Here is a 56,187-nt window from a genome sequence, read left to right as displayed (position 1 = left end):
GCGTTTTGATACGGATGGACTCAGTCACCAAGCGGTACCCGGACGGCACCGTGGCGGTCGACCGGCTGTCGTTGGAGATCCCCGACCGCTCGATCACGGTCCTCGTCGGACCTTCGGGCTGCGGCAAGACGACGACCCTGCGGATGATCAACAGGATGGTCGAGCCCACCGAGGGCACCATCTCCCTGGACGGCACGGACCTCCAGCGGCAGCCGGTCACCACACTGCGCCGGTCGATGGGGTACGTCATCCAGAACGCCGGTCTCTTCCAGCACCGGACGATCCTCGACAACATCGCCACCGTGCCCCGCATGATCGGGTGGGGCAGGCGCAGGTCCCGCGAGCGGGCGGCCGAGCTGATGGAACGCGTGGGTCTCGACGCCTCCCTCGCCAAGCGGTACCCGTACCAGCTCTCCGGCGGCCAGCAGCAGCGCGTCGGGGTGGCCCGGGCGCTCGCCGCCGACCCGCCGGTGCTCCTCATGGACGAGCCGTTCTCCGCCGTGGACCCCGTGGTCCGCAAGGGACTGCAGGACGAACTCCTGCGCATCCAGGAGGAGCTGGGCAAGACCATCGTCTTCGTCACCCACGACATCGACGAGGCCGTCAAACTGGGCAGCACGGTCGCGGTGATGCGCACCGGCGGCCGGCTCGCCCAGTTCGCGCCGCCCGCCGAGCTGCTGTCGAACCCGGCGGACGACTTCGTCGAGGACTTCCTCGGCGCCGACCGCGGCATCCGGCGGCTGTCCTTCTTCGCCTCCACGGGCCTGGAACCGACGACGGACCCGGTCGTCCGCGTGGACGCCACGGCCGAACAGCTCGCCGCGCCCGACGCCCCCTACCTGCTGGTGACCGACACGGAGGGCCGCCCGCTGGGCTGGGCCGAGCCGCGGGAGCTGACCGCCGGCGACATCACGGCCGAACGGCTGCTGCCGTACGGGCGGCCCTTCGTGCCCGGCGCCGACTCCCTGCGGGCCGCCCTCGACTGCGCCGTCCTCTCGCCCACCGGCTGGGCCGTCGCCGTGGACGCCGACGGGCGGGTGACGGGCGTGGTCTCCCAGCAGAGCATCGGCGAGGCGATCCGCACCGCCCACGGCGCGGACCGGGCCGCCGGCGCCCGGACGACGGGACCCGCCGACGTCGCCAAGGTCGCCCCGTGAACGGCTTCTTCGACATCCCGAGCGACCTCGGCAACACCTACTTCGGCCTGATCGGACTGCACCTGCGCGAGGCGCTGCTGCCCGTCCTCGCCGGGCTGCTGGCGGCGCTGCCCGTCGCCCAGCTCTGCGTACGGTTCCGCTGGCTGTACCCGCCCGTGCTCGGCGTGACCACCGTGTTCTACGCCATCCCGTCGCTCGCGGTCTTCGTCGTCCTCATCGACTACACCGGCCAGACCGAGCTCACGGTGATGATCCCGCTGGCCGTCTACAGCCTGGTGGTGCTCGTCCCGGCCATCGTCGACGGCGTGCGGTCGGTGCCCGAGGAGACCCTGGCCGCCTCCACGGCCATGGGCTTCGGACCCGTACGGCGCTATCTCCAGGTGCAGTTGCCGATCGCCGTGCCCGCCATCCTGGCCGGCCTCCGGGTGGCCGTCTCGGCCAGCATCTCCCTGGTCAGCGTCGGCGCCCTCATCGGCAACCAGGGCGCGCTCGGCAACCTGCTCGCGGACGCCCAGAAGTACGGCCGGCCCGAGCTGGCCGTCAACTCCGTCCTCACCACCGCCGTACTGGCGATCCTCTGCGACGCGGCGCTCGTCCTGGTGCGCAACCTGCTGACGCCGTGGATGCCGCGCGGCAAGAGCGGCCGCCGCCCGAAGCAGGCCGCCGTGCGGCCCGAGCCCGAGGAGGCGGCCGCCCGGTGAACGTGCTCCACTTCGTCAACGCCTTCTTCAGCGACAGCGCCCACTGGCACGGCTACGACGGCATCCCGCAGCGCCTGCTGGAGCACGTCCAGTACACGCTGATGGCGCTCGGCATCGCCGCCGCGATCGGACTGCCCGTCGGCCTGCTGACCGGGCACACCGGCCGCGGCGGCAACGCCGTCGCCTTCGTCGCCACCGCCGCCCGCGCCCTGCCCAGCTTCGGACTTCTCGTACTCATCGCCGTCGTCGTCGGCATCGGCCTGCTGCCGGTGATGATCCCGTTGGTCGTGCTGGCGATCCCGCCGATCCTGGTGACCACCTACGAGGCGGTCCGCTCCGTCGACCCGGCCCCGGTGGACGCGGCGCGGGGCATGGGCATGCACGAGTCGGGCATCCTCTTCCGGGTCGAACTCCCCGTCGCCCTCCCGCTGGTGCTCAGCGGACTGCGCTCGGCCGCCGTCCAGGTCGTGTCGACGGCCACCATCGCCGCGTACGTCAGCCTCGGCGGGATCGGCCGCTACATCATCGACGGGCTCTACCAGCGCGACTACGAGAAGGTGGTCGGCGGAGCCACGCTGGTGGCCCTGCTGGCACTGGTCACGCTCGCGGTGTTCTGGGCGGCGGGGCGGCTGGCGGTGTCGCCGGGGGTGCGCAGGCGCTGACGTACTCGAACACGTATATGAAAGAACCGTAACCAGGCCGTTCTTGACTGACCGACGAGCGGCTCGTTTGGATCGGTGGATGACTTCTACCGCGAAGAGCAGCTGGTCCAGGACGAGGCACACCGGCGCGGCGGCCGTCGCGCTCACCGCCGCTGCGGCGCTGCTCGCGGGCTGTTCCTCCGCCGACGACACCTCCGACAACCCCCTCGCCGGGGAGAAGGCGGAGGCCGGCACCGTCGTCGTCGGCTCGAACAACTTCGCCGAGAGCACCCTGCTCGCCGACATCTACGGCGAGGCGCTCAAGGCGAAGGGCCTCAAGGTCACCTACAAGCACAACATCGGCAGCCGTGAGACGACCTACGGCCTGATGAAGAACGGATCGGTCACGGTGCTGCCGGAGTACAACGGCTCGCTGCTGGCCTACCTCGACCCCGATGCCGAGCAGAAGTCCACCGAGGCGGTCAACACCGCGGCCAAGGCCAAGCTCGACGAGAAACTGACGCTGCTGAACCCGTCGCCGGCCGAGAACAAGGACTCGGTCAGCGTCAACGCCGAGACCGCGAAGAAGTACGGCCTCACCGCCGAGTCCACCCTCGCCGACCTCAAGGACATCGCGCCGGACCTGGTGATCGGCGGTTCGCCCGAGTTCCAGACCCGGCAGCAGGGGCTGAAGGGCCTGGAGTCCGTGTACGGCCTGAAGTTCGAGTCGTTCAAGGCGCTCGACGCGGGCGGCCCGCTGACCCAGTCGGCGCTGACCAAGAACACCGTGCAGGCGGCGGACATCTTCACCACCGACCCGACGATCATCAAGGAGAAGTTCGTCGTCCTGAAGGACCCGGAGAACCTCTTCGGCTACGCGAACGTGACACCGCTGGTCCACAAGGAGGGACTGCCCCAGGAGGGCGTCGACGCGCTGAACGCGGTCTCCGCGAAGCTGGACACCAAGACCCTCCTCGACCTGGACGCCCAGGTCCAGCTGGACAAGAAGGACCCGCTGGACGTGGCCAAGGAGTGGCTGGAATCGGCCGGTCTGAGCTGACCCGCCGTACGCTCCCTTACGACGCCGCGGCCTCGGCCGCGGCGTCGATCAACTGGTCGATCAGGGCGATGAGGACGTCCCGGGCGGAGCCCCGCTCCCGCGCGTCGCACAGCAGCACCTTGACGTGCTCCGGAAGCGCCAGGGCCTCCCGGATCTCCTCGGCCGGATACGGATGCCGCCCGTGGAAGCCGTTGACGCCGACGACGAACGGGATGCCCCGCCGCTCGAAGAAGTCGATGGCGGCGAAGCTCGACTCGGGCCTGCGGACGTCGACCAGCACCACGGCCCCGAGGGCCCCGATCGCCAGGTCGTTCCACATGAACCAGAACCGCTGCTGACCGGGCGTGCCGAAGAGGTACAGCACCAGTTCCCGGCCGATGGTGATCCGCCCGAAGTCCAGGGCCACGGTCGTGGCCCGCTTCTCCTCGATGCCGGCGAGGTCGTCGACGTCCAGTCCCGCGGCGGTCAGCGGCTCCTCGGTGCGCAGCGGGGCGATCTCGCTGACCGCCCCGACCATGGTGGTCTTGCCGACGCCGAAGCCACCGGCGATCAGTATCTTCACGGCCTCGGGGGCGGATGCCGTGGGCGCCTCGGAGGCGCGGTCAGAGCCGGCCAAGGCCGTCCCTCACTTTCTGCAGCAGGTCCAGGTCCGGGGTGGCGCGGGAGACGGGGTGCGGCGGCCGGGCGGTGATCCGGCCGGCCTCCAGCAGGTCCGAGAGCAGGATGACGGCCACGCTCACCGGCAGGTCGAGGCGGGCCGCGACCTCCGCCACGGCGAGGGGCTCGGCGCACAGCCGCAGGATCCGCAGGTGCTCCGGCTGCGGCCGCGGGGCCCGGGCGGGCTGCGGGTCGACCGCGGCCACCGTGGTGATCAGGGTGAAGTCGGCGCGGCTGGGCCGGGTCCGGCCGCCGGTCAGGGTGAACGGCCGCACGAGCCGGCCCTCCGCGTCGCCTCCGGTCACGTCACTCGCCGGGGCCGGCGGTGGCCCGCGGTGCCGCGCTGAGGTGCTCGCCGATCTTCTTCACCAGCATGTTCATCTGGTACGCCACCACACCGACGTCGGCGTTCGGGCCGGTGAGCACGACGAGGTGGGCGCCGGGGCCCGCGGAGCTGAGTATCAGGTAGCTGTTGGCCATCTCGATGAGCGCCTGGCGCACCGGGCCGCCGCGGAAGTCCATGCTGACGCCCTTGCTGAGGCTCATCAGGCCCGACGCGGTCGCCGCCAGCCGCTCGGCGTCGTCGCGCAGGAAGCCCGTGGACTTGCTGACGACCAGTCCGTCCTCGGAGAGCACCACGGCGTGGTTCACGTCGGCGACCCGCTCCACGAGTCCGGTGAGCAGCTGGTCCAGCTCGGTGTGCGTGGCGGGGGAAGGTCGGGTCATTGCGTGTCCTTCGTCGGCGGTCGGCGATCGGCGGTCGGGGTCGAGAGGGCGGCGGAGGGGGGAACCCGCTCGGCGGAACCCGTGTCCGTGCTGTCTGCGTCTGCGTCGTCTGCGTCGGCGGCCTGGGCCCGCAGTGTGCCGCGCTGGAAACCGGCGAGGGACGAGGCGGCACGCTCGGCGGTGAAGTCGGCGTAGGCGTCGGCCTGGGCGTCCGGACCGTCCGCACCGGTGACGGCGTCCTCGTCGCGCAGCTCGGCGGCCAGGCTGGTCTGCGGCACCCGGCGGGGCAGCGGGGCGAGGCCGTTCCGCTCGGTGGCGGACCCGGCGGGGGCGGGTGCCCCGGGCCGGGGCGCGGGTACGGGCCGCACCCGCCGGACGGGCCGCTTCCCGGGAGCGGGATCCGCGGCGGGGCCGGAGGACGCGGCGGATGTCCGGGAGCCGGAGGACGCGGCGGATGCCCGGGAGCCGGGGGACGCATCGGGGCGGGAAGGCGCGGCGGGTGCCGGAGAACCGGGGGGTGCTCCGGACCGGGAGGACGCGGCGGTTGCCGGGGAGCCGGGGGACGCTTCGGAGCGCGTGGGCACCGCGGGCACCGCGGGCACCGCGGGCGCAGGGGGCGTCCCGGGCGTCTCGGCGGCCGCAGTACCGCCGGTGCCGTGGGCTCCGTCGACCGGCTCGTGCACCACGATGTCGTGCGGGACCAGCACGATCGCGGTGGTCCCGCCGTACGGGGAGGCGCGCAGCGTGACGGTGATGCCGTGCCGGTGCGCCAGCCGGGCGACGACGAACATGCCGAGCCGCAGGTCGTCGGCGAGCGCCACCACGTCGAACTGCGGCTCCACCGCCAGCTGGGCGTTGAACGAGGCGTAGTCCTCCTCCGACAGCCCGAGCCCGCGGTCCTCGATCTCGACGGCCAGGCCCTTGGCCACCATCGCCGCCCGCACACTGACCGGATTGGGCGCGGGGGAGTAGGCGGTCGCGTTGTCGATGAGCTCGGCGAGCAGGTGGATCACGTCGGCCACCGCGGGCGGCGCGAGCGCCACCTCCTCGTCGGTGTGCAGCTCCACCCGCTGGTACTCGGCGACCTCGCCGACCGCGCTGCGCAGGATGTCGACCAGCGCGACGGGCTCCCGCCAGGTGCGCCGGGGCTGCTCGCCGCTGATGATGACGAGGTTCTCCTCGTACCGGCGCAGCTGACTGGCCGTGGAGTCCAGTTCGTACAGGCCCTTGAGGATCTCGGGGTCGGTGTGTTCGCGTTCCAGGGAGTCCAGCTTGCCGAGCTGCATGTTGACGAGGTTCTGGCTCTGCCGGGCGATGCCGAGGATCACCTTCTGGAAGCCGCGCCGGGTGTCGGCGAGTTCGACGGCGGTGTGCACGGCGGTGCGCTGCGCCGTGTTGAAGGCCTGGGCGACCTGGCCGAGTTCGTCCCGCCCGTAGTCCAGCGGCGGGGTCGCCGACTCCACGTCGACCTTCTCGCCCCGCTCCAGCCGGGCCACCACGTCGGGCAGCCGTTCCTCGGCCAGGCTCAGGGTGGCGAGCCGCAGCCCCCGCAGCCGCCGGGACAGCGAGCGGGTGATGCGCCAGGACATGACGACGCAGAGCAGCAGGGCGAGCAGGCCGCCCGCGCTGAGGGAGGCGGCCGTGATCAGCAGCCCGCGCGCCTCGTCGGCGCTGCGGTCGAGCAGTCCGTCGGTCTGCTCCCGGATCAGTGCCTCGTACTCGCTGGAGACCTTGTCCAGCGCGGTGGTCCAGCGCTGCCGCGCGTCCGGCAGGTCGGTCCAGCCGTCCCCGTCCGCCGCACGGGCCGCGAGCACCTGGTCCTCGACGGTCTCCAGGGTCTGCCACTCGGGGCTGGCCAGGACCCGCTCCGTCTGCGCCTTCGCGCTGCCGTGCAGGGAGGGGACGATCTGGTCCCGGACGAGCCAGCGCCGGGTGTGCGCCAGCTGGGCGAACTGCGCCCACTGCTCCTCGTTCATCCGGCCGGACGGCCAGGCCAGGGTGAGCCGGGCGTTCTCCTGGGAGATCAGCTCCGCCGCGTGCTCCAGGGCGACCAGCGGCCCGGCCTGCGAGGTGAGGTCGCCGTCGTCGACCTGGGAGAGCTCCTGGAAGGCGTGGATCTGCTCGTCGATGATCGACGTGTACTGGTCGAGCGCCTGCTCGGGAGTGATGTCGCTGGGGTCGTCCACCTGGTCGCGGTAGTACTCCAGGCTGCCCACCGAGCCGAGCACCGAGTACAGCCGGTCCGAGACCCGGGCGGGCGCGCGCTCGATCGCGTCGGACCGGCCGACCAGCTGGGCGACCGCCGCGTCGGTCCTCTCGCGCTGGGCGTCCAGTTCCGTCCGGTCGCCGCCGGGCCCGGCCAGCCAGGCGGCCGACAGACTGCGCTCCTTCTGCAGCGCGAGCGCCGCCTCGGTGCCCATGGCCCCGGTGTCGCGGCTCAGCTCCGTCTGGGAACGCAGCCGCAGGCCCTCCGAGAACATCTGGATCGTCGTCACTCCCCACACGGCGGCGAGGGTGACGCAGGGAACCAGGGCCAGGAGGATCAGGGAGAGACGTATGGAGCCGAGGCGGCGCCGGGCACCTGTCCGTGCAGACATCGTCGTCCTAGGCGATCAGTGGGGGAGGGGGACGGTTGTGCGCGGGCACCCGCGGTCGCGGTGCCCCGTCAACGGGTGCCGTCCGCGGCGAACCCGGCGACCGCGTCGGCGTTCGTCCGGGTCACGAACGCGGGGCCGGTCAGTACGGGCGCCACTCCGCCACCGCTGACATTGCCGTTGGTGCGGTACAGCCAGAGCGCGTCCACCGCGAGGTAGCCCTGCAGGTACGGCTGCTGGTCCACCGCGAACTGCACGTCCCCGCGCTCGACCGCGGCGACGAGGTCCTCGTCGAGGTCGAAGGTGGCGACGTGGGCGCTGCTGCCCGCCTCCTCGACCGCCTCGACCGCGGTGAGGGCGAACGCCGCGCCGTTCATGACGACCTCGTCGATGTCGGCGTTCTGCCGCAGCCGCGCGGTGACGGCCGCGCCGACCGCCTTCATGTCGGTGCCCTCGACGTAGAGCATCTCGGTCTCGCCCCCGAAGGTCTTCTTGACGCCGGCGCAGCGGGCCTCCAGGGCGACGTTGCCCCGCTCGTGGATGACGCACAGGGCGTGCCGGGCCTTGAGGGAGTTCAGCTTGTCGCCCACGGCCCGGCCCGCGACGCTCTCGTCCTGCCCGAAGTACCCCAGGAGCCCGGTGGACCGCCAGGCGTCGATGCCCGAGTTGAGGCCGACCACGGGGATGCCGGCCGCCCTGGCCTCGGCGATCGGTCCCTTCATCGCCTGCGGTTTGGCCAGGGTCACGGCGATGCCGTCGGCCTTGTCGCGGATCGCGTCCCGTACCAGGCCGGCCTGGTCGGCGGTGTCGGCGTCACCGGCGTACGTCAGGTCGATGCCGTCCTTGGCGGCCGCCGCCTCCGCGCCCCTGCGCACCCGGTCCCAGAAGGCGTCGCCCTCACCGCCGTGGGTCACCATGACGATCTTCATCCGGTCGGCGCCGGACCTGCCCGCGTCGTCCGCGGCCGAGTCGTCCTCGTCCCCGCCGAGGGCGGAGCAGCCGGCCGCCAGCAGACAGACGGCCGCGGCGAGGGCCGCGGCGCGCAGACGTGCGGAGGTGTGGGTGGGCGGGGGAGATGTACTCATGGGGGTTGGGGCACCTCGCTGTGCGGCCGAGCAGGAGGAACGGGGCGAGGTGGACCGGAGCACGTGGTCGGTGCGCCAACCGGGTGAACCTCGCCTGGCCGGAGCAAACCGTGTGTGACGTCCGGTAGTCAAGTGACCAGCGACCAGGTGTGAGTTGTCGGTGCCGCATCGTGATGAACGGGGCCGGCGATGCGGTGGGTGAAGTCGTGGGTGCATCGACCGCGACTACCGAGGCCCCGCCCTGTCCGGCAGGGCGGGCAGCAGCAAGCAGCGGCAGCACGCAGCGGCAGCAACCAACGACAGCAACCAACGACAGCAGCTCGATCGCTTCGCCGAACAGCAACTCACCAAGACCTCGGGCTCCAACTGACCGGGTCTGACCGGGGCTGACCGAGGTCGAACGAGGTCGAACGAGGTAGAGCGAGGTCGAACGACCGGACCCGGACCGCGCCTTCGACGGGCGGGCCGGATCGCGGTTCGCGAGGTCGTAAGAACGCTGATCTGACGGTGAGTTATCGTGTACAAGGGGTTAAGGCAGGCGCCACGGCCTGTTGCGTTCCAGCCCAGGAGAGTTCAACCGATGGCGAGGCAGATACGCGCCGAGCAGACCCGCGCGACGATCCTCGGTGCCGCCGCCGACCTGTTCGACCGTCACGGATACGAGTCGACCAGCCTGAGCGAGATCGTGGCCCACGCCGGAGTCACCAAGGGCGCCCTGTACTTCCACTTCGCGGCGAAGGAGGACCTCGCCCACGCCATCATGGAGATCCAGTCCAGAACCTCGCGCCGGCTGGCGACGGAGCTGGACGGCCGGGGCTACACCTCCCTGGAGGCGCTGATGCGCCTGACGTTCGGCATGGCCCGGCTCTGCGAGGAGGGACCGGTCCTGCGGGCCGGGCTGCGGCTCGCCACCGGCGGAGTGGCGGTACGGCCACCGCTGCCGCACCCCTTCACCGAGTGGCGGGAGATCGCCTCCTCCCGCCTCCTGGACGCCGTCAGGCAGTCCGACGTGCACCCGGACATCGACATCGACTCCGTCGCCCACACCCTCGTCTGCTCCATCGTCGGTACCCGCGTCGTGGGCGGCACCCTCGAACCGGCCGCACGGCAGCCACGCCGCCTGGCCGGCATGTGGTACCTCCTGATCCGGGGCATGGTGCCGGTGACGCGACGCGCCCGCTACCTCACCCTCGCCGCCCGCCTGGAGCGGGAGACGGGCCGGGTCTGAGTCCCGTGGGGGCCCGCTCGAAGTGCGGTGGTCCCTCGCCGGGTGCGATGGTCTCTCGCAGCGACGCGGGCGGCGCGACGCGGTGCGGGGGCTCCTGCCGGGGCGCGGCGGCTCCGTCTTCCGCCCCGGGCCCCGCGATACGGTGAGGCGTATGCCCGTCACCCCGTCCGAGCCCGCCCCCGTCGCCCCCGTCATCCTCGGCGACGAGCCCGGATCCTTCCCCCACGGCGTGCTGGCCGAGCGGCACCCCGCCATCGTCCGGCAGGTGCGTGAGGCGTTCCCCTACGGCCCCGAGCGGCGACGCGCCCTCGACGCGCTGCTCGCCGACTGTGCCGACGGCGTGATCGAGCCGCTGCCCGACGACGCCGACGCCCGCGACCGTGCCCGCTGGGCGGACTGGGGGATGGACACGTACGCGGGCCGGTCCTGGTTCGACGTGCCCTGGCTGTGGGCCGAGAGCTACTTCTACCGCCGGCTCCTCGACACCGTCGGCTACTTCGGCCCCGGCACCTGGCAGGGCGTCGATCCCTTCCGCCCCGCCAAGCTCGCCGAACTCGACGCGCGGGAGACGGACGAGGAACTCGCCGCGCTCGACGGCCTCGCCGACCTGCCCGCCGGCGAGCGGACCCGGGCCCTGCTGCACGGCTCGCTCTGGGGCAACCGCGCCGACCTCGGCTTCCGCCTCTCCGACAGCGCTGCCGGCACCGGTACCGGTACCGGTACCAAGGACAAGGTCCAGGCCCTGGTCGCCGACGACAGCGACGCACTCTGGTCGCTGCTCCCGCCCTCCGGAACGAGCACCTCCCGGTCGGGCACCTCCCGGCCGAGCACCACCCGAGCAGACAGCTCCGGCCCGAAGACCTTGTGCCTCGTCGCCGACAACGCCGGCCGCGAACTCGTCCCCGACCTGCTCCTCGTCTCCGACCTCCTCGACCGGGGCCGCATCGACCGGGCGGTCCTGCACGTCAAGCCGTACCCGTACTACGTCTCCGACGCCACGCCCGCCGACGTGCTCGACGCCCTGCGGCGGCTCGTCGCGGCGGGCGGTGCGGCCGCCGGGTACGGCGACCGGCTGTGGACCGCGCTGACCGACGGCCGCGTCACCGTCCGCGCCCACCCCTTCTCCTGCGCTCCGCTGCCGTACGCGGAGATGCCCGACGACCTGCGCGCGGAGTTCGCCGCGGCCACGGTCACCGTCCTCAAGGGCGACCTGAACTACCGCCGCCTGGTGGGCGACCGCCGGTGGCCCCCGACCACGTCCTTCACGGACGTCACCGCCTACTTCCCCGGCCCCGTCGCCGCACTGCGCACCCTGAAGTCCGACGTGATCACCGGCCTGACCGCGGACACGGAGGCCGCGCTGGTGGCGAGCGGGGAACAGCGCTGGCGGACGAGCGGGACGCACGCGCTGATCCAGGTCAGGCGCTGAGGTCGGGCGCGGGGGGCAAGTGATGGGACCGAGCACTGGGGTCGGGCGCTGGGGGTCGGGCGCGCGGTGGGGAGCGGGACCGGCGAGAGTTCCGGGTTCCGTCCCGATTCACGCGATGGTGTGATCATGTCCCGGCCCGTGGATGTGCCCGGAGGGCCATGGGTAGTGCCCGGCCATGACGCAACAGCCGTTCGAACTCCCACACTTCTACCTGCCGCATCCCGCGCGCCTGAACCCGCACCTCGACGAGGCCCGTGCCCACTCGACGACGTGGGCGCGCGAGATGGGCATGCTGGAGGGCTCCGGGGTCTGGGAGCGGTCCGACCTCGACGCGCACGACTACGGCCTGCTCTGCGCCTACACCCACCCCGACTGCGACGGGCCGGCGCTCTCCCTCGTCACCGACTGGTACGTGTGGGTCTTCTTCTTCGACGACCACTTCCTGGAGAAGTTCAAACGCACCCAGGACCGCACCGGAGGCAAGGCCCACCTCGACCGGCTCCCCCTGTTCATGCCGCTCGACCTCGGCACCGGGATGCCCGAACCGGAGAACCCGGTCGAGGCGGGCCTCGCCGACCTCTGGACGCGCACGGTGCCGGCGATGTCGGCCGACTGGCGCCGCCGCTTTGCCGTCGCCACCGAGCACCTGCTCAACGAGTCCCTCTGGGAGCTGTCCAACATCAACGAGGGCCGGATCGCCAACCCGGTCGAGTACATCGAGATGCGCCGCAAGGTCGGCGGCGCCCCCTGGTCGGCCGGGCTCGTGGAGTACGCGACCGCCGAGGTGCCCGCCGCCGTCGCCGGGTCCAGGCCGCTGAGGGTGCTGATGGAGACGTTCTCCGACGCCGTCCACCTGCGTAACGATCTGTTCTCCTACCAACGGGAGGTCGAGGACGAGGGAGAGCTGAGCAACGGCGTGCTGGTCCTGGAGACCTTCTTCGACTGCACCACCCAGGAGGCCGCCGAGCTGGTCAACGACGTGCTCACCTCCCGGCTGCACCAGTTCGAGCACACCGCGTTCACCGAGGTGCCCGCCGTGGCCCTGGAGAACGGACTGACACCGGCCGAGGTCGCCGCCGTCGGAGCGTACGCGAAGGGCCTGCAGGACTGGCAGTCCGGCGGCCACGAGTGGCACATGCGTTCCAGCCGCTACATGAACAAGGGCGCCCGGCCCACGGCCCCCTGGCAGGCGCTGACCGGACCCGGCACCTCCGCCGCGGACGTCGGCACGCTGCTCGCCTCGGCCGCCGCCGAGCGGGCGCGACCCTACACGTACACGCCCTTCCAGAAGGTCGGCCCCTCGGTCATCCCCGACATCCGCATGCCGTTCCCGCTGGAGCTGAGCCCCGCCCTGGACGGCGCCCGGCGCCACCTGTTCGAGTGGTCGCACCGGATCGGCTTCCTCAGCGAAGGGGTGTGGGACGAGGACAAGCTGGCGAGCTGCGACCTTCCCCTGTGCGCCGCGGGCCTCGACCCGGACGCCACCCAGGAACAGCTGAACCTCGCCTCCGGCTGGCTGGCCTTCGGCACCTACGGCGACGACTACTACCCGCTCGTCTACGGCCACCGGCGCGACCTGGCCGCCGCCCGGCTGACGACGGCCCGGCTGTCGGCCTGCATGCCGCTCGACGGCGAACCGGTCCCGCCGCCGGCCAACGCCATGGAACGCTCCCTGATCGATCTGTGGGCACGCACCACGGCCGGCATGACGCCGGACGAGCGGCGTCCCCTGAAGTCGGCGGTCGACAAGATGACCGAAGCCTGGGTGTGGGAGCTCGCCAACCAGATCCAGAACCGAGTCCCCGACCCGGTGGACTACCTGGAGATGCGGCGCGCCACCTTCGGCTCCGACCTCACCCTGGGCCTGTGCCGCGCCGGCCACGGCCCCGCCGTGCCGCCCGAGGTCTACCGCAGCGGTCCCGTCCGGTCCCTGGAGAACGCGGCGATCGACTACGCGTGCCTCCTCAACGACGTCTTCTCCTACCAGAAGGAGATCGAGTACGAAGGGGAGATCCACAACGCCGTCCTCGTCGTGCAGAACTTCTTCGGCGTCGACTACCCGACCGCGCTCCCCGTCGTCCAGGACCTGATGAACCAGCGCATGCGTCAGTTCGAGCACGTCGTCGCGCACGAACTGCCCATCGTCTACGACGACTTCCAGCTGTCGGACGAAGCGCGGTCCATCATGCGGGGCTATGTGACCGACCTGCAGAACTGGATGGCCGGCATCCTCAACTGGCACCGGAACGTCCCGCGGTACAAGGCCGAGTACCTGGCCGGGCGCACCCACGGTTTCCTCCCGGACCGGGCCCCGGCCGTGCCCGTCCCGAGGCGCACCGCTCTGCCCGCGCTCGGCTGACCGTCGGTCAGTCTCACTCTTTCGTGGCTCGTCACGCGCCGGTGCGCCGGGTAGAGCACTTGCCGGAGGCGAACCATGGAACAGACAGCGTTGCGACCCAAGCCGATGCCCGGCCGGGAACCGGGGGGCGGCACCGCGCCCGACACCGTCCGGCATCCGTGTACGGGCCGCCCGCGCCGCCGGCGGCTGACCACCCTGCTGCTGGGCGTGTTCACCGCGACGGTTCTGGTCCTGGCGGGCGCGGGACTCGGCACGATGGGCGCCACGGTGATCGGCACGAGCCGACTCGCCGAGCTGCAACGGCGGGCGGGGGTGCCGGGGGCGGGGCCGGCTGCGGAACCGGGGGCGTCGACGGGCGGCCGGGCCGCCCCCGCACATGCGTCGGCCGGCCCGTCCTCGTCACCTTCCCGCGCGCCGGCCGCCGCGACCCTCGGCGTGGAGGCCGTGGACGACGAGAAGCCGGGGGCCCTGCTCGTGGGCGTCCACGTGCCCGGCCCGGGGTACGCGGCGGGCCTGGTCCGGGGCGACGTGCTCCTGACGTTCGGCACGACCCGGGTCGACTCGGCCGCCGATCTCGCCCGCGCCGTGTCCCGCGCCCGGCCGGGCAAGGAGGTCAAGGTCACCGTGCGCCGCGCGAGCGGCGGCTACCAGCAGCTGACGGCCGTACCGGGCGTGGTCACCTGACCCGCGTCGCGCCCGGCCACCACCAGGGGCCGCCCGGCGGACACGGAGTCGCGGGCGGCTTCCTCGTACCCCGTCCCCGTGCCGTGGCGCGCGATGTCCCCGGCCGCCGGCCGGGGCGTCCCACCGCCCCGGCGTTCCCCCGGCCGGTCGCGCACCCGCTCGGCGCGGCGTTCCCCCGGCCGGTCACGCACCCGCTCGGCGCGGCGTTCCCCCGGCCGGTCGCGCACCCGCTCGGCGCGGCCGGCCGCCCGCGCACCCGCCGGCACGCGGATCACCGATGCGCGCCGGTACGAGCACGGTGCCGGCCTCCTTCGAACGCCCGAAGGGCACACGCCCCGCCAACCGGTGCCGGTGATGCGTACATCCATGAGTGGGTGGTGGCCGACCTGTGCCGATCGGCTCGCGCCGCCCCCTCGCTCCGGGCAGGATGCTGCCCGTAGTCCCTTCACGTCCGCTGCTCAGGGAGGCCCGGATGACCGGCAGCCCGCACGCTGCTTCCTTCACCGCCGACGACTACCGGGCCCGCATGGAGCGCGCCGCGCGGGCGGCCGCCGACGCCGGGCTGGCCGGGCTGCTGGTGGCGCCGGGCCCCGATCTCGTCTGGCTCACCGGTTACGCGCCCACCGCGGCCACCGAACGGCTCACCCTGCTCGTCCTCGTTCCCGGCCGTGACCCCGTCCTCGTCGTCCCGACGCTGGAGGCCCCCGACGCCCAGAAGGCCGCCGGTGCGCCCGCCCTGACCCTGCGCGACTGGACCGACGGCAAGGACCCCTACGCCGCCACCGCCGCCCTCCTCGACGGCTCCGGGCGGTTCGGCGTCAGCGACAACGCCTGGGCGATGCACCTGCTGGCCCTGCAACGCACGCTGCCCGGCACCTCGTACGCCTCCCTCACGGATGCGCTGCCCATGCTGCGCGCCGTCAAGGACGCGGCGGAACTGGAGCTGCTGACGGCGGCGGGCGCGGCCGCCGACGCCGCCTTCGAGGAGATCCGGAAGGTCACCTTCGGGGGACGCCGGGAGTCCGACGTCGCCGGCGATCTCGACGGACTGCTGCGGCGGTTCGGGCACTCCCAGGTCGACTTCACCATCGTCGCCTCCGGCCCGAACGGCGCCAACCCGCACCACGAGGTCGGCGACCGGGTCATCGAGGACGGCGACATGATCGTCCTCGACTTCGGCGGCCTGAAGGACGGCTACGGCTCCGACACCTCCCGCACCGTCCACGTGGGCGAACCCACCGACGAGGAGCGCCGGGTCCACGACCTGGTCCGCGAGGCGCAGGAGGCCGGCTTCCGGGCGGTCCGGCCCGGCGTCGCCTGCCAGGAGGTCGACCGGGCCGCCCGCGCGGTCATCACCGACGCGGGGTACGGCGAGTACTTCATCCACCGCACGGGGCACGGCATCGGCGTGACCACGCACGAGCCGCCGTACATGATCGAGGGCGAGGAGCAGCCCCTCCAGCCCGGCATGTGCTTCTCCGTCGAGCCCGGCGTCTATCTGCCCGGCCGGTTCGGGGTACGCATCGAGGACATCGTCACGGTCACCGAGGACGGCGGCCGGCGTCTCAACGACACCACCCGGGAGATGGTCATAGTGGAGTGACCGGCCACAGACCGACCCGAACGCCCCGGCGGACCCGAACACCCCGGCAGACCCGGAAGACGACGGCGCGACCATGACCCAGCCACCGACACCCAGCGCGGACACCGTCCGCCGACTGGTCCGTTCCCTGCTGGGCGAGAGCGCGGAACCCGACGTCCGGCCCGTCGCGGAGGGCGCCGGGCCCGTCACCTGGTGGGTCGGCACCCGGCACGTGCTGCGCCTGGCCCCCGACCGCGAGGCCGCGGTACGGCAGCGACGCGAACTGCGCCTGCGCGAGCTGGTCCGCCCGTACGTCTCCGTCGCGGTGCCGGCGAGTGTGGCGCACGGCGAGTGGGCGCCGGGTCTGACCTGCACGCTGGACGTCAAGGTGCCCGGCGGGTCGGGCGAGGACCACGACGTGTCGGCCCTCGGCGAGGCGGACCTCGCGGCGCTGCTCACCGGGCTGCGCGAGGTGCCGGTCCGCCAGGCCGAGACCCTGGGCGTGCCCCGGGCCGCCCCACGCTCCCTGGAGACGCTGCGGCAGGCCGCCGAGCCGGCCGCCCTGCGCCTTGCCGAGGCCGACGAGTTCGAGGCGGCGCGGCCGGAGCGGCTCACCGGGGCGGCGGCGGCCCAGCTTGGCGTCCAGCCCGGCGCGGCGGTCCTCGTCCACCACGGGCTGACCGGCGAACACCTCGTGGTCGGCGCCGACGGCCGGGTGCGCGGCGTCCTCGGCTGGACCGACGCGGTGCTCGGCGACCCGGCCGAGGACATCGCCGCGCTCGCGCTCTCCGTGGGCTCGCCCGCCGCCGTCCGTGCCGCCACGCTCGCCGGTTACGGCGCCCGCCCGTGTCTGCGCGGTCTGTGGCTGGCCCGCTGCGACGCGGTCGTCCACCTCGCCGAGGCCCTCTCCGGCCGGTCGTCCGCGCCGGCGGCAGGGTCCGTGCCCCTGCCGCTGCCGCTGCCGCTGCTCAGGGCGCGGCTGCGGCGCGCCTGGGAGCCGATCCTGCTGGAACGGGTGACGGAACTGCGCGGGGACGGCACGGCCGAGGACCCCGCCTGAGCACGCCCCCGCCCGTTCCCCCGCTGCCTCCCGTCCCCTCGCTGCCTCCCGTCCCCTCGCTACCTCCTGCGCCGCTGTCATTCCTGTACGAGGATCACGCTCGACTCGCCCGGCACGCGCAGCACCCCGTCCGCGCCCGGCGCCCGCACGGGCTCCCACGCGGCGAGCACGCGCGCGGGGCGGGTGCCCAGCGGGATCGCCGCCGGTTCGGTGCCCAGGTTGACGGCCACCCGGATGTCGCCGCGCCGGAAGGCCAGCCACCGGGCCTCGGCGTCGTACGCCACCTTGGTGTCGGCGAGGTCGGGGGCGGTCAGGTCCGGCTGCTGGCCGCGCAGGGCGATCAGCCGGCGGTACCAGGCCAGCACGCGGGCGTGCGGCTCGCTTTCCGGCTCGGACCAGTCGAGGCAGGACCGCTCGCGCGTCGCCGGGTCCTGCGGATCGGGGACGTCCTCCTCCTTCCAGCCGTGCGCGGCGAACTCGCGCCGCCTGCCGCTCCGTACCGCCTGAGCGAGTTCCGGGTCGGTGTGGTCGGTGAAGAACTGCCACGGTGTGCCCGCGGCCCACTCCTCGCCCATGAAGAGCATCGGGGTGAACGGCGCGGTCAGCGTCAGCGTGGCCGCGCAGGCCGCGAGACCGGGGGAGACCAGGGCGGCCAGGCGGTCGCCCTGGGCGCGGTTGCCGACCTGGTCGTGGGTCTGGCTGTAGCCGGTCAGCCGGTGCGCGGCGACGCGGCCGCGGTCCAGCGGCCGGCCGTGACCGCGCCCCCGGAAGCTGGAGTAGGTGCCGTCGTGGAAGTAGCCCCGCGTCAGGGTCTTGGCGAGCGCCGCCAGTGGAGCCCGCGCGAAGTCGGCGTAGTAGCCCTGCGACTCCCCGGTCAGCGCGGCGTGCAGGGCGTGGTGGAAGTCGTCGTTCCACTGCGCGTGCACGCCCAGGCCGCCCTCCGCGCGCGGGGTGATGATCCGCGGGTCGTTGAGGTCCGACTCGGCGATCAGGAACAGCGGTCGCCCCAGGTCGGCGGCGAGGCCGTCCACGGCCGTCGACAGTTCCTCCAGGAAGTGGCACGCGCGCGTGTCGACCAGGGCGTGCACCGCGTCCAGGCGCAGCCCGTCGATCCGGTAGTCCCGCAGCCACGCCAGCGCGCTGTCCACCAGATAGGCCCGCACCTCGTCCGAGCCGGGCGCGTCCAGGTTGACGGCGACGCCCCAGGGCGTGTGGTGGGTGTCGGTGAAGTACGGCCCGAAGGCGGGCAGATGGTTGCCGGAGGGGCCCAGGTGGTTGTGGACCACGTCCAGGACCACGCCCAGGCCCAGTTGGTGGGCCCGGTCGACGAACCGTTTCAGCGCCTCGGGCCCGCCGTACGGCTCGTGCACCGCCCACAGCGAGACCCCCTCGTACCCCCAGCCGTGCCGGCCCGGGAAAGGGCACAGCGGCATCAACTGGACGTGGGTCACGCCCAGTCGGGCCAGATGGCCGAGCCGCTCGGCGGCGGCGTCGAGCGTGCCCTCGCGCGTGTACGTGCCCACGTGCAGCTCGTACAGGACGCCGCCGGGCAGCGGGCGCCCGCCCCACTCGGCACGCCAGGCGTACCGTCCGTGGTCGACGACCGCGCTGAGCCCGTCCGGCCCGTCCGGCTGCCGGCGCGAGCGCGGGTCCGGCCGCACCGGCCCGTCGTCCACCGCGAAGCCGTACCGCGAGCCGTCGCGCGCCTCCGCCCGACCGCACCACCACCCCGGCCGCTCGGGATCGCGCTCCAACGCGCGCGTGTCGCCGTCGCACTGCAATGTCACGCGGCCGGCCTGCGGTGCCCACACCTCGAACTGCACGGACGGTTCCCCTTCGTCTGCTCACCGTGATGTAGCCCGTCCATGGTCCTGCAAAAGTGATCTCTCCGCTGCTGAAAGTCCCCGTTTGCGGCGGGTGTCGTGCCGTGCTCCGCGAACGGCGGCCGTGCGCGGGCCCGCGGCGGCCGTTCTCCCGTTTTCTGGACACTCCGGCCCGGCTGACCGACAATCACCTGCGTGACGTCGTCCTTCGAGTTCAACACATACCCCGCGCGGTTGTCCGACGCGGAGCGCGACAAGGCGCTGAAGGCGCTCCGGGACGGCGTCGCCATGGGGCGTCTGTCGCACGACACGTTCATCCGCAGGATGGAACTGGCGCTCGCCGCCCGCCGCCTGGAGGAACTCGCCGCGCTCACCTCCGACCTGCCCACCGAGAGCAGGGTGTCGCGGCTGGTGTTCGGCACCGTCGAGGCGGTGTCCGGGTTCGGCGTGCGGCTGCGCCGGGCCTGGCAGGCCGAGCGGCTGCCCAAGCTGCTGCTGCCCCACCCCGGCGCCGGTCATCCGCTGCGCATAGGACGCGACCCGGCGAGCGGGCTGCGGCTGAGCCACGAGTCGGTCTCCCGGGTGCACGCCGAACTCAGCCGTCAGGGCGGCATGTGGGTGCTGCGGGACCTCGGCTCCACCAACGGCACCACGGTCAACGGTCGGCGGGTCATCGGCGCGGCCGTCGTTCGCGAGGGTGACCAGATCGGCTTCGGGCAGATGGCCTTCCGCCTCGCCGTGAACTGAGCCGGCGTCCGGCGCAGCACAGCTCTGGCCTGGGCTTCACTCGTTGTCGAGCGTCCCGGTGGGGTACCGGGCGGGGTGGTCGACGGGGTGATCCTCGCGGCGAGCCCCCTTTGCTTTTCATGGTGTTGACGTACCCCCCAAGTCGTGACTGACTGTGCGTACACCGCGCACGCCAGGTGAACCGACGGCCGCATCGTGGAGGTGTGCCCTGACGCCCCTCCTGTGCTATCCGACCGTGGACGAGCTGGGCATCCGGGCCGCCGCACTCGTCGCCCGCCACCCCCGGCAGGCCCGGCTGCGCCGCGTCGGCACGTCCCGCGCGGGCACCCCGCTGCTGCTGCTCTCCGTCGGCCACGGCAGCCGCCAGGCCCTCGTCGTCGCCGGCCCGCACGCCAACGAGCCCGTGGGCGGTGCCACCGTCCTGCGGCTGGCCGAGCGCGCCCTCGCCGACCCCCGGCTCACCGAGGGCGCCGACGCCACGTGGAACCTGCTGCTCTGCGTCGACCCCGACGGGCTGCGCCGCAACGAGGGCTGGCTGTCCGGCCCGTACACCCTCGGCCGCTACGCCCGGAACTTCTTCCGGCCCGGCTTCCTGGAACAGCCCGAATGGCTGCCCGACGGCCCGGACCGGGCCGTCCTGCCGGAGACCCGCGCCCTGCTCGCACTCCAGGATGAACTGCGGCCCTTCCTGCAGTGCTCCCTGCACGGCGTCGACGTCGGCGGCGGCTTCGTCGAGCTGACCCACGAGCTGCCGGGCCTCGCCCAGCGCATCGCCCAGACCGCGGCCCGGCTCGGCATCCCCCGCGAACTCGGCGCCTACGACACCCTGTACTGGCCCGACCTCGGCCCCGCCGTCTACCGCATCCCGCCGCCCCGCCGGGGCGACCTCACCGCGGCCATCACCGAGGCCGCCGTCGACTCGACGTGGTGCCACCCGCAGCGGTACGGCACCGTCACCGCGGTCGTCGAGGCGCCCATGTGGGGCGTGGCCGCCGTGGCGGACGGCTCGTCCCCAGCGGACCGGGACGGCCTGCTGCGCTCGGTGAGCCGCACCCTGCGGGACGACACCCGGCGTCTGCACCGCGTCCTCGCCCGGCTCCGGCCCCACCTCGCCACCGTCCCCGAGGCGGGCCGTCTCCTCGCACCCGTCGACGACTACCTGCTGGTCTGCCCCAGGCTTGCCGACGCGTGGGACCCCGACACCGACGACGGATCGGGCCGCTCCCTCCCGCTGATGAACACCGCCCACCTGGTCGCCCTGCGGCTCGCCGGACGGCGCCTGTCCCTGCGGACCGCGGGGCTGCTGCACCAGTTGGTGACCCGTACCGGAGGCGATCCGGCGGGCGTACTGCCCGAGCTGGACCGGCTCGTCGACGAGGGCTGCGCCGACTACCGGGACGGCTGCGCGGCCCGCTGGATACCGGTCGCGCGCCAGGTGGAGTACCAGACCCGGGTCGTCCTCGCCGCGTTCGAACTGGCCGGGCGGCATCCCACCGCGGGCTCCCGCTCGGGTGAGCCGGGCTGGGGCTCCGAGGCCGCCGTGCCGATGCGCCGCGAATGACCGCGTCGTCCGGCGGCGCCGCGCCGACGCCCCCTCCGCGCGGCCGGCCGGAAGACACACGGACGCACAGACGCACGGTCGCACGGGCGCGGGCGCGGGCGTGTGCGGGCGCCCGCGGTCAGCCCCCGTCTCCGCCCGCCGCCACCCGCTCGAGCAGTGCCACCGGCGACCGGGCGAACAGCTCCGCCACGCGCGTGTGCCCCGTGAACTCCCGTCCGGGCGACAACGCGTCGGCCCACCGGCCCGGCGGCAGCGGCAGCGCCGTCCCGTGCCAGCCGCCCGCCCCGGCCAGCCGCAGCGACAGCCGGGTCACGGCCGTCAGGACCTCCCCGGAGCGCACGAACGCCACGCAGTGCGCCGCCGCGGGGCCCTCGGCGGGCAGCGGCTGGTACGTCGCCGCCTCACCGAAGGCGTCGGGCCGCCGCGCGCGCAGCGCCAGGGCCGCCCGGGTCACCGCGCCCTTCTCACCGCCCCCGCCGCCCTCCCCGAAGCGCACGGGCCGGCGGTTGTCCGGGTCCACCAGGGCCAGGTACTCGTCCTCCGTGCCCTGGTAGAGGTCCGGCACTCCCGGCATCGTCAGGTGCGCCAGGGCGGTGCCGAGGACGTTGGCCCGGATGTGCGGCTCCAGGGAGTCGCGGAACGCCGCCACCCGCTCGCCCGGCGCGCCGCACGGTCCCGCCGCCACGAACCGGGCCACCGCCTCCTCGTAGGGCGGCTCCTGCTCCGTCCAGCTGGTGAACATCCCCGCCTCGCGCACGTGCTTCAGCAGCGCCTCCCGCACGCGCTCACCGTCCGCCGGCCCCAGTCCGAACACCGTCTGCCAGGCCGCCCACGCCACCTGGGCGTCCGGCACGCCCTCACCCGTGCGGGTGACCTCCGCCAGGACGTCCGCCCAGCGCTCGGGGCATTCCGTGAGCACCGCCAGCGCGGCCCGCACGTCGGCGCTGCGCTTGGTGTCGTGGGTCGAGACGACCGTGCCGGTCGTGGGCCAGTCGCGCTGCACGCGCGCGCAGTACCCGTGGAACTCCTCCGGTGTCACCGCCGGACTCCCCGGGTCCCCGCCCACCTCGGTCGCCGACAGCAGCGGAACGTAGCGGTAGAAGGCCGTGTCCTCCACCGACTTCGCGCGCAGCGCCGACGCCGTCTGCGCGAACCGCGTCCGGAACTCCACGTGGTCCGGCCCGTCCCCGTACCGCCCCAGCGCCAGGCCCCGTACGACGTCCACCGCGCCGGCCTCCTCGGGCACCGAGAACGCGAGCCGCGCCTCGGCCGCCGCCTCCTCGGTGACGACCGACGCCGCGTCCACCGACGCGTACGGCCGGTACACCTCCAGCCGGACCAGCAGCTCCCGTAGCGCCGCGCGCAGCGCCCACGGGGCCCGGTCGCGCAGCACGGGGTCCGGCGAGGCGACGCACAGGCGGTGCGCCACCCGGGTCAGCCGGTCCACCTCGGTGGCCAGCTCGTGCGTGACCACCTTGTACGCCGCCCGCCGCACCGTCGCCGCCCAGTCCCCGCCCCGGTCCGTCTGCGGGGCGGCGAACCTGCGGTACTGACCGAGCAGTTCCCCGTACCCGGCCGGGTCCGTGAAGAGCCCGTCGACGTGCCGCAGGGCGTCGTAGCCGGTCGTGCCCGCGACGGGCCACGCGGCCGGCAGCCGTTCACCGTCCGCCAGGATCTTCTCGACCACCGTCCACCGGCCGCCGCTCGCCTCGTGCAGCCGCCGCAGGTAGGTGTCGGGGTCGGCGAGGCCGTCGGGGTGGTCGACGCGCAGCCCGTCGACCACCCCCTCGTGCAGCAGCCGCAGCACCGTGGCGTGCGTGGCCTCGAACACCTCCGGGTCCTCCACGCGTACGCCGATCAGCTCGGAGATGCTGAAGAAACGCCGGTAGTTCAGCTCGGTCCGGGCGAGCCGCCACCACACCGGGCGGTACCACTGCGCGTCCAGGAGCTGCGGCAACGGCAGGCCGGCGGTGCCGTCCCGCAGGGGGAAGGCGTGGTCGTGGTAGCGCAGTACGCCGCCGTCGACCCGGAGGTCGTCCAGTACCTCGCCCACCGGGGCGCCCAGCACCGGCAGCAGCACCTGGCCGCCCTGTGCCTCCCAGTCGATGTCGAACCACCGCGCGTACGGGGACTCCGGGCCCCGGCGCAGCACCTCCCACAGGACGCGGTTGTGGCGCGGGGACATCGCCATGTGGTTCGGCACGATGTCCACCACCAGGCCGAGACCGTGCTTCCGCGCGGTGCGCGCCAGTGTCCGCAGGCCCTCCTCGCCGCCCAGCTCCTCGCGCACGCGCGCGTGGTCCACGACGTCGTAGCCGTGCGGCGAGCCCGGGACCGCCTCCAGGACGGGGGACAGGTGCAGGTGCGACACACCGAGCGAGGCGAGGTACGGCACCGCCGCCGAGGCAGCCCCGAAGGGGAACGCCGGCTGCAGCTGCAGCCGGTAGGTGGCCGAGGGGGCCGCAGGGGCCGGGGACAGCGCCGGGTCGGGTCGCTCAGGTGTCATGGAGAACTACGTACCCGCCCCGCCGCCGTTCGTGTCATCGGCCCCCTGCACGGACGTACGGACGGGCCCGCCCGGTGGCGTCCGTTCGCCCGTCAGACGGGCCCGCCCGGTGGCGTCCGTACGCCCGTCAGACGGGCCGCCGCAACACCGCCAGGCTTCGGTCCACCAGGGTCAGCCGGTCCCCGGCCTGCACCTTCGCGGCCGGTTCCGCGGGCACCCCTTCCGTCAGGGCGGTGTCGACGATCACCTCCCACTGCCGGCCGTGGTCGACCGGCACCACGAAGTCCAGCGGCTTCGGTGAGGCGTTGAACATCAGCAGGAACGAGTCGTCGGCGATGCGTTCCCCGCGCGCGCCGGGTTCGGAGATCGCGTTGCCGTTCAGGAACACCGTGAGCGCCGACGCCCGCGCCGAGTTCCAGTCCCGCTGGGTCATCTCCGCACCCTCGGGGGTGAACCAGGCGATGTCCGACAGCTCGTCGTGGGTGCCCTCCACGGGGCGGCCGTGGAAGAAGCGCCGCCTGCGGAAGACCGGGTGGTCCTTGCGCAGCCAGACCATCGCGCGCGTGAACTCCAGCAGCCCCGAGCCGGCGCCGTCGCCGTCGCCGTCGGGCCACGCCACCCACGCCAGCTCGTTGTCCTGGCAGTAGGCGTTGTTGTTGCCCCGCTGGGTGCGGGCGAACTCGTCGCCGTGGCTGATCATCGGCACGCCCTGGGAGAGCAGCAGGGTGGCGATGAAGTTCCGCATCTGCCGCGCCCGCAGCTCCAGCACCGCCGGGTCGTCGGTGTCGCCCTCGGCGCCGCAGTTCCAGGACCGGTTGTGGCTCTCGCCGTCCCGGTTGTCCTCGCCGTTGGCATGGTTGTGCTTGTCGTTGTACGCCACCAGGTCGTGCAGGGTGAAGCCGTCGTGGCAGGTGACGAAGTTGATGGAGGCCAGCGGGCGGCGGCCGTCGTCCTGGTAGAGGTCGGAGGAACCGGTCAGCCGGGACGCGAACTCCGCCAGCGTGCGCGGCTCGCCGCGCCACAGGTCCCGCACCGTGTCCCGGTACTTGCCGTTCCACTCGGTCCACAGCGGCGGGAAGTTGCCCACCTGGTAGCCGCCCTCGCCCACGTCCCACGGCTCGGCGATCAGCTTCACCTGCGAGACCACGGGGTCCTGCTGCACCAGGTCGAAGAAGGACGACAGCCGGTCCACCTCGTGGAACTGCCGGGCCAGGGTGGCGGCGAGGTCGAAGCGGAAGCCGTCGACGTGCATCTCGGTGACCCAGTACCGCAGCGAGTCCATGATCATCTGGAGTACGTGCGGGGACCGCATGAGGAGTGAGTTCCCGGTCCCCGTGGTGTCCATGTAGTACCGGGGGTCGTCGGTCAGCCGGTAGTAGGACGGGTTGTCGAGGCCCTTGAAGGACAGCGTGGGGCCCAGGTGGTTGCCCTCGGCGGTGTGGTTGTAGACCACGTCGAGGATCACCTCGATCCCGGCCTCGTGCAGTGCCTTCACCGCCGACTTGAACTCCAGGACCTGCTGGCCGCGGTCGCCCCAGGAGGCGTACGCGTTGTGCGGGGCGAAGAAGCCGATCGTGTTGTAGCCCCAGTAGTTGTTCAGACCCATGTCCACCAGGCGGTGGTCGTTGACGAACTGGTGCACGGGCATCAGCTCCAGCGCGGTGACCCCCAGTTCGGTCAGGTGCTCGATGAGCGCCGGGTGCGCGAGGGCCGCGTAGGTGCCGCGCAGTTCCTCGGGGAGCCCGGGGTGCCGCATGCTCAGGCCCTTCACGTGGGCCTCGTAGATCACCGTGTGGTGGTACTCCGTCCGGGGTCGCCGGTCGTCGCCCCAGTCGAAGTACGGGTTGACCACGACCGACGTCATCGAGTGCGGCGCCGAGTCCAGGTCGTTGCGCCGGTCGGGGGCGTCGAAGTGGTAGCCGTACACCTCCTCGCCCCACTGGACCGAGCCGCTGATCGCACGCGCGTACGGGTCGAGGAGCAGCTTGGCGCTGTTGCACAGCAGCCCGCGCTCCGGGGCGTACGGGCCGTGCACGCGGTACCCGTACCGCTGCCCCGGCATCACGCCCGGCACGTACGCGTGCCGGACGAACGCGTCGCTCTCCCGCAGCTCGATCGCGGTCTCCGAACCGTCGTCGTGCAGCAGACACAGCTCTACTCGGTCGGCGGCCTCCGTGAAGACCGCGAAGTTGGTGCCGGCGCCGTCGTACGTGGCACCGAGTGGATACGCCTCTCCAGGCCAGACCTGCATGAACACGACTCTTTCAGGTGTGGGGCGCCGGTGCGGACGCCTTGGCTCCGAGTCTCCCGGAAGTCTCCCCGAAAGTGAGGCGACCGCCTGGCACGTACGTCCTCCTGCCCACCCGTCGGCCTTTTGCACGACCCGCGCCCGGGGGAGGGCGCGAGGGATCCTTCCCCGTACCGGGCGGCGTCACCGCTATGAATCCGCTCACTCCCCGGTGTAATGCGGGCCGGAACGCGCTTCTGGATCAGGTTCGTTGGGAAAACCGGCCCGGCCATCGGGCTGCATCGCGGACCGCTCGCGGAGTACCCTTCCTTGATCGTTGGGACGGGGTCTTCCCGGTAGTGCTCCGGGGGAGCGGAAGGCGGTGCGCGGGTGGGCTCGGGAGGGCTGGAGCTGCCTCCTGGTGACGACGGTCACCAGGGGAACTCCACGGACGTCCCGCCCGGTGCGGTGTCCCTGGCGCGGCCGATGAGCGCGGGCGCGATCGGTCCGGAGCTGGACTGGGACACCGACGCCTGGCACGAGGTGCGCACCCGTGCGCAGCGGGCCGGCCGGGCCTACATCTGGCTGAACCTCGTCGAACAGCGGCTGCGCGCGGTCGTGGCCGCCGTCCTCAGGCCGGTCTACGAGCCCGTCCACGGCGACGAGTGGGTGGTCGCCGCCGCCGGGCCCGCCGGCCAGGAGTGGGTGCAGCGGGCCGTCGCCGTCCGCGAGGTCAGCCGCCGCAAGGGGTACCTGCTCGACCCGGCCGACGACAACGTCCTCAGCTTCCTCACGCTGCCGCAGCTGCGCGAGCTGATGATCCAGCACTGGCCCTGCTTCGAGCCCTACGTGGACGAGCGCCGCGACGTGGAACTCGCCCTGGACGAGCTGGAGGTCACCCGCAACGTCGTCTCCCGCAACCGGGCGCTGTCCGAGGCGGTGCTCAGCCAGGCCGAGCGGGCCTCGGCGCGGCTGCTGGAGGTCCTCGGCGCGGGTGGCGACGTGCCGTCCACGCGGCGGCTGCCGGTCGACGCGGTGGAGGACCTGGTCGGCGACCGCTACGCCGACGTGGTCGCCGTGCACTCGGACCGGGTGCGGCTGCTGCGCCAGTTCCCGGCCGAGGACCTCTTCGGCGGCGCGCGGCGCGTGGACGCCCTCGGTATCGGCCTCAACCTGCTCGTGCAGAACTTCTCCGGCCGCCGCCTGCTCCGGCTGGCCGAGTCCGGCGGCCGGGTGCGGCTGCTCTTCCTGAACCCGGCCTCCAGCGCGATCAAACGCCGCGAGCGCGAACTCGGCATCAAGCGGGGCGAGCTGAGCCGCGCCGTGGAGATGAACATCCTGCACATGCGCCGGGTGCGTTCCCGGCTGCGGGACCCGGGTGCGTTCGAGATCCAGGTCTTCGACGAGACCCCCCGCTTCACGGCCTACCTCGTCGACGGGGACGGCGCCGACGGCATCGCGGTCGTGCAGTCCTACCTGCGCCGGACGCGGGGGATGGAGGCGCCGGTACTCGTCCTACGCAACGGACGGAACGGCGGCAAGGTGGTGAAGTCGGACCAGATGGACGAAAGCGGACTCTTCCCCACCTATCGCGAGGAGTTCGAGCTGATGTGGGCGGATTCGCGGCCGGTGTCGTGAGTGCGGCCGACGGGAGGGCCTGCCCCCTGACCGGGCGTAAGCGGAACGCGATCCTCTGATTGTCAGTGGCCCATGGGAGGGTGGAGACCACTGGGGGAACGCACCACTGAGAAGGGGGACCGCCCATGGGCTGGCACCGGGAGCTGCTGGTCGGCTTCGACCTGGAGACGACGGGCACCGATCCGCGCGAGGCACGCATCGTCACGGGGGCCGTGATCGAGGTCGTGGGCGGGGATCCGCGAGGACGCCGGGAGTGGCTGGCCGACCCCGGCGTGGAGATCCCGGCGGACGCGGTGGCGGTGCACGGCATCACCGGCGAACGGGCGGCCGCCGAGGGCCGCCCCGCCGACCAGGTCGCCGACGCCATCGCCGGTGTGCTCGCGGCCTACTGGAAGACGGGCGTCCCGGTCGTCGCCTACAACGCGGCCTTCGACCTCACCCTCCTCTCCGCCGAACTGCGGCGCCACGGACTGCCGTCCCTGCGCGACCGCCTGGGCGGCCTGGACCCCGCCCCGGTCATCGACCCGTACACCATCGACCGTTCCGTCGACCGCTACCGCCGCGGCAAGCGCAACCTCGAAGCCGTCTGCCGGGAGTACGGCGTCCCGCTCGACGCCGCCCACGACGCCACGGCCGACGCCCTCGCCGCGGCCCGGCTGGCCTGCGCGATAGCCGGCCGCCACCCCAAGGTCGCGGCCCTCGGCCCGGCGGAGCTGCACCACCGCCAGATCGAGTGGTACGCCGAGTGGGCGGCGGACTTCCAGAGCTTCCTGCGCCGCAAGGGCGACGCCGCGGCGGTCATCGACGGGAGATGGCCGGTGCGGGAGCCGGCCGACGAGCGGGTCTGACCGGTACCGGAGGACGACCCGCGGTCAGAACGGATACCACCGCACCGTCGGATCCCCGTCCCGCAGCGACGCCACCCGGCGTTCGAACTCGGCCAGCGCCTTCGGGTTGCTCGGCGCGTGCTGGGCCACCCATGCGCAGCTGGCCGTCTCCCGGGCGCCGCGCAGCACCGCGCAGCCGTCCCACTCGCGCACGTCCCAGCCGTAGGTCGCGGTGAAGGCGTCGTGCGCCTCGGCGGGCAGTCCGTAGCGGTCCCGGCTGAGCGCCATCACCACCAGGTCGTGCTCGCGCAGGTCCGCGGAGAAGGTCTCCAGGTCGACCAGGACCGGCCCGTCGGGTCCGACGTGCACGTTGCGGGGCAGCGCGTCGCCGTGGATCGGGCCCGGCGGCAGATGGGGGACGAGCGCGGCGGCGGCCGCCGCGAAGCCGTCCCGCCGCTCACGCAGATACGCGGCGTCCGCGGGGTCGATCACGTCACCCGCGAGCCGCAGCCAGCGTTCCACCCCGCCCAGCAGCTCGCGGGGCGGCAGCCCGAAGGAGGGGGAGGGCAGCGCGTGGACCAGCCGGAGCAGCGCGGCCACGTCCCGGGGCTCGGCGGGCCGTACCGGGGCGGGCAGCCGCCGCCACACCGTCACCGGGTGCCCGTCGACGAACCGCGCCGTCGGATCGGCCGCCCGCACCGCCGGCACCCCGGCCTCCTCCAGCCACACCGCGACGGCCAGTTCCCTGCGCGCCCGGCCGAGGAGTTCCGCGTCCCGGCCGACCTTGACCGCCAGGTCACCGGCGGCGAACACCGCGTTCTCGCCGAGGGCGAGCAGCCGCGCCTCCCGCGCCGGGCCGGGCAGCACCCCCGCCGCGGCCAGCACCTCCCGCGCCCGTGCCTCGTCCATCGTTGTCCGCCTCCGTGTCCGTGGTGCCCGTGGTGCCGGTCGTGTCCGTCATGTCCGTCGCGTTCCCGTCATCCGTCGGCCAGTGTCGCATTCGCACAGGTGGGAGCGTGTGCGCGGGCTCTTGACGGGGCACGGCGCCTTCACGACCATGACCAGGCCGGTTCGATCCGCGCAAAGGGGCTGATTACGTGACATCGGTGACCGAGCCGAGAAAACCGGCGCGCCGCGCGCCCGGCACGGACCGCCCGCGGCACGGCCCCGACCACGGCGCCTGGTTCCTGGTGCTGCCCGCGCTGATCCCCATCCTGGTCCTCAGCGTCGGACCGCTGCTCTACGGCATCCTGCTGGCCTTCACCGACGCCCAGTCCGGCCGGACGGAGCCCACCCGGTGGATCGGCACCCTGAACTTCCAGGACCTGCTGCACGACACCCTGTTCTGGGACTCGTTCCGCATCGGCCTGGTGTGGGCCGTCGGGGTGACGGTGCCGCAGTTCCTGCTCGCGCTCGGCCTCGCCCTGCTGCTCAACCAGAACCTGCGGCTGCGCTGGCTGGCCCGCGCCCTGGCGATCGTCCCCTGGGCGATGCCCGAGGTCGTCGTCGGCATCATGTGGCGGCTGGTCTACAACCCGGACGCCGGCATCCTCAACGAGACCCTGCGCGACTTCGGCCTCGGTGACGGCCGCGACTGGCTCAGCGGCCTCGCCACCGCCCTGCCCGCCGTCATCGTCGTCGGCGTCTGGGCCGGCATGCCCCAGACGACGGTCGCCCTGCTCGCCGGGCTCCAGAACACCCCGCGCGAGCTGCACGAGGCCGCCGCGGTCGACGGCGCGGGAGCCTGGCGCCGCTTCCGCACGGTCACCTGGCCCGCCCTCAGACCGGTCGCACTCGCCATCACCGCGCTCAATCTCATCTGGAACTTCAACTCCTTCGCCCTGGTCTACGTGCTGACCAACGGAGGCCCCGGCGGCCGGACCCGGCTGCCCATGCTCTTCGCCTACGAAGAGGCCTTCCGATACGGGCAGTTCGGCTACGCGGCCGCGATGGGCTGCGTCATGGTCGCCGTCATCTCGATCCTGCTGGCCGTCTTCCTCGCCGGCCGGCTCAGGGGCGGACTCAAGGGAGGTGGCGAGGCGTGAGGACCTCGAGAGGCGCCCGCGTGGGCCAGTACGCCGCGTTGCTCGCGTATCTCGTCTTCCTGGCCTTCCCGTTCCTCTGGCTGATCTCCACCGCGTTCAAGCCGCCGCAGGAGCTGGCCAGTCTCCACCCCACCTGGATCCCGGAGAACCCCACCCTCGACAACTTCCGGCAGGCCTTCGACGAGCAGCCGCTGCTGCGGGCCGCCCTGAACTCCCTCCTCGCCGCGCTCGGCGCCGCGCTGATCGCCGTGGTGATCGCGACGCCGATGGCGTACGTCATGGCCCGGCACCGCGGCCGGCTCGGCAGGGCGGCCACCGGGTGGGTCGTGGTCAGCCAGGCCTTCCCCTTCGTGCTGCTGATCATCCCGCTCTTCCTGGTCCTGAAGAACCTCCGGATGATCAACTCCGTGCCGGGCCTGGTGATGGTCTACGTCGTGTGGTCGCTGCCGTTCGCCCTGTGGATGCTCGCCGGGTACGTCCGGGCCGTGCCGGCCGAGCTGGAGGAGGCGGCGGCGGTCGACGGCGCCGGGCGGCTGCGGACACTGGTGTCGGTGACCGCGCCGCTGCTCGCGCCCGGGATCGTGGCGACGGCACTGTTCGCGTTCATCACCGCGTGGAACGAGTTCTTCTTCGCGCTCGTGCTGCTGAAGACACCGGAGAAACAGACCCTGCCGGTGATCCTCACCCACTTCATCGGCGCCGAGGGCGTCGCGGACCTCGGCCCGCTCGCGGCGGCCGCCTTCCTCGCGACGCTGCCCTCACTGGTCGTCTTCGCACTCATCCAGCGGCGGATCACGGGCGGCATGCTCGCCGGGGCGGTGAAGAGCTGATGCGCACGAGAATCACGACCCTGCTCCTCTCCCTCACCCTCCTGCTCGCCGGCTGCTCGGGCGGGGGCGACGACGAGGACGGCCGGATCACCCTGCGCTTCCAGTCCCTGGCCTGGCAGGAGGAGTCCGTGACGGCCAACAAGGAACTGGTCCGGGAGTGGAACGCGACCCACCCGGACGTGCGCGTCGAGTACGTCCAGGGCAGCTGGGACAGCGTCCACGACCAGCTCCTCACCTCCTTCGAGGGCGGTGAGGCGCCCGACATCATCCACGACGCCTCCGACGACCTCGCGGACTTCGCCTACGGCGGCTACCTCGCCGACCTGACCGACCTGCTGCCCGAGCGGCTGAAGTCGGACATCCCGCAGCGCAGCTGGGAGACGGTCACCTTCGGCGACGGCGTCTACGGGGTGCCGTTCCTCCAGGAACCGCGTGTACTGATCGCCAACGCCGACCTGCTGGAGACGTCGGGCGTCCGGATCCCGACGCCCGAAGACCCCTGGACCTGGGCGGAGTTCCGGCAGGTGACGAAGGAGCTGAGCGGCGACGGGAGGTACGGCGTGGCCTGGCCGCTGAAGGAGCCCGTGTCCGCCACGCTCAACCTGTCCCTGTCCACCGGCGGACGGCTGTTCCACCGCGGCGCGGACGGGAAGGTCACCGTCCGGTTCGAGGAGGGCGACGAGGTGGTGCCCCGCACCCTCCACGACCAGGTCAACACGGACCACAGCGCCTCGCCCACCACGCTCGGCAGCGGCGGCTCCGACACCCTGCCCGGCTTCTTCGCGGGCACGTACGCGATGGTGCCCCTCGGCTTCTCCTACCGCCAGCAGATCGAACAGCAGGCACCCGACGGCTTCGACTGGCAGGTGCTGCCCGCCCCGGCCGGTGCCGAGGGGCTCACCCAGGGCGTCAGCCCCCAGACGCTGTCGATCGCCGAGGACAGCCCGCACAAGAAGGAGGCCGCCGCGTTCGTCGACTTCCTCCTCCAGCCGGACAACATGGTGCGCCTCGCCCTCGGCGACTGGATGCTGCCGACCGGCAGCGAGGCGCTGAAGGACCCGGCCCTGCGCACGGCCGAGCACGGCTGGGCCACGGGCACCGCCCTCGCCGGCCATCTGCGCTCGGCGCCCGCGCAGTCCGTGCGGGGCTACCCCGAGTGGAAGGACAAGGTGGCCACCCCCGCACTCCAGGAGTACTACAGCGGAGCGATCGACACGGAGGAGCTCCGCAGCCGCCTGGAGAAGGACGGAAACCTCGTCCTCGCCCGCTACCAGCGCTGACGGCGGCCGGCGGCCCGTCGGGGGCACGAGGAGGAACCTGCGGGAAAATGGTTGCACGAGACGTCTCGTCTCGCATACATTGTTCGCATGACCAGTCCCGCTCACATCGCCATGTTCTCCATCGCCGCGCACGGCCACGTGAACCCCAGCCTGGAGGTGATCCGCGAGCTCGTAGCGCGGGGGCACCGGGTGACGTACGCGATCCCGCCGCTCTTCGCGGAGAAGGTCGCCGAGGTGGGGGCCGAGCCCAAGCTGTGGAACAGCACGCTGCCCGGCCCCGACGCCGACCCGGAGGCCTGGGGGACCACGCTGCTGGACAACGTGGAGCCATTCCTGAACGACGCGATCCAGGCGCTCCCGCAGCTCGCCGAGGCGTACGAGGGGGACGAGCCGGACCTGATCCTGCACGACATCGCCGCCTACCCGGCCCGGGTGCTCGGTCACCGCTGGAACGTGCCCGTGATCTCCCTGTCGCCGTGCATGGTCGCCTGGGAGGGGTACGAGCAGGAGGTCGGCGAGCCGATGTGGGAGGAGCCGCTGAAGACCGAGCGCGGCCAGGCGTACTACGCCCGTTTCCACGCCTGGCTCGAGGAGAACGGGATCGCCCAGCACCCCGACCCGTTCGCCGGCCGCCCCGACCGCTCCCTGGTGCTGATCCCCAAGGCACTCCAGCCCAACGCCGACCGGGTCGACGAGAAGACGTACACCTTCGTCGGCGCCTGCCAGGGCGACCGCTCCGCCGAGGGGGAGTGGCAGCGGCCCGACGGCGCCGACAAGGTCGTCCTCGTCTCCCTCGGCTCGTCCTTCACCAAGCAGCCGGCCTTCTACCGGGAGTGCGTCAAGGCCTTCGGCGAGCTGCCCGGCTGGCACGTGGTGCTGCAGGTCGGCAAGCACGTCGACGCCGCCGAGCTGGGTGACGTGCCGGACAGCGTGGAAGTGCGCTCGTGGGTGCCGCAGCTGGCGATCCTCAAGCAGGCCGACCTGTTCGTCACCCACGCGGGCGCGGGCGGCAGTCAGGAGGGCCTGGCCACCGCCACGCCGATGATCGCCGTGCCGCAGGCCGCGGACCAGTTCGGCAACGCGGACATGCTCCAGGGGCTCGGCGTCGCACGCCACCTCCCCACCGAGGAGGCCACCGCCGAGGCGCTGCGCACCGCCGCCCTCGCCCTGGTCGACGACCCGGAGGTGGCAGGGCGCCTGAAGGAGCTCCAGGCCCAGATGGCCGAGGAGGGCGGCACCTCGCGGGCCGCCGACCTGATCGAGGCGGAGCTGTCGGCGGCGAGGGCCTGACCGCGCCGCCGCGGAAGAGGCCGAGAGGCCCGTCGGTTTCCAGGAGGACTTCCCGGAGACCGACGGGCCTTTCGGCTCTCACCCGTGCAGGCTCCCGCTCACACCCCGACCCGTCGCCCGCGGTGTCCGACTCCGCCGAGAGCTCTGCTGTTGCTACTCGCGGGTCTTGATCAGGGGGCGAAGCCGTACGGTGCCCTTCCACAGAGTTGTTGAATAAGTCACAGGAGTGCGTAGTGGTTGAACCGCGCGCACCGCATCGGCGAGAGTGGCGCGCACGTCCGCCCGGTGCGCGGACGCGGCCGTCGTGCCCACCCCCACGGGGCACGACGGCCGTCCTATGGTGTGGGCATGACGACGATGTACGCGGCGCTGCTGCGCGGGATCAACGTGGGCGGCGCGAAGAAGCTCCCGATGGCCGAACTGCGGTCACTCCTGGAGGGCCTCGGCCACGACGCCGTACGCACCCATCTGCAGAGCGGGCAGGCCGTGTTCGCGTCCGGCCACGGGGACGAGGAGGCCCTCGCGGCCGAGTTGACGCGGGCGATCGAGAAACACTTCGGCTTCGCGGTGGACGTGATCGTGCGCGACCACGCCTATCTGCGGGCGGTCGCCGAGGCGTGCCCGTTCCCGGCCGCCGACCTGGAGGCCAAGCAGTTGCACGTCACCTACTTCTCCGCGCCGGTCGACGCGGAGCGCTTCGCGGCGATCGACCAGCCGGCCTTCCTCCCGGAGGAGTTCCGCCTCGGCGACCGTGCCCTCTACCTGTACGCGCCGGACGGCCTGGGCCGCTCCAAGCTCGCCGAGGCCCTCGCCAGACCCCGTGTGAACAAGGGCCTGATCGCCACCAGCCGCAACTGGAACACCGTCACCAAGCTCGTGGAACTGACCGCCCCCTGACCGCCCCCTGACCGCGCACGCCAAGGATTGGAGCAGCGACAGAGCGCGGGCCGTCCCGCGCGACGCCCGGGCGGCCGGGCTCTTCGACAGCTTCCGCGTCCTGGCCACCGACCCCGACGTCTGCGAACTCAACCACACCCGCACCGGCGGGCTGTCCTTCGACCGAGGACGACGCCGCGGTCAGGCCCCGACCGCCGCCAGCACCGGCAGCCGCGCCCCGTCGTACCGCTCCAGCAGCACCCGCGCCACCTCCGGCGAGGGACCGAGGACGTCCGCCAGTACGTCCGCCTCGGCCGCACCCCGCGCGATACGGTCCGGCAGGAAGCCCGGGGCCAGGACGTACGGCGCCACGGCGACGCGGGCGCAGCCCAGCTCCCGCAGCTCGCGCACCGCGTCCTCGGTGCGCGGAAGGGATGCGGAGGCGAACGCGGGCCGCACGGCGCACCAACCGGTGTGCCGCCACTCCCGCGCGATTTCTGCGATCACCGCGATCGCCTCCGGGTCGGTGGACCCCGCCGAGGCCAGCACGACCCCGGTCGAGGACTTGTCGGCGGGCGTCAGACCCGCCTCGTACAGGCGCCGCTCCAGCGCCGACAGCAGCAGCGGGGAGGGGCCGAGCACCTCCGCCTGCCGGATCCGCAGCCGCGGGGGCGCGTCCGCGAGGACCGCCGGGATGTCCGCCTTGGCGTGGAAGGCGCGGGTCAGCAGCAGCGGCAGCGCCACGACGTCCCGGACCCCCTCCGTCTCCAGGGATTCCAGTACCCCCTGCACGGAGGGGACGTTGAAGTCCAGGAAGCCGGTCTCCACCCGTACGTCAGGGCGCAGCGACCTGACCCGGCGCACCAGGGCGTGCACGGTGGCGGCGTGCCGCGGGTCGCGGCTGCCGTGCGCGATGACCAGCAGGACGGGGCGGGCGGAACGGACGGGACGGGAGGAGCGGGCCGGTCGGTGCATGGTGTGCCTCAGCTCCTCACCAGCAGGCCGCGGCTGCGCAGCACCCACCGCTCCAGCGGGCTGAAGATCAGCAGGTCGATGGCGATGCCGACGAACAGGATCAGCAGGATCGCCTCGAACACCATGGCCATGTCGCTGGCGTTGCGGCCGTTCTCCAGCAGCTGGCCGAGGCCCACCCCGAGGTCGGGGAAGGAGGCGATGATCTCGGCGGCCATCAGCGACCGCCAGGAGAACGCCCAGCCCTGCTTCAGACCCGCCACATAGCCGGGCAGCGCGGCCGGCAGCACGATGTGCCAGGTGCCCTTCAGCCCCGTCGCGCCCAGGGTGCGGCCGGCGCGCAGGAAGATCGGGGACACCTGGTCGACGCCCGACACCAGGCCGTTGGCGATGGACGGCACCGCGCCGAGCAGGATGACGGCGTACATCATCGAGTTGTTCAGGCCGAGCCAGATCACGGCCGGCGGCACCCAGGCCACCGACGGCAGCGACTGGAGGCCGGACAGGATCGGGCCGATCGCCGCGCGCACGAACTTCACCCGCGCCACCAGCAGCCCCAGCGGGGTGCCGATCAGCAGGGCGAGGCAGAAGCCGAGCAGGCCGCGCGAGACGCTGGTCCAGATGTAGCCGAGCAGCTCGCCCTGGAGCCAGGCCTGGCGGACCACGTCCCACACGTCGGACGGGGCGGGCAGCTTCGTCGGGTCGTCGACTATCCGGAAGGAGACGAGTCCCTGCCACACCGCGAGCACCAGGAGGACGGCGACGGTGGGCGGCAGGATCTTCTCCACGAAGGTCTGCCGGAAGGGCTTGCGGCCCTGCTGCACCGTCTCCAGTGCGTCCAGGCCCGCCTCCAGACCGGCGAGATCGCCGCCGTCCTTCGCGGGGCGCGTCGTGTCAGTGCTGGCCATGGCGGCGGATCTCCCCACGCAGTTCTTCGGTGATCTCGACGGACAGCTCCGCCACGGCGGTGTCCTCGATGCGGCGCGGCTGCGGGATGCCGACCGTCCACTCCCGCGCCACGCGCCCGGGACGGGAGGACAGCAGCACCACGCGCTCGGCGAGCCGGACGGCCTCGCGCACGTTGTGCGTGACGAACAGGACGGACAGGTTCGTCTCGCGCCAGATCCGTGTCAGCTCGTCGTGCAGCACGTCCCGGGTGATGGCGTCCAGCGCCGCGAACGGCTCGTCCATCAGCAGCAGCTTGCTCTCCTGGGCGAGCGCCCGGGCCATCGCGACCCGCTGGCGCATACCGCCGGACAGCTCGTGCACCCGCTTGCCGTACGCGCCCTTCAGCCGGACGAGCTCGAGCAGTTCCTCCGCCTTGTCGCGACGCTCGGACTTGGGCACGCCGCGGAGTTTCAGGGCGAGTTCGATGTTCTTGCCCGCGGTCAGCCACGGGAACAGGGCGTGCTCCTGGAACATCAGGGCCGGCCGCCCGTCCGTGGTGATCGCGCCGGCGCTCGGCTTGTCCAGGCCCGCCACCAGGTTCAGCAGCGTGGACTTGCCGCAGCCGGAGGCCCCCAGGAGGGTGACGAACTCGCCGGGCGCCACATCGAGGGTGATGTCGTCCAGTACGAGTTGCCGCCCGGCGGGGCCTGTGAACGACTTCGAGACGTGCTCGATCCGGGCGGCGTGCGTGGCCGCCCCGGTGCCCTCGTCGGCCTTGGCGAGGGTCGTGGTCGTGGCCATGGTCGTCACCTCCTGAGGAATGGTCGGGGTCCGCGCCTACTGGACGCCGAGACCGGCGTCGTCGACCGCGGGTTCACCCTTGGCCTTGAGGACCTTGTTGAGCAGCGTGAGGTCGTAGATGCCCTCGAGGTCGGGCTGCTCCAGCAGGCCCGCCTGGACGGCGTGGTCCGCCTGGGCGTCGAGGGTGGCGGCCAGCGGGTCGTCGGTGAGCCGGATCGACTTCCACGCCGGGTCCAGGACGTCGGCCGGCAGTGCCTTGCCGGTGTCCTTCTCCAGCTGCTTGTTCGCCGCGGCCTTGGCCTCGTCGGGGTGGGCCCCGATCCACTCGTTGGTGTCGACCGAGGCCTTCAGCACCGCCTCGACGACGTCGGGGTGCTCCTCGAGGAACTCCTGGCGCACGATGATGTTCGTGATCACGAACTCCTCGTCCGGCCACAGCGCCGACTCGTCCAGCAGTACCTTGCCGCCCTGGGCGACCAGCCGGGACGCGGTGGGCTCCGGCACCCAGGCGCCGTCGACGGACCCGGACGCGAAGGCGTTCGGCGTCACCTTGTTGTCGCTGCGGACGACCGTCACGTCGCCCTTTCCGCTCTGCGCGTCGACCTTCCAGCCCTGCTCGGCGATCCAGTTGAGGAACGCCACGTCCTGCGTGTTGCCCAGCTGCGGGGTGGCGATGCGCTTGCCCTTGACGTCCTTCAGCGACTTGATCTTGTCCGGGTTCACCACCAGCCTCACCCCGCCGGAGGCCGAACCGCCGATGATCCGCAGGTTCTTGCCGTCCGACTTGGCGTAGCCGTTGATCGCCGGCGACGGGCCGATCCAGCCGATGTCGATGGAGCCGGAGTTCAGCGCCTCGATCTCGGACGGGCCCGCGTTGAAGACCGCGTACTTCGCCTCGGTGGCGCCCAGCTCCTTCTGGAAGAAGCCCTTCTGGTTGCCGACCAGGGGAGTGGCGTGGGTGACGTTGCCGAAGTAGCCGATCCGGACGGAGTCGAGACCGTCGATCTTCTCGGCGCCCGCCGCGACCTTCGCGGTGTCGTCGTCCTTGGCCTGCGAGCCGTACCCGCAGCCGGCGAGGGCCAGCAGCGGGAGGGCGGCGAGGGCCGCGAGGGTGCGGCGCAGGGCGGTGGTGGCAGGCACGGGAGGTGTTCCTCTCGTTGGTCCGGCTCGCACGCCTGTCGGTTCGTCCGATGCGTCAGGTCGTGGCCGGGGGGTCGGCAGGTCTTCGGCTGTGCGGGTGGGGGGTGTGGGCGCGCGAGCGGTGCGCGTACGTCACCGCCCACATCGCGCCACTCCGCCCTGCCCGCTGCCGAGGGCGCCGCTGCCGACGCGGCCGCCCTCCTTCGCGAACGTGGAGTAGAAGTCGGGGGAGCCCATGCTCAGAAGTCCCACCCGTCGTCGTCCGCCTCGTCCTTGACCGGCTCGGGCGTGGCGAAGGACTCGCCGGCCATGCCCGCGGTGAGCGTGGTGCCGTCGTTCGGGTCGATCAGGATGAACGAACCGGTGCGGCGCGAGTCGGCGTAGGAGTCGGCGGGCAGCGGCTCCGCCGTACGGATCTTCACCCGGCCGATGTCGTTGGCGACGAGCTGCCCGGGGTGCGGGTGCAGGGACAGGTCGTCCAGGGTGAGCCGGGCCGGGATGTCCTTGACGACCGCCTTGACCGTGCGGGTGCCGTGCTTGAGCAGGACCCGGTGGCCGACGGTGAGCGGGGCGTCCGCGACGTGGCAGACCGTGGCCTCCACGTCCTGGGTGGTGGCCGGCGCGTCCTTGGCGGGCACGATCAGGTCGCCGCGCGAGACGTCGATGTCGTCGTCCAGCAGCAGCGTCACCGACTGCGGCGTCCAGGCGACGTCGACCGGCTCGCCCAGCAGGTCGATGCCGGCCACCCGCGACGTGCGGCCGGACGGCAGGACCTTCACCTCGTCTCCGACCCGGAAGGTGCCGGCGGCGATCTGGCCCGCGTAGCCGCGGTAGTCGGGGTGCTCGGCGGACTGCGGGCGGATCACGTACTGCACGGGCAGCCGGGCGTGGCAGTGCGCCAGGTCGTGGCTGACCGGGACGGTCTCCAGGTGCTCCAGCACGGTGGGGCCGCCGTACCAGTCCATGACCGCGGACGGCTCCACCACGTTGTCACCGGCGAGCGCCGAGATCGGGATCGCGGTGACCTCCGGGACGCCCAGCTCGGTGGCGTACGCCGTGAACTCCTCGGCGATGGCGGCGAACACGGGCTCCGCGTAGTCGACCAGGTCCATCTTGTTGACGGCGAGGACGACGTGCGGGACCCGCAGCAGGGCGGCGATCGCGGCGTGCCGGCGGGTCTGCTCGACGACGCCGTTGCGGGCGTCGACCAGGATCACCGTCAGCTCGGCCGTGGAGGCGCCGGTGACCATGTTCCGGGTGTACTGCACGTGCCCGGGGGTGTCGGCCAGGATGAACCGGCGGCGCGGGGTGGCGAAGTAGCGGTAGGCCACGTCGATGGTGATGCCCTGCTCGCGCTCGGCCCGCAGGCCGTCGGTGAGCAGCGCGAGGTCCGGGGCCTCCTGGCCGCGGCTCGCGGAGGCGCGCTCCACGGCCTCCAGCTGGTCGACGAGGACCGACTTGGAGTCGTGCAGCAGACGGCCGACCAGGGTGGACTTGCCGTCGTCGACGGACCCGGCGGTGGCGAACCGCAGCAGGGTGGTCTCCGACAGCTGCCAGGCCGCCTGCGGCTCGGTGGGTTCGGTGGTGCTGGTCATGGCTAGAAGTACCCCTCGCGCTTGCGGTCTTCCATCGCGGCCTCGGACATCTTGTCGTCGGCGCGGGTCGCACCGCGCTCGGTGAGCCGGGAGACGGCGATCTCGGCGATCACCTTCTCGATGCTGTCGGCGTCGGAGTCGACGGCGCCGGTGCAGGACATGTCGCCGACGGTGCGGTAGCGGACCCGCCGCTTGACCACCGTCTCGCCGTCCTTCGGGCCGCCCCACTCGCCGGCGGTCAGCCACATGCCGCTGCGTCCGAAGACCTCGCGCTCGTGGGCGTAGTAGATCGCCGGCAGTTCGATGCCCTCACGCGCGATGTACTGCCACACGTCCAGCTCGGTCCAGTTGGAGAGCGGGAAGACCCGGACGTGCTCGCCGGGGGCGTGCCGCCCGTTGTACAGGTTCCACAGCTCGGGGCGCTGGCGGCGCGGGTCCCACTGGGAGAACTCGTCGCGCAGCGAGAACACCCGCTCCTTGGCGCGGGCCTTCTCCTCGTCCCGGCGCCCGCCGCCGAAGACGGCGTCGAACTTCTCCGCCTGGATCTTCTCGGTCAGCGGCAGCGTCTGCAGCGGGTTGCGGGTGCCGTCCGGGCGCTCCTTGAGCACTCCCCGGTCGATGTAGTCCTGCACGGAGGCCACGTGCAGGCGCAGCCCGTGCTTCTCGACCGTGCGGTCGCGGTAGTCGAGGACCTCGGGGAAGTTGTGCCCGGTGTCGACGTGCAGCAGGGAGAACGGCACCGCCGCGGGGGCGAACGCCTTCAGCGCCAGGTGCAGCATGAGGATGGAGTCCTTGCCGCCGGAGAAGAGGATCACCGGCCGCTCGAACTCGCCCGCCACCTCGCGGAAGATGTGCACCGCCTCGGACTCGAGGGCGTCGAGGTGGGAGAGGGCGTACGGACCGGCCGTACCCTCCTCCACTGTGGCCACGGACGTCGTCATGCCAGTCCCCTTTCGGTGAGCAGGGCGTGGACCGCCGCGGCGGACTCCTGGACGGTCTGGTCCTGCGACTCGATGCGCAGGTCGGGCTTGACGGGCTCCTCGTACGGGTCGTCGACCCCGGTGAGCCCCGTCAGCTCACCCGCGGCCTGCTTGGCGTACAGGCCCTTCACGTCGCGCACCGAGCACACCTCGACCGGGGTGGCCACGTGCACCTCCACGTACGCCGTGCCGTTCGCCTCGTGGCGTTCCCGGACCGCGTCCCGGCTGTCCGCGTACGGGGCGATCACCGGGACCAGCGCAGTGACGCCGTTGCGGGCGAGCAGTTCGGCGACGAAGCCGATGCGCTGCACGTTGGTGTGCCGGTCCGCGCGGCTGAAGCCGAGGCCCGCCGAGAGGAACTCGCGGATCTCGTCGCCGTCCAGGACCTCGACGCGGTTGCCCTCCTCGCGGAGCCGGCCGGCCAGTTCGTGGGCGATGGTGGTCTTGCCGGCACTGGGCAGACCCGTGAGCCAGACGGTGGCTCCGGTCGTCACGTGGTTCTCCCTGTTTCTCGATGGTCCGGTGATCGTCGTCATGTCAGCCGTGCAGTCCGCACTCGGTCTTGGAGCGGCCCGCCCAGCGGCCGGCGCGGGCGTCCTCGCCCTCCAGCACACGGCGGGTGCAGGGCGCGCAGCCCACGGAGGCATAGCCGTCCATCAGCAGCGGGTTGGTGAGGACACCGTGCTCGGCGACGTACGTTTGCACATCTTCCTGTGACCACTTCGCGATGGGCGAGACCTTCACCTTGCCCCGCTTCTCGTCCCAGCCGACGACCGGCGTGTTCGCCCGGGTCTCGGACTCGTCGCGGCGCAGGCCGGTCGCCCAGGCCTGATAGCCCTTCAGGCCCTCCTCCAGCGGTCGCACCTTGCGCAGCGCGCAGCACAGGTCGGGGTCGCGGTCGTGCAGCTTCGGGCCGTACTCGGCGTCCTGCTCGGCGACGGACTGCCGCGGGGTGAGCGTGATGACGTTCACGTCCATCACGGCCTCCACCGCGTCCCGGGTGCCGATGGTCTCCGGGAAGTGGTAGCCGGTGTCGAGGAACACCACGTCCACGCCGGGCAGGGCGCGGGAGGCGAGGTGGGCGACGACCGCGTCCTCCATGGAGGAGGTCACGCAGAAGCGGCTGCCGAAGGTGTCGGCGGCCCACTGGAGGATCTCCATCGCGGACGCGTCCTCCAGGTCGCGGCCCGCACGCTCGGCGAGTGCCCTGAGTTCCTCGGTCGTACGCTCTTCCTGAACCGCCGTCATATCGGTTCCCCTCCCGTGGAGTTGGGCTGAAGACGCCGGGCGAGCAGCCCGAGGAACTTCAACTGGAATGCGCGGTTGCACGCCCCGCATTCCCAGGCCCCGTGTCCCTGCTCGCCGGGACGCAGGTCCTCGTCGCCGCAGTAGGGGCAGTAGAAGGGCGCGGCGCGCTCGCTCACGACAGGGCCTCCTCGGAGGCGCGGGCCGCCCAGGTGGCGAACCGCTCGCCGTCCTCACGTTCGGCCTGGTAGCGCTTGAGTACGCGCTCCACGTAGTCCGGCAGCTCCTCCGCCGTCACCTTCAGGCCGCGCACCTTGCGGCCGAAGCCGGGCTCCAGGCCGAGCGCGCCGCCCAGGTGCACCTGGTAGCCCTCGACCTGCTCGCCCCGGTCGTCGAGGACCAGCTGGCCCTTGAGACCGATGTCCGCGGTCTGGATGCGGGCGCAGGCGTTCGGGCAGCCGTTGAGGTTGATGGTGAGGGGCTCGTCGAACTCGGGGAGCCGGCGCTCCAGCTCGTCGATCAGCGAGGCGCCGCGCGCCTTCGTCTCGACGATCGCGAGCTTGCAGAACTCGATGCCGGTGCAGGCCATGGTGCCGCGCCGGAAGGTGGAGGGCCGGGCGGTGAGGTCCAGCGCCTCCAGGGACTCGACCAGGGAGTCGACCTGCCCCTGCTCGACGTCGAGGATGATCATCTTCTGCTCGACCGTGGTGCGCACGCGGCCCGAGCCGTGCGCCTCCGCCAGGTCGGCGACCTTCGTCAGGGTGGTGCCGTCGACGCGGCCGACGCGCGGGGCGAAGCCGACGTAGTAGCGGCCGTCCTTCTGCCGGTGCACGCCGATGTGGTCGCGCCAGCGGCTGGTCGGGTCCGCGGGCGCCGGGCCGTCGGTCAGCTTCCGCTGCAGGTACTCGTCCTCCAGTACCTGGCGGAACTTCTCCGAGCCCCAGTCGGCGACGAGGAACTTCAGGCGGGCGCGGTTGCGCAGCCGCCGGTAGCCGTAGTCGCGGAAGATGGAGATGACGCCCTCGTAGACGTCCGGGACGTCCTCGATCGGCACCCAGGCGCCGAGGCGCACGCCCAGCTTGGGGTTGGTGGACAGGCCGCCGCCGACCCACAGGTCGAAGCCCGGCCCGTGCTCGGGGTGCTCGACGCCGACGAAGGCGACGTCGTTGATCTCGTGCACCACGTCCAGCACCGGCGACCCGGAGATCGCGGTCTTGAACTTCCGCGGCAGGTTCGAGTACGCGGGGTTGTTCAGGACCCGGCGCTTCATCTCCTCCAGGGCCGGCGTGCCGTCGATGATCTCGTCCTCGGCGATGCCCGCCACCGGGGAGCCGATCATGACGCGGGGCGTGTCGCCGCAGGCGGTGACCGTGGACAGGCCGACGGCCTCCAGGCGGTTCCAGATCTCGGGCACGTCCTCGATCCGGATCCAGTGGTACTGGACGTTCTGCCGGTCGGTGATGTCGGCCGTGCCCCGCGCGAACTCCTGCGAGATCTCGCCGATCACCCGCAGCTGCGCGGTGGTCAGCGCACCGCCGTCGACGCGGACGCGCAGCATGAAGTAGCTGTCGTCGAGCTCCTCCGGCTCCAGGACGGCCGTCTTTCCGCCGTCGATGCCCTGCTTGCGCTGGGTGTACAACCCCCACCAGCGCATCCGTCCGCGCAGGTCGCTCGGGTCGATCGAGTCGAAACCCCGCTTGGAGTAGATCGTCTCAATACGTGTCCGTACGTTGAGACCGTCGTCATCCTTCTTGACCTGCTCGTTGCCGTTGAGCGGGGTGAAGTGACCTACGGCCCACTGACCCTCGCCGCGGTGACGGCTCACCTTGCGGCGGGGGGTCGCGGCAGCAGGCTTCGGCGGGGTGGCGGCCATGGCGTGACACGTCCTTCGGGACAGGCGGAAAGCGGCTCTTACCTGCGCGTACGGGCGCATGGGCAGGCATGCGCGTCATTGCGCGGGGGGAGGCGAATGCAGGGAATCCGGTAGTGCTGGAGCGGGCTCTCAGCGGACCGGACAGATGGCGCTGGACATGCGGCCGAGGTCGACGTGCCGCCGACTCACCAAGGCAATTCCAGTTCCAGGCATGGCGGAAGCGTGGCACGGCGATCTGGACACAGTCCAGCTTCTTCCAAAATGCGGACACCCTTGTCTCGCAGAACGAGACAAGGGTGTCGTGGGTCACAGGACGGCCCGCCGGTGGAGGGCCGGCGGGTCAGGCGGCGGACGGCCGGCGGGTCAGGCGGGGAACGCCCCGGGCCAGGGGCCCGGGGCGGCCACCTCCGCCTCCTCCTCGACCTTGGTGTCGAACAGACGGAAGCCGCGGCGCTGGTAGTTGTCCATCGCGTATGCGCCATCCTTGCTGCACGTGTGCAGCCACACCCGCTTGGTCGCGGCCAGCCCCGGCCACCGGTCCGCCAGGTCCCAGGCGCGGGCGGTCCCGTACGAGAGCAGGTGGCCGCCGATGCGCCGGCCCCGGAAGGCCGGGATCAGGCCGAAGTACTCGATCTCCACGACCCCGTCGTCCCCGGGCGTCAGCTCCACGTATCCGGCGGGCGTGCCGTGGTCGTAGGCGACCCAGGTCTCGACGCCGGGCCGCTCCAGGTGCTCCCGCCAGCGCGCGTAGCTCCAGCCGAGCCGGTCCGTCCAGCGGATGTCGCCCCCCACCGAGGCGTACAGGAAGCGGCTGAACTCGGGGGAGGGCACCTCGGCGCGAGCGATCCGGACGTCCCCTTCCGGTGCGGGGGCCGGCAGCAGATCGGTCGGCGCCGTCTGCTCCAGGGACCAGGTGGTCACGGCGATGTTGGTCATGCCGAGCAGGGAACCATCCGGCCCGCGGATCTGTCGATCCCCGCCCGCGCGGCCCGCGTGCCCCGGGGATCCGGCGGCCGTCAGTCGAGCGCGTCCTCGATCGAGGCCATCGGCAACGCGAACAGCATGCGGTCCGACTGCGACCAGACCTCGCCGGTCTGCCCCCAGTAGGACAGGGAGCCCACCGCGCCGCTCCAGCACCGCTGGGAGCGGTCCGCACCGCATTCCGTGGCCCGGGCACCCTCCGAGTCCTGGCGCCACAGGGTCCCGCGCCCGTCGTGCCCGCCGGCCGAGCGCCCCAGGTACCAGTCGGTCCGTGCCGTGCCGGCCGGGCGGTACGACAGCACACCGCTCACCTCGGTCGCCCCGGTCTCGTACGCCTCCACCGCGTCGACGTGTCCGGCGGAGTCGACGGCCGGCAGCCCGGTGCGGGCCGGGTCCGTGCTGAGCGCGTAGCGCCACAACCGGGTGGGGCGGTCACCGTCCGCGGGCACCCGCTCGCTCGCCACCAGGCTGTCGGGGGCCGTGCCGCGGTCCAGGGAGATCGCGCCGGGACGCGCGGCCCCGGAGGTGTCGGAGAGCCGGTACGAGGCGACGGCGGGCAGCACGTACGGGTGGCCGTCCGCCGCCCAGCCTCCGGGCACCCGCCCGACGGAGTCCGCGTCGGTGGTGGCGCGCTGGACCCGGTCCAGGTCGTACGCGTACAGCGCTTCGCGGTCCCCGGAGCCCGCGGTGACCAGCAGTTTGTCCTGGTACCAGACCATGCCGGAGACGGGGGAGGCGAGCCCTCGGTAGTCCTGGCCGCCGTCGACCGGGACGGCGAGGAGCGCGGAGGTGTAGCCGAGGCGGTCGGGATCGTCGGCGTCGACGAAGGAGACCCGGGCGAGGCCGCCCTCGGGCGTGCCGTCGTCGCGGGTCCAGGCGGAGAGGACGACGCGGTGGGCGCCCCAGCGGCCGTCCTCGTCGGCGTCCCCGGAGGTGGTGACCGCGCCGGGGCGCCAGCCCTCGGTGTCGTCGCCCCAGCAGTAGGCGCGGGTGGCCGCGGGGGAGACCGGCAGGGCCTCCCGTTCCCCGGCCGTGCAGTCGGCGGCCTCGCGCAGCGTGTGGTCGGTGGAGCCGAGGACGGTGTCGACGCCCACCGGTGCACCCATCGCGGCGGAGAGCCGGTCGAGCCAGGGTTGCGGCACGCGGTGCTCCGTCAGCCGCAGTGCGCCGGTCTCGGCGGCGGAGGTGAGGGGCTCCAGGGCGCCGGGGTCGTCGGCGACCGTGGCCTGCGAGGCGCTGATCAGCGTGGCGGCGCCCGTCAGTGCGAGGGCCGCCCCGGTCAGGGCGGCGCGCAGCGCCCTGCCCCGCCTGCGTCGGCGGTGTCTGCCGCGATGCTTCATCGAACCTCCACGGGCGCCGGACCAACTGGGCTCGACGGTGGTCACGTTGACCGAGGAGCGGATGGGCGGTCCGTAGAGGATGCTACGACAGACGGACGGGTCCGTGGACGCGGACGATGCAAATATGCGAAAACAAACCGCCTTTCCGGTCATCCGGGGCGGACCGGTGCTGACGCGTGGCCGGCGGACGGGAGCCCGGCGGCGGGGCGTGCGGCGGAGCTCGGGTGGGGCGGGCCGGGTGGCGGACGCCGGTGCGTCGTGGCTGGTCGCGCGGCTCCCCGCAAGCCGCGCCCGCCCCAGGGGGCACGGAGGCTCAGGGTGTCGGCAGCGACGCCCGGCGTGCCACGACCGCCGGTGCCGTCGAGTGGGGGAGCAGGTCGCGCGGGTCGTCCGGGAGGACCACCTCGACCTCCGCGTCTTCACAGAAACGATACGGCCGGTGTTCCAGGTAGGCCCCGAGGTACCTCCTCACCCGCGACATCTCGGCCCGTACCGTCACCGTGCGGGCCGGGTCGCCGAACACGTCCTCGGCCAGCCCCGCCGCGCTGCGGCCGGCGCGGTGGACGGCGAGCAGGTACAGCAACTCGGCGTGCCGGGGACTCAGTTCCCGGGCCCAGGCCTCCGCGCCGCCCAGCACCCGGACCGACCAGCGGCGCGGCTGCCCGAGCTCCAGCACGATCCGGGTGGCGCCGAGCGGCACCGGCTCCTCGGCCGCCCGTACCAGCCAGCCCTCACCCAGCGGCTCCACGGTGCACGCGCCGAGCGCCGGCAGCCACCTCGGCCCCGCCGCGGGGGGCTTGGGCAGTGCCACCCGGTCCAGGTACGGCATCCCCGTCACCGCCGCCGTCCAGCCGTCCCGGTCCGTCACCACGGCCCGTCCGCCGAGCCGGGCCAGCACCGGCGCGGCCACCGCCCGCAGCCGCTCCAGCGACAGCATGTGCAGCTCGCGCAGCCGGGCCTCGGCGAGCTTGGCCACCGAGTCGACCCAGGCGAGCGTCGCCGGGTGCATCGTCTCCAGCGGCCCGCTCACGTCGACCACGCCGAGCAGCCGGCCGCTGCGCGGGTCGGTGATGGGCGCTCCGGCGCAGGTCCAGGTCGCCTGGGAGCGGACGAAGTGCTCGGAGGCGAAGACCTGTACGGGGCGCCGGGTGACCGCCGGCGTGCCCACTCCGTTGGTGCCGACGACCTCCTCCCGCCAGTCCGCCCCGAGTTCGAAGCCGAGGCCGTCGGCCTTGCGCAGCACCCGCGCGCTGCCCTCCCGCCACAGCACCCGGCCCTCGTGGTCGGCGACCACCATGATGTGGTGCGCGACGTCCGCGACCGACAACAGGCCCTCCCGCAGCACCGGCAGCACGTGCCGCAGCTCCGAGGCCTCCCGCCGCCGCCGCACCTCGTCGGGGGCCAGCAGCCCGGAGCGGAAGTCGTGCTCGGGATCGACACCGCTGCGCAGCACCCGGTCCCAGGACTGCTCGATCACCGGCCGCGGCGCCACCGGGGCCCGCCCGCCCGAGAGCCTGGCGGAGCGGACCTCGTTGAGCATCCGCGCCGCGCGCGCCGTGTCGACGGCGGCGAACTGCGTCACGTCCATCGGCGAGAGCGCCACTGGTTCCCGTCCTCCCGGAAGCCGGATGTTCGGATACTCGGATGTTCGGATACTTGGATGTTCGTCTGATACCGACCGCTTGCCCGGGACGCGAGGACACAGTCCGCACACGGCCGGCAGCAAGTTGCAACCCCCTGCAACCCTGGTGGGCGGCCGTACCGGTGTACAAACTTGAACCACGTCGCCCCGAGCGGCGTACGCGGCCTGCACAGGCCTGTGTGGCGGGGGTGGTGCCGTGTCGGCGCAGCACCACCCCCGCTTCACCCGATGAAATCAGGCCACGGCCACCGGACGGGCCCGCTCCACCACCGACGCCAGATCCAGCGTCGGCGGCAGCGTGCCGAAGGCCGCGCCCCCGTCACCGCCCAGCCGCGCGGCACAGAACGCGTCGGCGACCTCCGGCGGCGCGTACCGGACCAGCAGCGAACCCTGGAGCACCAGCGCCAGCCGCTCCACCAGCCGCCGCGCCCGCCCCTCGGCGGCCCCCAGATCGGCCAGCTCCGTCAGCAGACCCCTGATCGCCGCGTCCAGACGGTGATCGGCGCCGCGTGCCAGGCCCACCTCCGTCAGATACGCGTCCATCGCGAGCGGCTCCCGTCCGAGTGCCCGCAGCACGTCCAGCGCCTGCACGTTGCCGGCGCCCTCCCAGATTGAGTTCAGCGGCGACTCGCGCACCAGCCGGGGCATCCCCGACTCCTCGACGTACCCGTTGCCGCCCAGGCACTCGGCGGCCTCCACCGCCACCGGCGCACACCGCTTGGTCACCCAGTACTTGGCCGCCGGCACCGCCAGCCGCAGCAGCGCCCGCTCCCGCTCGTCGCCCCCCTCGGCGGCGTCGTAGGCCGCCGCCAGCCGCAGCGCGAGCGTGGTGGCCGCCTCCGACTCGACCGCGAGATCCGCGAGGACGTTGCGCATCAGCGGCTGGTCGACCAGCTTCGCGCCGAAGACCTCCCGGTACGTGCAGTGGTGCACCGCCTGCGCGACGGCCTGCCGCATCAGGCCCGCCGACCCCAGTACGCAGTCGAGCCGGGTCGCCGTCACCATGCCGATGATGGTCCGCACCCCGCGGCCCTCCTCGCCGACCCGGCGCGCCCAGGTCCCGGCGAACTCGACCTCGGCGGAGGCGTTGGACCGGTTGCCCAGCTTGTCCTTCAGCCGCTGGACCAGGAACACGTTGCGGGTGCCGTCCGCCAGCACGCGCGGCACCAGGAAGCAGGTCAGCCCGCCCGGGGCCTGCGCCAGCACCAGGAACCCGTCCGACATCGGCGCCGAGCAGAACCACTTGTGCCCGGTCAGCTCGTACGTGCCGTCCTCGGCCAGCGGGCGCGCCGAGGTGGTGTTCGCCCGTACGTCGCTGCCGCCCTGCTTCTCCGTCATGCCCATCCCGAACAGCGCCCCGGCCTTCAGGTGGGCCGGCCGCAGCTCCCGGTCGTAGACCCGGGAGGTCAGCCGCGGCTCCCACCGCGCGGCGAGCTCCGGATCGGCGCGCAGGGCCGGCACCGCCGCGTGGGTCATCGACAGCGGGCAGCCGTTGCCCGCCTCGACCTGGGTCCACATGAGGAAACCGGCGGCCCGCCGCACGTGCCCGCCCGGCCGCGACCAGGCCGCCGTCAGCCCCGCCGAGACACCCTTGCCCAGCAGCCGGTGCCAGGCCGGGTGGAAGTCCACCTCGTCGACGCGGTGGCCGTAGCGGTCGTGCGTGCGCAGCACCGGCGGATTCTCGTTGGCCTGCGCGCCCCACTCCTGGGTCTGGACCGACCCGCAGCCGCGGCCCAGGCCCGACAGCTCCGCCAGCGCCTCCTCGCGGAGCTCGGGTGCCAGATGCCGTTCGACCGCGGCCGTCAGGGCCCGGTCGGCGGTGAAGACGTCGTAGCCGACCAGCGGCGGGGCCTGATTCGTCACGGTGTGGGTACTGCCTGCCATGACCGTGAACCTACCGTGTCGGGGGCCGGCGGGGGGCCGGTACGGTGCGGCGGGCGTCCGCGGATGAGTGCCACCTCCGGCGGCGGATACCTTTAGGGCGTGCAGCCAGCAAGTGAATCTCCCGAACGGCCCTCCGGCCGGCTCCATCGTGCCCGGGTTCTGTACCGGAACGTCTCCAAACGCAGGACCACCTGGCTGCTGCTCAAGGACACGGTCAACTCGTGCATGGAGTACCGCATCCTCGGCCTGGCCGCCGAGGCCGCGTTCTTCACCCTGCTGTCGGTGCCGCCCCTGCTGCTGAGCGTCATCGGCCTGCTCGGCTACGTCGACCTGTGGATCGGCGCCGACACCACCGAGAGCCTGCGCACCAACATCCTGGACGCCTCCCGCGCGGTGCTCTCCGAGCGGGGCGTCGAGCAGATCACCGAGCCGATCCTGGACGACGTGATGAAGGGCGGCCGGCCCGACGTCATCTCCCTCGGCTTCCTGTTCGCCCTGTGGTCGGGCTCCCGCGCGGTGAACGTCTTCATCGACACCATCACCGTGATGTACGGCCTCGACGGCGTCCGAGGGATCGTCAAGACCCGCCTGATGGCCTTCCTGCTGTTCCTCGTGGCCCTGCTGATCGGGTCCGTCGCCCTGCCGCTGATGGTGGCCGGCCCGGACGCCGTGGTGCGCGTCGTGCCGTGGTCGACGACGGTCGTCCAAGTGCTGTACTGGCCGGTCGTCATCATCCTGTCCGTGGCGTTCCTGACCACGCTGTACCACGTGTCGGTGCCCGTGCGCTCCCCGTGGATCGAGGACGTACCCGGCGCGCTGGTCGCCCTCGCCATGTGGGTGCTCGGCAGCTTCCTGCTGCGCATCTACCTGACCAGCACCGTCGAGGGCCCCACCATCTACGGCTCGCTCGCCGCGCCCGTCGCCGTGCTGCTGTGGATTGGCGTGTCCGCTTTCGCGGTCCTCGTCGGTGCCGCGGTCAACGCGGCCATCGACCGGGTCTGGCCGGCCGCCGCCACCGCCGCGGCCCGCGAGGCCAACGAGCGGCTGCGGCAGGCCCAGGTCGCCGAGTACGTCGCCCGCACCGCCGCGAACGGGGAGGCGGACCCCGACATGCCCTCCGAGTTCCCGGAACGCTGGTCCCGCTTCCTGCCCCCGGAGGACGTCACGTCCCGCCTGCGCACCCACGTGAAGAACGCGCCGCCCGTGAACCACAACAAGCCGGAGGCCTCGTAGGCCCGGTCCGGCAGGGCTCCCGGCGCGCTCGCCGTGTGCGCGAGGAGCGGGCCCGGCGGTGCGGCCTGCCGCCCCTCGCCCGTCGCGGCTGATCACCGCCCGTCGCCCGTCGCACGCTGACCACCGCCCGTCGCCCACCGTGCTGCGGGCGCCGCGTGCTGGCCCGGGTCCTCCGCGGGGCCGGGCGAACCCTCGGGTCGCCGCGACCGTGTGTGCTCGCCGGGCCCAAGCGGTCGGGGCACCCCTCGCGGCCGGGATGCCGTCCGCCGGGCCGGGGCGACTGCCGGGCGCCGTGCTGCGGGCGCCGCGTGCCGGGCTCGGGCACCGCCGGCCGGCGGCACCGCCGGCCGGCCGGGGCGGCTACGCCACGTCCCCGGCCCGCCACGTCCCCGCCGCAGCGCCCTCCCGTACGAAGTCCCCGAAGTCCCTCGGCGCACGGCCCAGCACCTGCTGGACCCCGTCCGACAGATGGGCGTTGCGGCCGTCGAGCAGGGCGCCGAACAGCCCCACGAGGAACGCGACCTCCTCCTCCGGCACCCCGAACCCGGCCAGGTTCTCGCCGTACTCGCGCGGCGGGACGGCCCGGTACGTCAGCGCGCGGCCCGTCACCTCCGCGATCTCGGCGACCGCCTCCGCGAAGGTCAGCAGGCGCGGCCCCGAGACCTCGAGCACCCGCCCGGCGTACCGGTCACCGGAGGCCAGCGCCGCCACCACCACGTCCGCGACGTCCCGCAGGTCCACGAACGGTTCCCGGGCCACGTCACCGGCCGGGAACACCAGCTCCCCGCGCTGCCGCAACTCCTCCACCAGCGGCCCCTCGCTGAAGTTCTGCGCGAACCACGCGGCCCGTACGACCGTCCAGTCCACGCCCGCCCCGGCCAGCGCCTCCTCGGTGGGCCGCGCCTGGTCCTCGCCCCGCGCCGACAGCAACACCAACCGCCGTACTCCGAGCCCCGCCGCCTCCCGCGCGAGCGCCCCGACCGCCCCGGCGGCGTCGGGGGCGCCGACGTCGGTGGGGTAGGCCAGGTAGGCCGCGTCGGCGCCGCGCAGGACATCCGCCCAGGTCGACCGGGACCGCCAGTCGAAGCCGGTCGCCCGGGACGCCGCCCGCACGGTCAGCCCGGCCGCCCGCGCCGCCTCGGCCACCCGCCGCCCGGTCCGGCCGGAGGCCCCCGTGACCACGACCGTCATGTCCCCGCCTGTGTTCGTGTCCGTCATGTGTGTCATGGCTTCAGTCAACTGCCGGGCGCCCCGCGTTCCCATCGTCGAACGACTCGCCGGCATGCGCGTGCGTCTACGCTGTGACGCCATGGACGCACTCGCCGGCCTGCTGGAGGGCCCCCGCGCCCGTGGCGCGTTCATGATCCGCGCCTGTTTCGACCCGCCGTGGGCCGTGCGCGTCGAGGACCGGGCGCCGCTGACGGTGATGCTGCCGGTCCGCGGCGACGCCTGGATCGTGCCGGACACGGGGGAGCGGCTGCGGCTGCGGGCCGGCGACCTCGCCATCGCGCGCGGCCCCGACCCGTACACCTGCGCCGACGACCCCGGCACCCCGCCGCAGGCGGTGATCCTGCCGGGCGGGGAGTGCAGCTACCCCGACGGACGCCCCCTCAACGGCTCGATGGACCTCGGTGTGCGCACCTGGGGCGACCGGACCGACGGCGGCGCGGTGCTGCTGATCGGCACCTACCTGGTGCGCGGCGAGATCGGCGGCCGGCTGCTGGACGCCCTGCCGCCGCTGCTGTCCCTCACGTCCGACCAGTGGGACTGCCCGCTGACGCCCCTGCTGATGACGGAGGTCACCCGGGACGAGCCGGGCCAGGAGGTGGTCCTGGACCGACTCCTCGACCTGCTCGTCATCGCCGCGCTGCGGGCCTGGTTCGCGGGTCCGCGGGCCGAGCCGCCCGCCTGGTACCGGGCCCTGGGCGACCCGGTCGTCGGCCGGGCACTGCGGCTGCTCCAGGACGACCCGGCGCACCCCTGGACGGTGGCGTCCCTCGCCGCCGAGGCCGGGGTCTCCCGCGCCGCGCTCGCCCGGCGCTTCACCGACCTGGTGGGCGAACCCCCGATGGCGTACCTCACCGGCTGGCGCCTCGCCGTCGCCGCCGACCGGCTGCGCGACACCGACGACACACTCGGCGCGATCGCCCGCCGGGTCGGCTACGGCAGCGCGTTCGCCCTGTCCACGGCCTTCAAACGGGTGTACGGCGTCAGCCCGCAGGAGTACCGCACCCCGGCGGCGTAGCCTGGCACCCGTGTACGCGGAACGGGCATCCCGGCTGACCGGCGCGGTGGTGTGGACCAACACCCCGACCGCGCCCGGCACCGGACGCGTCCTGCCCGACGGCTGCATGGACCTGCTCTGGTACGACGGCCGCCTGCTGGTCGCGGGCCCCGACACCCGTGCCCACGTCACCGAGGGAGCGCCGGGCACCTGGGCGGGCGTCCGCTTCCGCCCCGGCACCGCGCCCGCCCTCCTCGGCGTCCCCGCGCACGAACTGCGCGACCGGCGCGTCGACCTCACCGACCTCTGGCCGTCCGCCCGGGCGCGGCGGCTGGCCGCGCGGGTGAACGCGGCCCCCGACCCGGCGAGCGGCCTGGAGGAGGCGGCGCTGTCCCGGGCCGCCGACACCGGGCCCCCCGACCCGCTGCTGCGCCGCATCGTGGCCGCTCTCGACGAGGGCCGCCCGGTCGCCGCCACTGCCGACGAACTCGGTGTGAGCGCACGCCAGTTGCACCGCCGCTCCCTGGCCGCCTTCGGCTACGGGCCCAAGACGCTGGCCCGCGTCCTGCGGCTGCAGCGCGCCCTCGCCCTGGCCCGCGCAGGCACGCCCCTCGCGGAGACGGCCGCCCGGGCCGGTTACGCGGACCAGGCTCATCTGACGCGGGACGTACGGGAGTTGACGGGCGTGGCGCCCGGTGAGCTACTGGCCCGGCGCGGCTAGCGGCGCGAACAGGTCGACGCCGTGGCCGTCCGGGTCGTTCACGACGGCGTACCGCTGCCCCCAGGGCGCGTCCCAGGGCTTGCGCTCGCCGTGGCAGCCGGCGCCGGTCAGCTCCTCGTAGAGCGTGTCGACCTCGGCGGGCGTGTCGCACAGCAGGGCGAGCGAGTGCCGTCCGCCACCGGCCGGCGGCTGCCAGCCGGGCGTGAAGGAGCGGACGGACTCCTCGGTGTCGAGCAGCAGCCGGATCCCGCCCGGCAACCCGGCCTCGGCGTGCGGACCGTGCTCGGCGCCCTCGGGGAAGGCGAAACCGAGCCGGCGGTAGAAGGTCACGGACGCGGCCATGTCGGAGACGACGAGGCCGATGGCGTTGAATCGTGCGGTCATGGGGCCACCGTAGGCAGGGCGTGCGCGGCCGGTCTTGAAGGAATCGGACACGCGGGAAGCGGTGGTGTGGGAAGCGGTGGTGTGGGGGAGACGGGTGTGGGAAAGGGACACGCGGGAAACGGGCGCGGGAGACCGTAGCGAGGTACGCCCGTGCCTCAGGAGCCACTCAAGTCACTTGAACCGCACCGGGCCTGTCGTCCCGGCCGTGTCACGGCGGGCCGAACGACACCGGGCCCCGCGGCGTGTCCACCGTGCAGCGCAGGCCCGTGGGACCGGCGGTGAGCGGCAGTGCGGTGCCGAGGGCGGACAGCAGCGGGCGGATCCCCGCCGGGTCCGTGGCCGTCGCCGTGAGGGCCCGCAGGGGAGTGACGGGCAGACCCGCCGAGGGATGGGGCGTGGCGCCCCAGTCGATGAGGAAGGGCACCAGACCGGAAGGGTGGGCGCCGTCGGTCAGGCGCCACTCCAGGAGTGTGCCGTCGGCTCGGCGGCGGCTCATCGGGCGCACCGTGCCGGGGTCGTGGCCGCGGGCCCGGGCCGCCGCCACCGCCGCGTCCAGGTCGGGCGGGCGGATCGCCCAGGTCACGATCCGCGGCGCGGTGAGCCGGTCGATCCGGAAGGGGCGCGGGCCGTCCGGCGGCGGCTGGCCCGGATCGGGGCCGATGATCTCCAGGTAGCCGGCGCCGCCCAGCCCCACGAGGTGGTTGCGGGTGCCGAGCCCGAGGTGCGTACCGCCGGGCGCGGGGGCGACACCGGTGCGCCGGGTGAAGTCGGCGACCGTCGTCGCCAGATCGGGGGTCGCCAGGACCAGGTGGTCCAGCAGTGCGGGAAGCGCGTTCATCCCGGCCGAGCGTAGGCGGCCCGGCCCGGCTGCGGAACGCCTGTGCGGCAGGATGGCCGTATGACCCGTCCCACGCGCGTCCTGCCGGTGCTGCTGCTGGCACCTCTGCTGCTCACCGCCTGCGGCTCCGAGAAGCCGGACGCCGACCCCGCGTCCGGCACCTCCGCGCGCACGGCCGAGGCCGCCGGTCAGGGAGAACTCGACGCCCGCGCACAGGCCCTGGGCGTCGCGCCCGAACTGGTCCACGTCATCGAGGCCCCCCGGGTTCACCCTGGCCCGGCAGTCCGTCGGCGTCCTCGGCGACGACGGCTTCTCCGCCACCTGGGTCTCCCGCGAGACCGGCGCCCAGCTGCGCCTCTCCGTCGACCGGGGTTCGATCACGGCCGCCACCTGCCCCGAGCAGCCTGTCGGCGACATGTCCGGCGAGCGCACCACCTGCGAGCGCGACGGCGACGCCTGGTACCGCACCGGTGCCGGGCGACACGAGTACGCCGTGCCCGGAGAGGGCCACGTCGTGCGTGTCTCCGGCGAGGCGGACGCCGTACCGCGCGACGTCCTGCGCGGGGCGGCCCTGGCCGCCCACCGCCCCGACGACGCCGAAGCCGCCGATCTCCTGCCCTCCGCCGAGCCGGCGCCCGGCGCACCGGTGGAGCGCGGCGACCTGCCCCCGGTCGGCGACGGTGCTCCCGACAACAACGTGGACGTGGGCGGCTGAACCCGCCCCACCGTTGAACCCGCCCCACCGTCCGGCCCGGCGATCTAGGGTCTGCGGCATGGCACCCAGACTGCTCCTCTACACGCGCACCACCGCCTACCGCCACGACTCCATCCCG

General features: G+C 73.1%; 51 protein-coding genes and 1 pseudogene (1 of these 52 cut by a window edge). 24 read left to right on the top strand and 28 right to left on the bottom strand.

Annotated features, from left to right (window positions below; all coding sequences use genetic code 11):
• The first annotated feature begins 5 nt into the window (after positions 1-5).
• The 4 genes from ACP4J0_RS16590 to ACP4J0_RS16575 all read left to right on the top strand — a co-directional run bounded on the left by ACP4J0_RS16590 (position 6) and on the right by ACP4J0_RS16575 (position 3,559).
• Complete coding sequence (locus ACP4J0_RS16590) at positions 6-1,157, top strand: ABC transporter ATP-binding protein (RefSeq protein WP_426599442.1); 1,152 nt, start codon at positions 6-8, stop codon at positions 1,155-1,157.
• Positions 1,154-1,858, top strand: a complete 705-nt coding sequence (locus ACP4J0_RS16585) for an ABC transporter permease (protein WP_426599441.1) — start codon at positions 1,154-1,156, stop codon at positions 1,856-1,858. Before ACP4J0_RS16590 ends, ACP4J0_RS16585 begins: the two co-directional genes overlap by 4 nt.
• Complete coding sequence (locus tag ACP4J0_RS16580) at positions 1,855-2,520, top strand: ABC transporter permease (RefSeq protein ID WP_426599440.1); 666 nt, start codon at positions 1,855-1,857, stop codon at positions 2,518-2,520. The genes ACP4J0_RS16585 and ACP4J0_RS16580 overlap by 4 nt, the downstream gene beginning before the upstream one ends.
• A 79-nt stretch (positions 2,521-2,599) precedes the next feature.
• Positions 2,600-3,559: an ABC transporter substrate-binding protein gene (locus ACP4J0_RS16575; RefSeq protein WP_426599439.1), complete on the top strand. Its 960-nt coding sequence runs from the start codon at positions 2,600-2,602 to the stop codon at positions 3,557-3,559.
• 16 nt (positions 3,560-3,575) lie between these two features.
• On the opposite strand, the gene ACP4J0_RS16570 is transcribed toward ACP4J0_RS16575, so the two are convergent.
• The 5 genes from ACP4J0_RS16570 to ACP4J0_RS16550 form a co-directional block, all read right to left on the bottom strand.
• Positions 3,576-4,175, bottom strand: a complete 600-nt coding sequence (locus tag ACP4J0_RS16570) for a GTP-binding protein (RefSeq protein ID WP_426599438.1) — start codon at positions 4,173-4,175, stop codon at positions 3,576-3,578.
• Positions 4,162-4,521, bottom strand: a complete 360-nt coding sequence (locus ACP4J0_RS16565; RefSeq protein WP_426599437.1) for a DUF742 domain-containing protein — start codon at positions 4,519-4,521, stop codon at positions 4,162-4,164. Before ACP4J0_RS16565 ends, ACP4J0_RS16570 begins: the two co-directional genes overlap by 14 nt.
• Position 4,522: 1 nt before the next feature.
• The gene (locus ACP4J0_RS16560) at positions 4,523-4,942 is read right to left on the bottom strand and encodes a roadblock/LC7 domain-containing protein (RefSeq protein WP_426525081.1); all 420 of its coding nucleotides are present in this window, start codon (positions 4,940-4,942) and stop codon (positions 4,523-4,525) included.
• Positions 4,939-7,539, bottom strand: a complete 2,601-nt coding sequence (locus tag ACP4J0_RS16555) for a sensor histidine kinase (RefSeq protein WP_426599436.1) — start codon at positions 7,537-7,539, stop codon at positions 4,939-4,941. The genes ACP4J0_RS16560 and ACP4J0_RS16555 overlap by 4 nt, the downstream gene beginning before the upstream one ends.
• 68 nt (positions 7,540-7,607) lie before the next feature.
• Entirely contained in the window at positions 7,608-8,621 is a 1,014-nt protein-coding gene (locus tag ACP4J0_RS16550) for a substrate-binding domain-containing protein (protein WP_426599435.1), read from the bottom strand.
• A gap of 580 nt (positions 8,622-9,201) precedes the next feature.
• Here ACP4J0_RS16550 and ACP4J0_RS16545 point away from each other — a divergent pair.
• The 4 genes from ACP4J0_RS16545 (at position 9,202) to ACP4J0_RS16530 (ending at position 14,321) form a co-directional block, all read left to right on the top strand.
• Positions 9,202-9,849, top strand: coding sequence for a ScbR family autoregulator-binding transcription factor (locus tag ACP4J0_RS16545; RefSeq protein ID WP_426523332.1), 648 nt, complete (start codon positions 9,202-9,204; stop codon positions 9,847-9,849).
• A gap of 151 nt (positions 9,850-10,000) precedes the next feature.
• Positions 10,001-11,278 (top strand): damage-control phosphatase ARMT1 family protein, encoded by a 1,278-nt coding sequence (locus tag ACP4J0_RS16540; protein ID WP_426599434.1) that lies wholly within the window; start codon positions 10,001-10,003, stop codon positions 11,276-11,278.
• 175 nt (positions 11,279-11,453) lie between these two features.
• The gene (gene cyc2, locus ACP4J0_RS16535; protein ID WP_426599433.1) at positions 11,454-13,637 is read left to right on the top strand and encodes a germacradienol/geosmin synthase Cyc2; all 2,184 of its coding nucleotides are present in this window, start codon (positions 11,454-11,456) and stop codon (positions 13,635-13,637) included.
• Positions 13,638-13,712: 75 nt separating this feature from the next.
• Entirely contained in the window at positions 13,713-14,321 is a 609-nt protein-coding gene (locus tag ACP4J0_RS16530) for a PDZ domain-containing protein (protein WP_426599432.1), read from the top strand.
• On the opposite strand, the gene ACP4J0_RS16525 is transcribed toward ACP4J0_RS16530, so the two are convergent.
• Positions 14,282-14,596: a hypothetical protein gene (locus tag ACP4J0_RS16525; protein ID WP_426599431.1), complete on the bottom strand. Its 315-nt coding sequence runs from the start codon at positions 14,594-14,596 to the stop codon at positions 14,282-14,284. The genes ACP4J0_RS16530 and ACP4J0_RS16525 overlap by 40 nt on opposite strands.
• 197 nt (positions 14,597-14,793) lie before the next feature.
• Here ACP4J0_RS16525 and ACP4J0_RS16520 point away from each other — a divergent pair, with 197 nt between their 5' ends.
• Both ACP4J0_RS16520 and ACP4J0_RS16515 read left to right on the top strand, forming a co-directional pair.
• Positions 14,794-15,924 (top strand): aminopeptidase P family protein, encoded by a 1,131-nt coding sequence (locus ACP4J0_RS16520; protein ID WP_426599430.1) that lies wholly within the window; start codon positions 14,794-14,796, stop codon positions 15,922-15,924.
• Between the two features lie 73 nt (positions 15,925-15,997).
• Positions 15,998-16,963: an aminoglycoside phosphotransferase family protein gene (locus ACP4J0_RS16515; RefSeq protein ID WP_426599429.1), complete on the top strand. Its 966-nt coding sequence runs from the start codon at positions 15,998-16,000 to the stop codon at positions 16,961-16,963.
• Positions 16,964-17,040: 77 nt separating this feature from the next.
• Here the strand turns inward: ACP4J0_RS16515 and treZ are convergent, their stop codons facing one another.
• A complete protein-coding gene (gene treZ / locus ACP4J0_RS16510; RefSeq protein ID WP_426599428.1) occupies positions 17,041-18,786 on the bottom strand; it encodes a malto-oligosyltrehalose trehalohydrolase in 1,746 nt (581 codons plus the stop codon).
• A gap of 195 nt (positions 18,787-18,981) precedes the next feature.
• On the opposite strand from treZ, the gene ACP4J0_RS16505 reads away from it, so the two are divergent.
• Both ACP4J0_RS16505 and ACP4J0_RS16500 read left to right on the top strand, forming a co-directional pair.
• Positions 18,982-19,533, top strand: coding sequence for an FHA domain-containing protein (locus ACP4J0_RS16505; protein WP_426599427.1), 552 nt, complete (start codon positions 18,982-18,984; stop codon positions 19,531-19,533).
• A 235-nt stretch (positions 19,534-19,768) separates the two neighbouring features.
• On the top strand, positions 19,769-21,094 hold the full coding sequence (locus ACP4J0_RS16500) for a M14 family zinc carboxypeptidase (RefSeq protein ID WP_426599426.1): 1,326 nt from the start codon (positions 19,769-19,771) through the stop codon (positions 21,092-21,094).
• Between the two features lie 118 nt (positions 21,095-21,212).
• Here ACP4J0_RS16500 and treY read toward each other — a convergent pair whose 3' ends face one another.
• The gene (gene treY / locus ACP4J0_RS16495) at positions 21,213-23,600 is read right to left on the bottom strand and encodes a malto-oligosyltrehalose synthase (RefSeq protein WP_426599425.1); all 2,388 of its coding nucleotides are present in this window, start codon (positions 23,598-23,600) and stop codon (positions 21,213-21,215) included.
• 127 nt (positions 23,601-23,727) lie between these two features.
• The gene (glgX, locus tag ACP4J0_RS16490; RefSeq protein ID WP_426599424.1) at positions 23,728-25,851 is read right to left on the bottom strand and encodes a glycogen debranching protein GlgX; all 2,124 of its coding nucleotides are present in this window, start codon (positions 25,849-25,851) and stop codon (positions 23,728-23,730) included.
• 366 nt (positions 25,852-26,217) lie between these two features.
• Between glgX and ACP4J0_RS16485 the strand changes: the two genes are divergently transcribed.
• Together ACP4J0_RS16485 and ACP4J0_RS16480 are read left to right on the top strand one after the other, a co-directional pair.
• On the top strand, positions 26,218-27,465 hold the full coding sequence (locus ACP4J0_RS16485) for an SAV2148 family HEPN domain-containing protein (RefSeq protein WP_426599423.1): 1,248 nt from the start codon (positions 26,218-26,220) through the stop codon (positions 27,463-27,465).
• Between the two features lie 125 nt (positions 27,466-27,590).
• Complete coding sequence (locus ACP4J0_RS16480; RefSeq protein WP_426599422.1) at positions 27,591-28,313, top strand: 3'-5' exonuclease; 723 nt, start codon at positions 27,591-27,593, stop codon at positions 28,311-28,313.
• 24 nt (positions 28,314-28,337) lie between these two features.
• On the opposite strand, the gene ACP4J0_RS16475 is transcribed toward ACP4J0_RS16480, so the two are convergent.
• Positions 28,338-29,201: a phosphotransferase enzyme family protein gene (locus ACP4J0_RS16475; RefSeq protein ID WP_426599421.1), complete on the bottom strand. Its 864-nt coding sequence runs from the start codon at positions 29,199-29,201 to the stop codon at positions 28,338-28,340.
• Between the two features lie 188 nt (positions 29,202-29,389).
• Between ACP4J0_RS16475 and ACP4J0_RS16470 the strand changes: the two genes are divergently transcribed.
• From ACP4J0_RS16470 to ACP4J0_RS16450, 5 genes are all read left to right on the top strand, one after another.
• Positions 29,390-30,337: a carbohydrate ABC transporter permease gene (locus ACP4J0_RS16470; RefSeq protein ID WP_426599420.1), complete on the top strand. Its 948-nt coding sequence runs from the start codon at positions 29,390-29,392 to the stop codon at positions 30,335-30,337.
• On the top strand, positions 30,334-31,167 hold the full coding sequence (locus ACP4J0_RS16465) for a carbohydrate ABC transporter permease (protein ID WP_426599419.1): 834 nt from the start codon (positions 30,334-30,336) through the stop codon (positions 31,165-31,167). The genes ACP4J0_RS16470 and ACP4J0_RS16465 overlap by 4 nt, the downstream gene beginning before the upstream one ends.
• Entirely contained in the window at positions 31,167-32,447 is a 1,281-nt protein-coding gene (locus ACP4J0_RS16460) for an ABC transporter substrate-binding protein (RefSeq protein ID WP_426599418.1), read from the top strand. The genes ACP4J0_RS16465 and ACP4J0_RS16460 overlap by 1 nt, the downstream gene beginning before the upstream one ends.
• Before the next feature lie 87 nt (positions 32,448-32,534).
• Entirely contained in the window at positions 32,535-33,737 is a 1,203-nt protein-coding gene (locus ACP4J0_RS16455) for a glycosyltransferase (protein ID WP_426599417.1), read from the top strand.
• A gap of 348 nt (positions 33,738-34,085) precedes the next feature.
• Entirely contained in the window at positions 34,086-34,634 is a 549-nt protein-coding gene (locus ACP4J0_RS16450; protein WP_426599416.1) for a DUF1697 domain-containing protein, read from the top strand.
• A gap of 180 nt (positions 34,635-34,814) precedes the next feature.
• On the opposite strand, the gene ACP4J0_RS16445 is transcribed toward ACP4J0_RS16450, so the two are convergent.
• From ACP4J0_RS16445 to ACP4J0_RS16375, 15 genes are all read right to left on the bottom strand, one after another.
• On the bottom strand, positions 34,815-35,588 hold the full coding sequence (locus tag ACP4J0_RS16445; RefSeq protein ID WP_426599415.1) for a sirohydrochlorin chelatase: 774 nt from the start codon (positions 35,586-35,588) through the stop codon (positions 34,815-34,817).
• Positions 35,589-35,596: 8 nt separating this feature from the next.
• The gene (locus tag ACP4J0_RS16440) at positions 35,597-36,493 is read right to left on the bottom strand and encodes an ABC transporter permease (RefSeq protein ID WP_426599414.1); all 897 of its coding nucleotides are present in this window, start codon (positions 36,491-36,493) and stop codon (positions 35,597-35,599) included.
• Positions 36,480-37,274: an ABC transporter ATP-binding protein gene (locus ACP4J0_RS16435; protein WP_426599413.1), complete on the bottom strand. Its 795-nt coding sequence runs from the start codon at positions 37,272-37,274 to the stop codon at positions 36,480-36,482. Before ACP4J0_RS16435 ends, ACP4J0_RS16440 begins: the two co-directional genes overlap by 14 nt.
• 36 nt (positions 37,275-37,310) lie before the next feature.
• On the bottom strand, positions 37,311-38,414 hold the full coding sequence (locus tag ACP4J0_RS16430) for an aliphatic sulfonate ABC transporter substrate-binding protein (RefSeq protein ID WP_426599412.1): 1,104 nt from the start codon (positions 38,412-38,414) through the stop codon (positions 37,311-37,313).
• Between the two features lie 239 nt (positions 38,415-38,653).
• On the bottom strand, positions 38,654-40,009 hold the full coding sequence (locus tag ACP4J0_RS16425; protein ID WP_426599411.1) for a sulfate adenylyltransferase subunit 1: 1,356 nt from the start codon (positions 40,007-40,009) through the stop codon (positions 38,654-38,656).
• A 2-nt stretch (positions 40,010-40,011) separates the two neighbouring features.
• Positions 40,012-40,950, bottom strand: coding sequence for a sulfate adenylyltransferase subunit CysD (gene cysD, locus ACP4J0_RS16420; RefSeq protein ID WP_426599410.1), 939 nt, complete (start codon positions 40,948-40,950; stop codon positions 40,012-40,014).
• Positions 40,947-41,525 (bottom strand): adenylyl-sulfate kinase, encoded by a 579-nt coding sequence (gene cysC / locus ACP4J0_RS16415; RefSeq protein WP_426599409.1) that lies wholly within the window; start codon positions 41,523-41,525, stop codon positions 40,947-40,949. The genes cysD and cysC overlap by 4 nt, the downstream gene beginning before the upstream one ends.
• 1 nt (position 41,526) lies before the next feature.
• Positions 41,527-42,237: a phosphoadenylyl-sulfate reductase gene (locus ACP4J0_RS16410; RefSeq protein ID WP_426599408.1), complete on the bottom strand. Its 711-nt coding sequence runs from the start codon at positions 42,235-42,237 to the stop codon at positions 41,527-41,529.
• Positions 42,234-42,413: a hypothetical protein gene (locus ACP4J0_RS16405; protein WP_426599407.1), complete on the bottom strand. Its 180-nt coding sequence runs from the start codon at positions 42,411-42,413 to the stop codon at positions 42,234-42,236. Before ACP4J0_RS16405 ends, ACP4J0_RS16410 begins: the two co-directional genes overlap by 4 nt.
• The gene (gene sirA, locus ACP4J0_RS16400; RefSeq protein WP_426599406.1) at positions 42,410-44,107 is read right to left on the bottom strand and encodes a sulfite reductase SirA; all 1,698 of its coding nucleotides are present in this window, start codon (positions 44,105-44,107) and stop codon (positions 42,410-42,412) included. The genes ACP4J0_RS16405 and sirA overlap by 4 nt, the downstream gene beginning before the upstream one ends.
• A 129-nt stretch (positions 44,108-44,236) precedes the next feature.
• On the bottom strand, positions 44,237-44,320 hold the full coding sequence (locus ACP4J0_RS16395) for a putative leader peptide (RefSeq protein WP_351391960.1): 84 nt from the start codon (positions 44,318-44,320) through the stop codon (positions 44,237-44,239).
• A 150-nt stretch (positions 44,321-44,470) separates the two neighbouring features.
• Entirely contained in the window at positions 44,471-45,043 is a 573-nt protein-coding gene (locus tag ACP4J0_RS16390) for a GNAT family N-acetyltransferase (protein WP_426599405.1), read from the bottom strand.
• A gap of 80 nt (positions 45,044-45,123) precedes the next feature.
• The gene (locus ACP4J0_RS16385; protein WP_426599404.1) at positions 45,124-46,428 is read right to left on the bottom strand and encodes a hypothetical protein; all 1,305 of its coding nucleotides are present in this window, start codon (positions 46,426-46,428) and stop codon (positions 45,124-45,126) included.
• Between the two features lie 313 nt (positions 46,429-46,741).
• A complete protein-coding gene (locus tag ACP4J0_RS16380; protein WP_426599403.1) occupies positions 46,742-48,031 on the bottom strand; it encodes a GAF domain-containing protein in 1,290 nt (429 codons plus the stop codon).
• Between the two features lie 273 nt (positions 48,032-48,304).
• On the bottom strand, positions 48,305-49,954 hold the full coding sequence (locus tag ACP4J0_RS16375) for an acyl-CoA dehydrogenase family protein (protein ID WP_426599402.1): 1,650 nt from the start codon (positions 49,952-49,954) through the stop codon (positions 48,305-48,307).
• Positions 49,955-50,053: 99 nt separating this feature from the next.
• On the opposite strand from ACP4J0_RS16375, the gene ACP4J0_RS16370 reads away from it, so the two are divergent.
• Positions 50,054-51,187: a YihY/virulence factor BrkB family protein gene (locus tag ACP4J0_RS16370; protein WP_426599401.1), complete on the top strand. Its 1,134-nt coding sequence runs from the start codon at positions 50,054-50,056 to the stop codon at positions 51,185-51,187.
• Between the two features lie 360 nt (positions 51,188-51,547).
• Here ACP4J0_RS16370 and ACP4J0_RS16365 read toward each other — a convergent pair whose 3' ends face one another.
• Positions 51,548-52,414, bottom strand: coding sequence for an NmrA family transcriptional regulator (locus ACP4J0_RS16365; RefSeq protein ID WP_426599400.1), 867 nt, complete (start codon positions 52,412-52,414; stop codon positions 51,548-51,550).
• 82 nt (positions 52,415-52,496) lie between these two features.
• Between ACP4J0_RS16365 and ACP4J0_RS16360 the strand changes: the two genes are divergently transcribed.
• Positions 52,497-53,432, top strand: a complete 936-nt coding sequence (locus ACP4J0_RS16360; RefSeq protein WP_426599399.1) for an AraC family transcriptional regulator — start codon at positions 52,497-52,499, stop codon at positions 53,430-53,432.
• Positions 53,433-53,442: 10 nt separating this feature from the next.
• Entirely contained in the window at positions 53,443-54,132 is a 690-nt protein-coding gene (locus tag ACP4J0_RS16355; protein ID WP_426599398.1) for a helix-turn-helix domain-containing protein, read from the top strand.
• Here ACP4J0_RS16355 and ACP4J0_RS16350 read toward each other — a convergent pair.
• Both ACP4J0_RS16350 and ACP4J0_RS16345 read right to left on the bottom strand, forming a co-directional pair.
• Positions 54,112-54,516: a VOC family protein gene (locus ACP4J0_RS16350; RefSeq protein ID WP_426599397.1), complete on the bottom strand. Its 405-nt coding sequence runs from the start codon at positions 54,514-54,516 to the stop codon at positions 54,112-54,114. The genes ACP4J0_RS16355 and ACP4J0_RS16350 overlap by 21 nt on opposite strands.
• 208 nt (positions 54,517-54,724) lie before the next feature.
• Positions 54,725-55,354, bottom strand: coding sequence for a VOC family protein (locus tag ACP4J0_RS16345; protein ID WP_426599396.1), 630 nt, complete (start codon positions 55,352-55,354; stop codon positions 54,725-54,727).
• 60 nt (positions 55,355-55,414) lie between these two features.
• On the opposite strand from ACP4J0_RS16345, the pseudogene ACP4J0_RS16340 reads away from it, so the two are divergent.
• Positions 55,415-56,069, top strand: a pseudogene (locus ACP4J0_RS16340) (hypothetical protein).
• Positions 56,070-56,127: 58 nt separating this feature from the next.
• Positions 56,128-56,187, top strand: the 5' portion of a protein-coding gene (locus ACP4J0_RS16335; RefSeq protein WP_426599395.1) for a ThuA domain-containing protein. The gene runs 612 nt beyond the window's last position; 60 of the gene's 672 nt are visible here — the first part of the coding sequence; the start codon lies at positions 56,128-56,130; its stop codon lies off the right edge, out of view.

This window comes from Streptomyces sp. WG7 (assembly GCF_049975785.1).
Classification (GTDB): Bacteria; Actinomycetota; Actinomycetes; order Streptomycetales; family Streptomycetaceae; genus Streptomyces.
Note: the sequence above shows the minus strand (reverse complement) of the source record. Positions and strands in the feature narration are given on the sequence as shown.

Excerpts from the sequence above, each read along its gene's own strand:
- glgX (WP_426599424.1), bottom strand. The coding sequence starts at position 25,851 with ATGCAGGTCTGGCCTGGAGAGGCGTATCCACTCGGTGCCACGTACGAC.
- ACP4J0_RS16375 (WP_426599402.1), bottom strand. The coding sequence starts at position 49,954 with ATGGCAGGCAGTACCCACACCGTGACGAATCAGGCCCCGCCGCTGGTC.
- ACP4J0_RS16395 (WP_351391960.1), bottom strand. The coding sequence starts at position 44,320 with ATGCCTGGAACTGGAATTGCCTTGGTGAGTCGGCGGCACGTCGACCTC.
- ACP4J0_RS16520 (WP_426599430.1), top strand. The coding sequence starts at position 14,794 with ATGACCGGCAGCCCGCACGCTGCTTCCTTCACCGCCGACGACTACCGG.
- ACP4J0_RS16450 (WP_426599416.1), top strand. The coding sequence starts at position 34,086 with ATGACGACGATGTACGCGGCGCTGCTGCGCGGGATCAACGTGGGCGGC.
- ACP4J0_RS16445 (WP_426599415.1), bottom strand. The coding sequence starts at position 35,588 with ATGCACCGACCGGCCCGCTCCTCCCGTCCCGTCCGTTCCGCCCGCCCC.
- ACP4J0_RS16425 (WP_426599411.1), bottom strand. The coding sequence starts at position 40,009 with ATGACCAGCACCACCGAACCCACCGAGCCGCAGGCGGCCTGGCAGCTG.
- cysC (WP_426599409.1), bottom strand. The coding sequence starts at position 41,525 with ATGACGACGATCACCGGACCATCGAGAAACAGGGAGAACCACGTGACG.
- ACP4J0_RS16480 (WP_426599422.1), top strand. The coding sequence starts at position 27,591 with ATGGGCTGGCACCGGGAGCTGCTGGTCGGCTTCGACCTGGAGACGACG.
- ACP4J0_RS16410 (WP_426599408.1), bottom strand. The coding sequence starts at position 42,237 with ATGACGGCGGTTCAGGAAGAGCGTACGACCGAGGAACTCAGGGCACTC.
- ACP4J0_RS16440 (WP_426599414.1), bottom strand. The coding sequence starts at position 36,493 with ATGGCCAGCACTGACACGACGCGCCCCGCGAAGGACGGCGGCGATCTC.
- ACP4J0_RS16385 (WP_426599404.1), bottom strand. The coding sequence starts at position 46,428 with ATGAAGCATCGCGGCAGACACCGCCGACGCAGGCGGGGCAGGGCGCTG.
- ACP4J0_RS16530 (WP_426599432.1), top strand. The coding sequence starts at position 13,713 with ATGGAACAGACAGCGTTGCGACCCAAGCCGATGCCCGGCCGGGAACCG.
- ACP4J0_RS16575 (WP_426599439.1), top strand. The coding sequence starts at position 2,600 with ATGACTTCTACCGCGAAGAGCAGCTGGTCCAGGACGAGGCACACCGGC.
- treY (WP_426599425.1), bottom strand. The coding sequence starts at position 23,600 with ATGACACCTGAGCGACCCGACCCGGCGCTGTCCCCGGCCCCTGCGGCC.
- ACP4J0_RS16360 (WP_426599399.1), top strand. The coding sequence starts at position 52,497 with ATGGACGCACTCGCCGGCCTGCTGGAGGGCCCCCGCGCCCGTGGCGCG.
- ACP4J0_RS16545 (WP_426523332.1), top strand. The coding sequence starts at position 9,202 with ATGGCGAGGCAGATACGCGCCGAGCAGACCCGCGCGACGATCCTCGGT.
- ACP4J0_RS16460 (WP_426599418.1), top strand. The coding sequence starts at position 31,167 with ATGCGCACGAGAATCACGACCCTGCTCCTCTCCCTCACCCTCCTGCTC.
- ACP4J0_RS16555 (WP_426599436.1), bottom strand. The coding sequence starts at position 7,539 with ATGTCTGCACGGACAGGTGCCCGGCGCCGCCTCGGCTCCATACGTCTC.
- ACP4J0_RS16365 (WP_426599400.1), bottom strand. The coding sequence starts at position 52,414 with ATGACACACATGACGGACACGAACACAGGCGGGGACATGACGGTCGTG.
- ACP4J0_RS16540 (WP_426599434.1), top strand. The coding sequence starts at position 10,001 with ATGCCCGTCACCCCGTCCGAGCCCGCCCCCGTCGCCCCCGTCATCCTC.
- cysD (WP_426599410.1), bottom strand. The coding sequence starts at position 40,950 with ATGACGACGTCCGTGGCCACAGTGGAGGAGGGTACGGCCGGTCCGTAC.
- ACP4J0_RS16550 (WP_426599435.1), bottom strand. The coding sequence starts at position 8,621 with ATGAGTACATCTCCCCCGCCCACCCACACCTCCGCACGTCTGCGCGCC.
- ACP4J0_RS16435 (WP_426599413.1), bottom strand. The coding sequence starts at position 37,274 with ATGGCCACGACCACGACCCTCGCCAAGGCCGACGAGGGCACCGGGGCG.
- ACP4J0_RS16390 (WP_426599405.1), bottom strand. The coding sequence starts at position 45,043 with ATGACCAACATCGCCGTGACCACCTGGTCCCTGGAGCAGACGGCGCCG.
- ACP4J0_RS16475 (WP_426599421.1), bottom strand. The coding sequence starts at position 29,201 with ATGGACGAGGCACGGGCGCGGGAGGTGCTGGCCGCGGCGGGGGTGCTG.
- ACP4J0_RS16455 (WP_426599417.1), top strand. The coding sequence starts at position 32,535 with ATGACCAGTCCCGCTCACATCGCCATGTTCTCCATCGCCGCGCACGGC.
- ACP4J0_RS16515 (WP_426599429.1), top strand. The coding sequence starts at position 15,998 with ATGACCCAGCCACCGACACCCAGCGCGGACACCGTCCGCCGACTGGTC.
- sirA (WP_426599406.1), bottom strand. The coding sequence starts at position 44,107 with ATGGCCGCCACCCCGCCGAAGCCTGCTGCCGCGACCCCCCGCCGCAAG.
- ACP4J0_RS16350 (WP_426599397.1), bottom strand. The coding sequence starts at position 54,516 with ATGACCGCACGATTCAACGCCATCGGCCTCGTCGTCTCCGACATGGCC.
- ACP4J0_RS16560 (WP_426525081.1), bottom strand. The coding sequence starts at position 4,942 with ATGACCCGACCTTCCCCCGCCACGCACACCGAGCTGGACCAGCTGCTC.
- cyc2 (WP_426599433.1), top strand. The coding sequence starts at position 11,454 with ATGACGCAACAGCCGTTCGAACTCCCACACTTCTACCTGCCGCATCCC.
- ACP4J0_RS16345 (WP_426599396.1), bottom strand. The coding sequence starts at position 55,354 with ATGAACGCGCTTCCCGCACTGCTGGACCACCTGGTCCTGGCGACCCCC.